The organism is Octadecabacter sp. SW4, from assembly GCF_008065155.1.
In the GTDB taxonomy this organism is placed as follows: domain Bacteria; phylum Pseudomonadota; class Alphaproteobacteria; order Rhodobacterales; family Rhodobacteraceae; genus SW4.
Genome location: NZ_CP042819.1, coordinates 2320749 through 2377395, shown reverse-complemented (window position 1 = coordinate 2377395; position 56647 = coordinate 2320749). Strand labels below are relative to the sequence as shown.

Sequence of the window (56647 nt, the reverse complement as noted above, 5' to 3'; positions counted from 1 at the left end):
AGAACCGGCCATCCTGGCACAAACCGATGCGCACGGTGCCGTTGGTCGGGGAGTATTTCGCCGCATTGGACAGAAGGTTCGCGATAACCTGCATGATGCGCTCAGGTGCTGCGCGGGTGGGTGCGGCTTCCAGATCGGTGTGAAAGTCAAAGTTCACATTCAGTTCGTCGCCATAGCCCCTGTTCATCTCGACCGCCTCTGCGACGAAGGTGACAAGGTCAATCGGGGACTTTGTAAACTCCATCTTGCCGGCACGGATCTTCTCGAGGTCGAGGATGTCATCTATGACCAGCAAGAGCCTGTCGGTATTGCGTGCGGCGATATCCAGAACCGACTGCGCCTTCTGATCGAAAGCTCCCAGCGCACCCGACTCCAGAAGCCGCAACGACCCCTTGATCGAGGTCAAGGGCGTGCGCAGTTCGTGACTGACGATCGAGATCGACTGCATCTTCGCAAGCTCGATCTCCTTGCGTTTGGTCGAGTCGCGCAGAACGGAGACGAACAGATTCCTGCCATCGTCGCCGCGGATAATGCGGGTGCTGACCTCGCCATGGCCTTCGCCGCGCTGCACATCAATCGTCACGACCTCTTCTTCCCCCGTGACCAGAGGCGCGACATGCGCGCGGAAAATCTTTTCATTCACCTTTGGGTCAGCGCTTCTGTCGGGATCGGCGTCGAGTATGGTCTTCTGGGTCAGTTCTCTTGCTTCCCAGCCACTGCTCCTCAGAGCCGCGCAATTGGCATAGACCATTTGCAGGCTCGCGGTGTCGCAGACGTAGACCTCGTCCTGAAGATGGTCGAACAATGCCTTGAGGGAACGAGCGTGCTGGGCGCGATGGAAATCCGTATTGTCGGTTCGGATCCCCACCGAGCGAACCAGCTTACCATGGTCATCCATCACGGGAACGAATGTGCCACGCGAGTAAACCCTGGACCCATCGGCGGCCATCTCCTCGTTCTCGCCTGACCAGATCTCGCCAGCCTCCAGTTTCTCGCGGGTCTGATTGTAAACGGTGTCGTTCTCGCCACCGGGATAGATCATGCTTATCGGCTTTCCGACAAGCTCATCGCTGGAATAGCCGAGACGCTCGGTAAACTTGTCGTTCAACGAGGTAATCCTGCCATCCCGGTCGGTCAGTGAAACCAGCGCATGCTGGTTCAGTGCGGCATAGATCAGCTCAATCTCCTCTTCCTTCCGGGCGACGATCTCCTTTTGCAGCTTGATCAGTTGATCGCGCCGGTAGACGGCTACGGCCAGAATACCCACAAGCAAAAGATAGAGCGTCGCATTCGCGAAATTCAGTCCGGAGAGCAAACGGGACGTAGCGTCAGTGAAAAGCGCTAGGCGGATTAGCGCAATGACGGCGATGCCAATCATTGCGTTGCGCAGGCATACCAACTTGCCACGCTGCAACTTCCCTTTATTTGCCATTTGTCCCATCCAGCTCCTCCAAGAAACTACCAACAACGCGGACCCACGAATTGTTTCTTGACCGTGTTCTATTCTAGGGATTTGGCAAGATTGCGGCAGTGCTTGGGCGATAAACGCATTAAACTGCGGCCGAGCGGATAAATTGGAAAGACGGTGCGGCTGGCCCGTCGTGACCTCACGCGGCGCATCGGGGCGGTTGAACCAACGGCAGGCGGATGAAGAAGATCGCTCCCGTGTCGTCTTCGCCGGTTTCGATCCAGATTTCGCCGCCATGCAGCTTCACCAGTGCATCGCTTATCGCCAGCCCAAGCCCGGTGCCGCCATGTTTGCGTGTGACGGTGCCATCAATCTGCCAGAACTTCTCGAAAACGCGCTGCCGGTGTTCCTCAGCGATTCCCGGGCCGGTATCGGCGATCCTGATCACCGTGTCGTCTTCGCCGGTTTCGTTCGAGATATTCACGTGGCCGCTGTCAGTGAACTTGACCGCGTTGCCGATCAGGTTGAACAGGATCTGACGCAGGCGCAGTGGATCAGCCATGATTTCAACGGCCGAGACATCTACCTGAAGATCAATCCCCTTCCTGCTTGCCTCGTCCGCAAATTGCTCGGCGCATTCCGTGACAAGCAAGCCAAGGTTCACCTGTTCCGGGTTGAGGTTGAAGCCCCCGTCCACGACCTTGGACATATCCAGCGTATCCTGAACCAGCGAGTGCAGGTGCGCAGCTGACTTCTCGATCCGCACGGCGCATTTCTTGATATCCGAGCTATAGGCCGCAACTGTCTCGCGCGTCCTGTCCGGATCGGAATTATCCGCCTCGAATGATTTCTCCATCGTCTTGTATGATGTGAGCATCTCGGGACGGGCAAGAAACTTGACAAACCCGACGATCACGGAAAGCGGCGTGCGTATCTCATGGTTTATGTTGGTGAGAAACTCCGTGATAGCTCGTGTTGCGGCTTCCGCTTCATGCTGGGCTTGTTTGAGATCGGTGATATCTACCCTGAAACCCACTGTCCCACCTTCACTGGTCTTGCGCTCCGCGATCTTGATCCAGCGTCCATTTACCAGCCGCTGTTCCTGTTCGCCCTCAGGGTCGCGGTGTGCGGCCATGCGTTCCTCGATCCACTCCGCTTCATTTCCCACGGCGTCGGCATATTCTCCACTCCAGGCACCATATTCGATGATATCGCGGAATTTCGCTCCCTGTTGGATGACCGGGGCCGACGCGCTGTAGAGCTCGCGATACCTAGCGTTGCAGAGCACGAGCCGGTCGTCCTTGTCAAAAAGGACAAACCCGTCATTGATCGCCTCGATCGCCTCCCAAAGCTGTGTCTTGGCCTTGGATTCACGCGCGCGCAGCACGCCCACGACGACAAAGACGATAACCGTGGTGAGAGTCGCGAGCATCGCCAGGGTAATGATCACAGTGCTGTTCTCGCCCCGAACCGGCCAGCCGGCTTTTGGGGCGATGCAAAATGTCCAGATCGCATCCATGACGGGGAAAGCGCTCAGCAGAGCGTCGGGTCCGCAGTGCGACATGGAGCCGAAAACAAGGTTGTTTTCCGCTACAATCGCGTCACCGGAATATGCCGCAATCGAATACTCTTCTAACGTGGTCAGGATAGCGGTGTCTTCGACCAGCTTGTCGAGCTTCATCACCAAAGAAACGAGGCCTTGGTCTTCGGCACCATTCGCCCCGGCCTGGCGGAACGGCACCCGCAAGATCAGGCCGCCCCCCCCTGCAAGAGGTTGATCGGGCCGATCAATACCGGCGCGTTCGCCTCAAGGGCCTGATCGGCACCTGCCGTGAACTCGGAGGGCTCGCGATAGTCGAGGCCTATGACGCTGGCATTGGCTTCATATGGATAGACATGGCGCACGACGAGATCGGGTGCATAGGCCAGATTGAGGATGTCCTCTCTGCCCTCGGTCATCCGGCTGGCCAGGTCGGTGAAGGCGTCTTCGCTCTCCTCGGGCATCAAGGATGCCGTCACGGCAACAGATTTCGCAATCGTTTCGCGCACCGCGAGTTCCGTGGCCAGCATTGCCGCCGCATGGTCGACCTGGCTACGCGCGTCCCTTTTGGCGGCGTCAATCGTTACCTGGGTGTCGATGCGATACACGAACACGGAAATACCCAAGATCAGCGCGACTGTCGCGATCTTGATAAGGGTGACGATCCAACCGTAGAGAGACCGCTTCACATCGTCTCCAACATGACGCCCCACCATCCGCGCGGCTTTGCCGCGACGGCCCGGCGGAGAGACCCGGCAGAAGATTTCAATACTTTAGCGATCGACTCTTCTCCTGTATTCTAGCCGCGATACGTATCTCGCTTGGTAGCACAGTCCCTGCTCGATTGTGTTTTGGGAGAGTATTCACGAGCGGTCGAGCTTAATCAACCCCTGATTGTTAGGGGCTGTTGCAGGATCTACACATTACAGGGTTTTGACGATTGCATTCTTTGCATTCGAGCGGCGTCTGACTGGCCATGCGCCAGTATGACCCCGGATACTATATATGATGCACCAGTGCGCCGATCGGATCAAGGCACGCTGGCCTTGCTCGGAGGATTGCTGCAAGACCCGGAACGGCTTCTCTGGCATGCAATAATCCATCATTTCCATCCACCGGCGCGGACGATTTCGGGGTTTCTGGCCAGAGGGCACGGACATCTCTTCGATTTCCCGCACATTCGCTATAAAGGCCCGCCAGGCTTGACCGCTACCGTGCTGTGCCTTCGATCATCGACGGCTCTTAGATCAAACATCTGGCAGACACCCGAAGCCGAAAGAAGGCGGCGTGGAACCGCCCCTCAAGTTGCTCTGTATGCTGTCAGGCGGAATATCCGCCTCAGTGTTGGCCCAAATCTGCATTCACACCTGAAGCCAATGACCTCATCTCGCAGCTGTTCCTATTTCTGCTAGCACGACGGTCGGTGAAACCACGTCCGCTTAGTGGCTGGAACCGATCTTTCGTGAAGTGCGGCGCGAATATCAGCTCCGGGCCGTTGGCTCCTATTCTACGGCGCGGTAATGGGAGGTGGCTTTCTTCTCTTGCCCGACAGCGCATTGCCCGCAATCGCCGCGAGCAGCACTGCGCCGCCGATCAGGGTATTTTCGGTCGCGGTTTCCCCCAGAAACAGCCACACCCAGAGTGGGCCGAGCAGGACTTCGGCCAGAGACAGCAGAGCGAGCTCTGCTGCCGGGAGGCTGCGCGAGCCCAGCGTGTAGAGGATCAGACCGGCGCCGACCTGGAATACCCCCATACCCATCGCAATGCCGCCATCACTGGGGCTCAATACGATTGAGAGCCCGAGGCCTAGGCATATGGCCAAAGTAATTACGATCGCGAAGAGACCCGAAAGAAAGACCGCTGGCAGCATCTCACCGGTTCGCCCCCATCGCAGGGCCACGGTGAAGACCGCGAAGCCAAAGGCCGATCCGAGCGCGGCAAGGCTGCCCCTCAGGACCACGCTTCCGGACTTGTCGGCGACCATGATCGCGATCCCGCCGATTGCGACGGCGATCGCTATCCAGGTTGCCGCGCGAACGGGTTCTCGCAACACGATCCATCCGAGTACTGCAGCCATAAACGGTGCTGTCGCGAACAAAAGCATCGCATTCGCGACCGAAGTGTTCTGGATCGCGTAGATGCCGCCGGAATAGGCCGCGACCAGTGAAAGCCCTGCGATGATGGCAGGGGCGCCGATACGGCGGATCTGAACAAACGGGCTTTCGCCAGACCGCACGCGGATAAGCACGTAAAGAAACAGCGACATGCTGATCGACCGATAGAGCAGAATCTGCCACACGACAGCATCTTCGATCAGGCGAATGCCAAGGCCGACGGTCGACCACAAGACCCCCGCCGCAAAGACGAAGAGCACACCGTACTTGTGGGCGTCCGCATGAGAAGAGGAGGGTGAGATAGATTTCATTTCGGGCCAATCGAAGTGGTCACTCCAGGCAAGTTAGCTTCTCAGCCAGAGTTTGTATTACTCATATGCGACATTGGCGCAGAATGCTGGGCGCGGTCTTGCCTAACCAAGAATGCTGCGTTGTGTGCGAATGGCCGTTCTGGTGACGCTGCTGCAAAGCATTCAACACATCAGCCAGCGGCGGCTCAGGGCCGATAGTTTTGAAATGCGCCATTGGATGGATATCGAAGGCGAGCGCGAACAGGAGGTCGAGAAGGATCGCGACATCGACCGGGGACCGTGGAGTAGCCCCCTGAAAGTGGTCCACCAACGGGGATAGGATATCCCTCAAATTTGGAGGATCAGCGATGGCTGGGAAACGAGAGAAACCCGAAGAGATTGTATCGAAGCTTCGTCAGGTTGAAGTTCTGCAAGGACAAGGCGCGACGATTGCGGAGGCTGTGCGGCAGATTGGCGTGACGCAGCAGACATTTTATCGATGGCGCAAGCTCTATGGCGGGATGCAGCGATCTCAGCTCGCCCGGCTGAAAGAGCTGGAGAAGGAGAACCAGCGACTGCGGCGGGCGGTGTCGGACCTGACACTGGACAAGCTCATTCTGTCTGAAGCCGCGAAGGGAAACTTCTGAGCCCTTCGCGTCGCCGAAAGTGCATCGACCATGTTCGGCAAGAGCTTGGTGTGTCCGAGCGCCGCGCCTGCCGCACGCTTGGACAGCACCGATCCACGCAGCGCAAGGTACCGCAAGGCCGTGCAGATGAAGAACGTCTAACCGACGACATTATCAAACTGGCTGATCAGTACGGCCGCTATGGATATCGGATGGTGGCCGGTCTGCTCAACAATGCGGGCTGGTGTGTGAACCACAAGCGGGTTGAGCGCATCTGGCGACGCGAAGGGCTGAAAGTCCCACAGAAACAAAAGAAGAAAGGTCGGCTCTGGCTGAACGATGGCTCCTGCGTACGTCTGCGGCCCGAACGCCCAAACCATGTCTGGTCCTACGACTTTGTCCAGGATCGGACCGCTGACGGGCGCGTCTATCGGACGCTGAACATCATTGATGAATACACAAGGGAGGCGCTCATGATCCGTGTGGATCGCAAACTCAACTCGACAGACGTGCTAGATGCATTGACCGATCTGTTCATCCTACGTGGGCCGCCAGAGTATATCCGTTCCGACAACGGCCCGGAGTTTATTGCTCAGAAGGTGCGGGACTGGATCGCAGCAGTCGGAGCAAAGACGGCTTACATCGAACCAGGCTCACCATGGGAAAACGGATACTGTGAAAGCTTCAACGCTCGGTTCCGCGACGAGCTGCTCAACGGAGAAATTTTCTACAGCTTGCGCGAAGCCCAAATCCTGATCGAGCAATGGCGCATTCACTACAACACGGTCAGGCCGCACAGCTCATTGGGCTATCGTCCGCCTGCGCCCGAAACCATCGTGCCAATGGACCAGAGGCCCACGATGCACTAACAATCAAACCGGACCACCCAATGGGGGCACGCCAAGACTATGCGCGCGTTCTGGAGTTCCTGGATGATATGAGGAAATGATACCCGTCCTCACATAGAGAAAGCTGTCGTTCAACAAAGCTGCGGCGAAGGTCTCCAACGCGGGAAAACCGGACTTATGCAGCCGCAGCTACTGCTGACGCAGCATTTTTCGCATGTGCGGAAGCTTGATCGTTGCTCAGCGGTCGGTGTCGCCCAACCGGCCTTTCTCAAGGATAAATCTGATCTACACGGCGCAGATGTATACTTTATCGCGATCACTGGGAAACACTTTATGAGCTACTCCCCAATCATTGGACAGGTTCCGGCGTAATTTAAGCTACTCTGTGCTCCTGCTGATCGGTTTGGGTTTCATCATTTCTCAGCCAATAGACCACGGCTGGGGGTTTGCCGCCAAGGGCGGAATGCGGGCGCTTGCGATTGTAGAACTCGATCCACTTGCCGACGCCTGCCCTGGCCTGTGATCCGCTCTCCCAGGCGTGCAGGTAGACGCACTCGTATTTCAGGCTCCGCCAGAGCCGTTCCACGAAGATGTTGTCGAGGAACCGGCCTTTGCCATCCATTGAGATGCGCACGCCGGAGCGGCGCAACCGGTCTGTCCAGGCAAACGACGTGAACTGGCTGCCCTGGTCGGTGTTCATGATCCCGGGCGGGCCGAAGCGGTGGATCGCCTCGTTCAGCGCCTCGACGCAGAAGTCAGCCTCCAGCGTGTTCGAGATGCGCCACGCCAGAACCTTGCGCGTGTGCCAGTCCATGACCGCGACTAGATACAGGAACCCGCGCCGCATTGGCAGATAGGTGATATCGGCGCACCAGACCTGGTTCGGGCGGTCCACCCGCAGGCTACGCAGCAGATAGGGGTAGGTCTTGTGACCCTTGGCAGCCTTGCTGGTGTTGGGTTTCTGGTAGATCGGCATCAGGCCCATCAGCCGCATCAGACGACGAATGCGCTTTTCATTGACCAGATGGCCCTCGTTGCGCAGGTGCCACGTCATCTGGCGCACGCCGTAGAACGGTGTCTCAAGGAATTGTTCATCAATCTGGCGCATGAGCGCGAGGTTCAGCGCCGTCTCGCCCCTGGGCGCGTAATAGAACGACGACCGCGAGATCGACAGCAGCCTGCACTGCTTGCCAATCGACAGCCCGGGATTGCCCGGCTCGATCATCTTTCGCCTCACTTGCCGGTCCACGGCTTGAGCTTTCTGGACAAAAAATCATTGGCCACTGCCAACTCCCCGATCTTGGCGTGCAACTCTTTCAGTTGCTCTTCGTCAATCCCGGGTGCCTGTTTGCCGCCGCGCTCGAACACGCCGGATGCGCCTTCCAGCAAGGCTTTCTTCCAGCCGTGGATCATCGTCGGATGAACCCCGAACCGGCTCGCCAGCTCGGCCACCGTCTGCTCACCCTTCAGCGCCTCAAGCGCCACCTTCGCCTTGAACTCAGGCGCATGCTGCTTCCGTTTCGACATCTCTGATCTCCTTCTCGTCGAAGATCAGCAGACAACAAATCGTAGCTTACGTCAGTGTCCGAATTTCGGGGGGGTAGCTCACTTGGCCGCGACCCGACTGAATGGCCGCATTTCCCGGAGCAAATTGGCATCGCTTTCTCGCGGCCGCAGCAATCTTTGTGCCGCGCGCGCACGCAGCGAGAAAATCGAACTTACAGAATGGGCTCGTTCCGGCCGTTAGCTGCGTTTTGCGCCAAGGTCCGGTTCAGGGGAATGATCCGAGCAGAGTGGTGTTTTAGGGCGGCTGCCATTGTATAGCGCTGCTTGTGTCTCGCCGTTATCCCACTGATACAGCAGGCCGATTTCTTCGCCTGTCTTGATACACGTAATGCGGCCGATGGCTTCGGCCGTTGTGCGAACACTCTCAAGTTTGGGCAAAACTAGCCCCTCTCGTTAAACAATTCCTTGGGATCGACGCCGAGAGCATCCGCAATCCGCTCCAGAACATCGATTGATGCTGAATTTTTGGCGAGTTCGATCTCGCTGATATAGCTGCGATCCACATCCGCAGCTAACGCTAGTTGTTCTTGGCTTAATCCTCTGGAACTTCTGAGATTCCGGACATTTAACCCTACTCGTTCCCTTAATTCCATGGCCTCTATTCGGCCAGATCACAAGAACCGCTCTACGGAATATATTCCACAAAACGCGCGCGAGCCTCACAAAGGGCATGCTCGCATATGGTGTAGAGGGGGAGGGAGGAAGTAATGTGTCAATAATGCAGTAATGTAATCAAAAGGAAACTATTGATATGTGGTGCTGGTTCATCAGGAATTGGGTTGTTGGAGCCGTGATGGCTCTTTTCTGCAGCGTGGCTCCGCAGGCGGCGAAAGCCTATCAGGTCGACTGCGCCATTCTGCTTTGCCTGGCTGGTGGGTGGCCTGCATCAGCAGAATGTGCCCATGCCCGTGCCGTGTTTATCCGCCGGATCACGCCCTGGCCGATTGAGCCGCCGCTGCAAATCTGGCGTTGTCCGATGGGTGTTTCTGAGCGTGCGCCTTTGCAAAGCACGGCCCCGAAGATCTGGGAGGTCAGCAACCACAATGGTCAGACACTCGCCCAGGTTATTCAGGCTCAGGTGGCTGAAAGCGGTGCCGATATCGACATTAGCGGTCTGGAATTTGATTTTGTCCGCTCGATCCGCGTCTGGGATGTTCGGTACTACAGCCATCGCGAGCGCGGTCGCGACGATGATTGCTCTGAGAGCTACAACATGCGTCTCGGGACCTACGGCACGCAGGGCGAATTCGGTTGGCAGCGCACGACACCAGCAGCTGCCCCGAAATGGGTTCTGCCGTCACGGCGCTGTTCGTCATCAAATTGGCGGCGCGGGGTCGGTGTCGAATGGGAAGATCACGAAGGCAACCATGGATATGAGTGGGTGGCCTACTAGGGCTAGTCGCCGATGTCCTTCATACGCTCCGCGATATCGCCCGCAATTCGCTCATATAGGGCGGCTTGTTTGTCCCTTGGCGTCCCTGGCTTCGGGTTCCTTCGGCGGATGCGTTTGGCAAGCCAGAAGAGTAACCTCGCTGCGGGGTCATCCAATTTTTCCGGCACAGGAGCCGGATAGTTTTCTTCGAGGAGGGCAACGACCTCAGCATTCATGCTGCGATGGTTGGCCTCAGCTGCGAGGCGTATTCGATCGCGCAGGCCATCTGGCAGCCGCACGATGAATTTATCCTGATTTTGAGAGCTTTGTTCTGGCATGGTGGCACTGTGCCATAAGAATCGATTGACGCAATAGTGGCTAAGTGCCACTAACGGGCTATGGTTTCAACCGGGAGGCGTTTCATGAACAGTCGTAAACCAATGCAGCTTCGGCTTCCGCAAGAGCTTAAAGAGTGGATCAAGGCGGAGTCTGATCGAAATGGAAACTCCCAAAATTCAGAAGTGATCCGTGCCATTCGGGCAGCCAAAGACAGGCGATCCACGCTTGGATCAGTTGGAAAAATCAATATGGATCAGGGTGATAATGCGCGTTGTTAACAGGGTTAGTGGGGTACCGATACGATGACCAAAGCAAGTGCACAGACAAAGGCGAAACAGGCAGCCTCTGCCTTTATCCGCGAGGCGCGGGAGGCAGGCTGGCAGCGCGCGAAATTCGAGATCAAGCCCGATGGCAGCGTGATCGTCGATGCCAACATGGTCGCGCCAGAGGCGGCAGACGACTTTCTCAACAGTGACCTGAGAATGGGCGAATGACTCGCAAGAGCTTGCCCAAATACGTCTACAATGACCGGGGGTATCTCCGGTTCATCCGGCGTTCACGCGGTATCTCGGTCATGATGCACGAGGAAGCGGGCACCCCGGAATTTTGGGATCACTACAATCGCCTGCTGAAGGGAAAACCAGCGCCTGCGCCGGTGAAACGCAATTTTGAGGCGTTGATTCTCAGCTACTACGAAAGCGACGCGTACAAGAAGCTGAAGCCCCGTACCAGATCCGACTATCGGCGGTATATCAGCCATATTCGAGAGATCTGGGCCGACAAAGACCCCGCGAGGATCGAAACCCATCACATCTACGAACTGCACCGCGCCAATGCGGATCATTGGCGGCAAGCCAACTATCTTGTCCAGGTCATGGTCGTCCTGATGAATCACGCCCGGTTGATCGGCTTCATCAAGAAAGAGCACGGCAATCCGGCGAAGGGTATTCCGCTTTTCAAGCAGCAGAGCGACGGCTGGGAGCCTTGGCCAGATGATGTTCGGGCCGAGTTCGAAGCGCTGGCTTCAAAAAGGGCGCGGCTGGTCTATGAGCTTTGCATTGGTACAGGCCAACGAATTGGCGATGTCGTGAAGATGAAGTGGGAGCACTTCTCCGATGAAGGATTCGATTTTACGCAGGGAAAAACCGACAAGCCGTTGTGGATCCCGCTCACCGACCGCTTGAAAGCCCATCTCGACGGGCTCGCACGAACGGACGGCACTGTTGTGACCGACGCGAAAGGTCGACCAGTGAGCTACCGTATCGTTGCCGAGGAAATGCGTGCCATCAAAAAGAAGATGAAGCACGAGAAGGCGAGCTACTACAAAACCCACGGGCTCAGGAAAAATGCGACGATCGAGCTGTATTTGGCTGGATGTGATGACGAGATGGTCAAGGCTGTTACCGGCCACTCAGGCGTTGAGATGCTGAAAAAGTACGGTGGCCCGATCCGGCAAAGAGAGCTCGCGAAGCGCGCTCAAGAGGCAAGAAATCAAATGGAACGAAGCAAGACCGAAACGTGAAAGTTTCAACGGTTGTTTCAAAAATGGCAGTGAAGGAGAGGAAGGATGACGCAAGTCATTGATTTTATTGGAGGCGAGTACCGGAATCGAACCGGTGTACACGGATTTGCAATCCGCTGCGTAACCACTCCGCCAACTCGCCGAAGCATGGGCCGGATATACCAGCATTGCGGGTGGTGCAAGCGGTGATGAGGCGTTGCCCCCGCGCACGGATTGTGGCATCACAAATCAACCGATTATGAACGAAAGAGTTTAGCTTTGGCCGACTATGCATCCCGCCGCACAATGATGGTCGACACCCAGGTCCGTCCGTCCGATGTGACCAAGTTCCCTATCATTGATGCCATGCTGTCCGTCCCGCGCGAAGAATACCTGCCCGCTGACAAGGCCGAGTCTGCTTATGTGGGCGAAAACATCATGTTAGCCGGTGGTCGCACCGTGCTTGAGCCGCGCACATTTGCCAAGATGCTGGACGCGCTGATGGTTGATCCGGCTGATATTGTGCTCGATCTGGGGTGCGGTCTGGGCTATTCCACGGCCGTGCTGGCGCAGATGGCCGATTTCGTCGTGGCCGTTGAAGATGACAGCGACCGTGTTGCCGAGGCCCAGCAGAACCTGTCTGAACATGGTGTCGATAATGCCGCAGTTGTGGAAGGTCCGCTAAATGAAGGGGCCAAGAAAAGCGGCCCCTATGATATCATCATCTTGCAAGGTGCCGCCGAACAGGTGCCACAGACGCTGTTGGATCAGTTGAAGGAAGGTGGCCGGATCGCGGTTGTCTTTGCCGAATCGGCTCTTGGTGTTGTGCGGATCGGTCACAAGCTGGATGGTCGAGTGACGTGGCGGTTTGCGTTCAATGCCGGCGCGCCGGTCGCCGCCGGATTTGCCAAGGACGCCGCCTTCGCGCTATAATGTCCGCGTAGCGATATGCTGCGTTTTGAAGTTATTACAAACGGTTAGGGATACCTGCTATGGGTCTACGCCACGCAATCTCGGCAATTTGTCTTGCCTCGTCGGTTCTTTTGGCACCCCTTGTTGCGACAGCGGAAACGCTCGCTGATGCATTGGCGGATGCCTATGAAAACAGTGGCCTTCTGGACCAGAACCGCGCCCTTTTGCGGGCCGCTGACGAAGATGTCGCGCAATCGCTGGCGGCCTTGCGGCCGGTGATCAGCTGGGCGGCTTCGGCGCAATATACCGGCAGCCCGTCGTCGGGTGCGGATTCTCTGACAAACTCCTATCAGATTTCCGCTGACTTGCTGATTTACGACGGTGGTGCCTCAAATTTCGCGACCGAGGCGCAAAAGGAACTGGTGCTGGCGACCCGCCAGACCCTGATGAGCGTGGAACAGCAGGTGCTGCTGCGCACGGTGCAGGCCTATGTCAACGTGCGTAGTGCCGTCGAATTTCTAAGCCTGCGCCAGAACAACGTGCGGGTGATCACGCAGGAGTTTCGGGCCGCCCAGGATCGCTTTGATGTGGGCGAGGTGACGCGCACCGATGTGGCCCTGGCCGAGGCGCGCCTTGCCGCTGCGCGAAGCCTTTTGTCCGCCGCCGAGGGGAGCCTTGTTCAGGCCTCCGAGGAATTTAATGCCGTTGTGGGGCGCCGCCCCGACAATCTGCAACCTGCCGCGCCCGCGCCGCTATCCTATGACCTGGCCGCCGCGCGTGCCTTTGCCGTGCGCAACCACCCCGATTTGCTGGGCCAGCAGCACCGCGTGTCCGCCGCCGAACTGAATATCCGCCGCGCCGAAGCAGCGACTGGTCCGAGCGTGAACCTGAACGGCCGCGTTGCCGTGTCCGACGGGGAGGCGACCGAAAGCGTCGGTGTCACCGTCAGTGGCCCGATTTACGCCGGTGGTCGGCTTGCCAGCCAGATTCGCCAGCAAATGGCCCGCCGTGACGCGGAACGCGCCGGATTGCACATAACCCGCGCCGCGGTCGAACAGCAGGTTGGCAATGCCTATGCCCTTTTGGCCGTGGCCCGTGCCAGCCGCGATGCCTTTGATCGCCAGATCCGTGCCGCCCGCGTGGCCTTTCAAGGTGTGCGCGAAGAGGCGACCCTAGGTGCACGCACGACCCTGGATGTGCTGAACGCCGAACAGGAATTGCTCGACGCACAGGCCAGCATGATTTCCGCCCAGTCGGACGAGGTTGTCGCGACCTATTCGGTACTCGCCGCGATGGGCCTTTTGAATGCGCAACACCTTGGGCTGGCCGTGCAAACCTATGACCCGTCAGCCTATTACAAGCTGGTGGATGAGGCACCCGCCGCCCTGTCCGAACAGGGTCGCGCCCTTGATCGTGTGCTGCGCGCGCTCGGAGAATAGCTCAAATCCCTGCTATCGGTTGGCAGACCGCGCGCAAGGCGTTACAGTCAGGGTGAGGCTCAAGCAGGATGAACAATGTCCGATCCGGTAACAAATGTTGAAATTGAGGATGTTTTATCCTCTATCCGCAGGCTCGTCAGCGATGGCGACAAGTCGCGCGCGCGCGATTCGAACGCCGAGACCGAGGCGGAAGGCACCGCCGAAGCTGCGCCCGATGCCCCCGACGGCGAGGCGACGACGCCTGATCGTCTGGTGCTGACGCCCGCGTTTCGCGTGGCCGAGGACGATGACGTCGCGCCGTCCCCTGCCGAGGATGCAAGCGTGGACGTTGCGGCAAGTCCCGCCACAGTTGACGAAGATCACCAAGACGACGATCAGGCAGGTGAAATCGCCGAAGTGGCCGCTTCGGCAGAATTGCTTTGGGAAACGCCAAGTGCGTCAGCCGCCCAACAGGCCCCTGAAACTGACAACGCCGCGACGCCTGACAGTGTCGAAACAGCTGATCCCCCGGATCGTTCTACGCTCGAAGCCACGATTGCCGAACTCGAAGCCGCAGTCGGACCCGATGACGATTTCGAGCCCGACAATGGCAGTGAAGAAATCGAAGCGGTCGTTTGGCCGGGGTCAACCTCGCGGGTGCGCGCCGATACAACGGACGCCCAAGATGTGTCGGACATCCCGTTCCAGCACCACCGCGACGAAGACGATTACGCAAGCGAAGATGTCGACCTGAGCAGTGATGACGACGATGCGGTCCTGAACGCCTATCTCGATGACGATGGCATGATGGACGAAGACATGCTGCGCGATCTGGTTACCGATATCGTGCGGCAGGAATTGCAGGGCACGATGGGCGAAAGGATCACCCGTAACGTGCGCAAGCTTGTGCGCCGCGAAATCCACCGCATCCTGTCGTCGCAGGACTTCGACTAGACGCGCACCGGGCCTGCGAGGGCCAGGAGGCCCGCGACATCCAGATGCTGTTCCAGATGATCGGCGAGCGCCTCCAGCGTGGCATCAACCCCTGCACCGTAATCAATCGTTTGAACCTGCGCACCCAAGCCTGCCAGATAGGCCGTGCGAAACGCATCGGACGTGAACAACCCGTGCAGGTAACAGCCGCGCACCTGTCCGTTGGCGCTGGCGGCGCCCTCGCTGCGACCTGCCACATCTAGCCATGCACGCGCGCGATCCGGTCCGGTCGTTTCGCCGATGTGAATTTCATATCCGCTGACAGGGTCGCCCGTTGGCAGATAAGTGGCATCCGTCAGGGCAAGGCGCTTTTGCGGCTTCATCTCGGTCACGATATCCAGATGGCCCAATCCGGCAACGCGTGCGGGCGTGCCTTCGATTCCGTCGGCGTCGATGATCTGTTTGCCCAGCATCTGATAGCCGCCACAAATCCCCAAAACATGCCCGCCACGTCGGATATGGGCGGCCAGATCAATGTCCCAGCCTTGGGCGCGCAAATGCGCAAGGTCGGCGATCGTGGATTTACTCCCGGGGATCAGGATCAGATCGGCATCGGCGGGCAGGGGGCGTCCGGCCTCGATGATCTCGACGCTGACCTCGGCCATGGCGGCAAGCGGATCAAGGTCGTCGAAATTCGCGATCCGGTTCAGGCGTGGCACGGCGATCTTGACGGGGCCGCCCTTGCGGCTGGCCACATCCATCACATCCTCGGCGGGCAGTTTCCACGCATCGGCAAACCACGGGCAAATACCCAGTGGTTGCCAGCCTGTGCGGTCGGCGATGATGTCCATGCCTGCGTCAAACAGGGTCGGATCGCCACGGAACTTGTTGATTGCAAAGCCTTTGATACGGGCGCGGTCCGCTGTGGGCAGGATCACATCGGTGCCGACAAGCTGCGCAATCACGCCGCCACGGTCGATGTCGCCGATCAGAATCACCGGCACATCTGCCGCGTCGGCAAAGCCCATGTTGGCGATATCCCCGGCGCGCAGATTGACTTCGGCGGGGCTGCCGGCGCCCTCAATGATGACCAGATCGTGGGCGGCGGCCAGACGGCGAAAACTGTCCAGCACATGCGGCATGAGGGTCGCTTTCATCTTGCCGTAGTCGCGCGCGCGCAGGGTGGCAAAGCGCTTGCCCTGCACGATTACCTGCGCGCCCACCTCCGTTTCCGGTTTCAGCAGCACAGGGTTCATATCGATCAGCGGGTCCAACCGGCAGGCGCGCGCCTGCAGGGCCTGTGCGCGGCCAATCTCGCCCCCGTCTGCCGTGACGGCGGCGTTGTTGGACATGTTTTGCGGCTTGAACGGGGCGACGGACAACCCGCGTCGCACGGCGGCCCGTGCCAGCCCCGCGACGAGCATGGATTTCCCGACATTCGAGCCGGCCCCTTGGATCATGATTGCCTTGGCCATATGCCCCCTTGTCCAGTGTTCTAGGGGCGCAGGTCGGGCGTGGGAAGACCATGAACGCACCCACGATCATTTTTGACCTTCCGCGTTCCGGTAGCCGTCTGACCTGCGTCCCGGAAACGAAAAACGCGGCCCCGAGCAGAGGACCGCGTTTTCATGACGCTCCCAACAGGCTTGGGGGTCAGGATGCAGGAGGGCGTTAAGCGGCTTGCGCTTCCAGTTCGGCAGCGTGACGCCGCTCGCTCTCTTCCCGCGAAAGGGCGACAGAGGTGCGCACACCCTTGCCAACAAAATCCATCAGGCCGGTGACGACACGTTCGTTCGGGTCGATCCCGGCACAGGACAACACTTCGCGACCATCGCGCGACCGCGCCCAGCGGGCGATCTGTTCGGGGCCGTTGCCATATTTCTTGTCGTCCGCAATTGCATCATCAAGCGCCGCCAAAACGACGGCAGCAAACAGTTTGCGCGCACGGTTGCCTTGCTCGTTGTTAAAGGCTGTTCCGTCAACGAAATCTCTCATTGCGCTTCCTTTTGTTATTAGTCTTGCATCTTTGGCATGAAGGGCAATATGCAACACTCTGCCCGATTCGGGGAAGCAGTATTTGCATACCACCTATGCACCCAGTGCATAGAATTGTTTCCATCCGGCCCGTATATAGTTGTCTTGCAGCCCCCACGTCCCCGAGATATAGGCTCGGACAAGCTTCTATCAACCTTTTGACAAGAATTTGACACAATTGCACCATGCCCAAAATCAACGGTAACGAAATCAAAATCGGCAACGTCCTTGACCACAACGGTGGTCTGTGGGCCGCTGTCAAAGTGGATCACGTGAAACCCGGCAAAGGCGGCGCCTTTGCACAGGTGGAACTGCGCAACCTGCGCAATGGTTCCAAGCTGAATGAACGCTTCCGCAGCGCCGACAAAGTCGAGCGGGTGCGCCTTGAACAGAAAGACCAGCAGTTCCTGTTTGAATCCGACGGGATGCTGACCTTCATGGACACCGAAACCTTTGATCAGATCGAATTGCCCGCCGAATTGCTGGGTGATCGCCGCCCGTTCCTGCAAGACGGCATGACGGCTGTGGTTGAATACCACGAGTCCGAGGCATTGAGCGTGCGTTTGCCGCAAAAAGTCACCTGCACCGTTGTCGAGACCGAGCCTGTGGTGAAGGGCCAGACTGCGGCCAACAGCTTTAAACCTGCCGTGCTCGACAATGGCGTCAAGGTCATGGTGCCGCCCTTTGTCGGGCAGGACGAGGCGATTATCGTCAACACGGAAACGATGGAATACGCCGAACGCGCCTAGGCGGTTCGGACATTCGGGAAAGGGCCGCCTTGGGGCGGCCTTTTGCGTCAGGGCAACGTGATTGTCGCGTCCTGCGCCGCCATAGCACCGACCGCACGATCAAAACGCAAGTAGGCGATGGCCTGATCGCCGCTTTGGGTGAACAGGGTGCCCGCAGGCATGTCGCCTGCCATAATGTCGGTGCCGATTGGGGCCGTGCCGTTGATTGCAACGGTGCGCAGCCCTTTGCGCAATTCGGTCTTGTGCTTCATGCGGGCGGCGATTTCCTGGCCAACGTAGCAGCCTTTGCGAAAATCTATGCCGTGCAGGCGTTCGAATCCGGCCTCGAGGATATAGGTGTCGGAGGTCAGTTCAACGCCGGTTTCGGGGATGCAGTGGGCCACGCGCAGGGCGTCCCAATCGGTATCGTCACTAAGGTCAGCGTCGCCATAGCTACGCCAGCCAAGGGCGGGGTGGCGCGGATCAGCCAAGGCATCACCGGGGCGTTCACCGGTGCCACGCGAGACGATCAACCCCGTTTCCCCAATCTGCACATCGGCGCGCAGGCGATACATGGTCAGGCGTTGGGCAAGGGCAGGGGCATGGCTGGCGGCCACGTCGATCAGGATGCGATCCTGCTGCGCTAGTGTGAAGAAATCGGCGATATATTTGCCCTGCGGTGTCAAAAGCGCGCCGTAGACCAGCCCGGCGCGGCGGATGTCGTTTGTCACCAGCCCTTGCAGGAACTCCGTGCGGTCAGTGCCCGTGAGGGCAAGAATGGTGCGCTCAGTCATCGCGATCCCGAAATTGCATGTTGTAAAGGTCGGCATAAAGTCCGCCGCGCGCCAGCAGGTCATCGTGGGTGCCTTCGTCAACGACACGGCCCTGATCCATGACGACGATCTTGTCGGCGTTGCGGATCGTTGACAGGCGATGCGCGATCACAAGGGTCGTGCGCCCCTTGGACAGCTTTTCGAGGGCGGCCTGCACGATGGCTTCGGATTTGGTATCAAGCGCGCTTGTCGCTTCGTCCAGCAACAGGATCGGCGTGTCACGCAGCAGGGCGCGGGCGATGGCCACGCGCTGGCGCTGACCGCCCGACAGGTTTGATCCGCGCGGGCCTGCGGGGCTGTCCAGACCGGCGGGCAGGTTGGGCAGGAAATCGGCCACATGCGCTGCCTCAAGCACATCGTTGAGCTGTGCAGGGTCAACATCGGTGCGGCCTAGCAAGATGTTGTCGCGCAAGGTTTCGTCGAACAGGGCGGCGTCTTGGGTCACTACAGAAAACAGACCGCGCAGGGCGCCAACCTCCATCTGCGCAATGTCGGTCCCAGCGATATCGGCACCACCCGATTGCGGTTCAACCAATCGGGTCAACACATTGAAAATGGTGCTTTTTCCTGCGCCAGATGCGCCAACGAGGGCGGTGGTTTTGCCGGCATCGGCGGTAAAGCTCGCGCCACGCAACACCGGCAGGTCATCATAGGCGAGCTGAACATCGTGCAGCGTGATTTCTGGCGCGGTTGTCGGAGGTGCGACGGGGGCGGCGGCGATTCTAAGAGTTGATTGCGTTTGAAACAGGGCCAGGACCCGTTCGATCGCTGCCGCCGCCGCCTGCCACAAGCCGCTGATATTGCCCAGACGGCGCAGCGGTTCAAACGCCAGCGCCATTGCCGTGAAAAACGCCATGAATTCGCCCACGGTCTTTTCACCGGCGATGATTTCGGACCCGCCATAAAGCAACACCCCAAAGAAGCCGACACCGGTCATGATGTCGATCAGGCCGGGGATCGTCGCCTGACCAAGCGCGGCTTTGACCTCGGCCTGGACGCGCGCGTCGATCAGGGCATCATAGCGGCGCGCCTGATAGTCTTCGAGGGCGTTCAGCTTGATGGGATTAATGCCGTGAAACACCTCGTCCAGACGGGTGGACATGCGGCCGGCAATTTCGCGCGCGGCAGCGGCCTTGCGGCGCACATAGCCTTGGGCCAAGAGCGATGGCAGCACCAGCAACGGGATGCCGATCAGCGCAACCATCGTCCAGCGCCAGTCAACGAACAGCGCGACACCGAACAGCCAGATCACGGCCACCACATCGCGCCCCAACCCGGTGATCAGCCCGGTCCAGACGGCCCCAAGCGCAGCGACGTCGCCCTGCACCCGCTCGATCAGATAGCCGGGCGGATTTGTTTGATGAAACGCACCGTCCAGCCCCATCAGGTGGCGTAACAAGGTCGCGCGCATTTCGGCCGCGGATTTTTCCGACACCCGTTTCAGGATCACCCGCTGGCCCACGGAACTGAGAGCGCGGGTCGTGAAAATCACCAGAATTCCGATGCCAACCCACCACAGGGCGTTGGTGCTGCCTTGAATAAATATCTGGTCAAACATCGGCTGCATGATCGCGGCCAACAGGCCCAGCATCGACCCTTCGAGCGCCATCAAGACGGTCGCAGCCGCAAGCCACCGCCAGTGCTGGCGCAGATAATTGCGCCAAAGCCAGCCGAACAGGTTTGTCTTTTTGTCGCGGGTTTGCGTCATGCCTTGCCCCGTTTGGCCGCGAAATTCGCGCTGGTGGTGGCGGGGTCATACTGCGTGGTGATCCAGTCGCGGATGCTGATCGGGGTGGCGGCATTGCTGACCGCGTAGTCGTCCAGTACCTGATCCAGCACGCCGGTCTGTGATCCGCGCAGGTGCAGGTATTTGAACGACAGTTGGTCACGCGCGTCCGCCAGATCCGCGCCGGTTTGGTCTAGCAGATAAAGCGCGCTGGCCAGCCCGGCACGATCCGCGCCAGATTTGCAGTGCATCAGGAAGGGGCGGTCGATCTTGTCAAAAACACCCAGCAGTTCCAGTAGGTTGTCGCGTGGCGGTGCCTTGCGTGCATCGAAGTGGATATCGACCAATGTCAATCCGAGGGCCGCACAGCTTTCGCGTTCAAACAGATAATGCGCGTGTTTGCTGGGTCCGCGCAGGTTCAGGACTGCCTTGACCCCCAAATCGCGGGCCTTTTCAAGGCGCCTGTGATCGGGCTGGTTCGAGCGATAGACGCCGTCAGCGACCTGATCGAAATTGGTCCAGAAGGCGCGCAGAAACCCGTGATCAAACAGGTGGTAATGCCAGCGCGATTTACGCCGTTCGCGCGGGTCGGTGATATCCGTGCCGAACGAATGGTGCAGGTTGCGTTCCCACCTGTTGATCTTGTGTAGCAGGCTTTGCAGCATTCTTGGCGGGGCTCCTGTGGCGCTTATGCGGGTCTAGTCGCAAATGGGGTGCAAGGGCAAGCAAGGCAAGTGATTGACCTCTGACAACGCGGGGGTAATGTCGCCGCAGTAATCCCCTGAGCGAGGACGTTATGCTATCCAATGGCCGCCCCTATCTGGCTATTCCCGGCCCCTCGGTGATGCCCGAACGCGTGTTGAACGCGATGCACCGCGCCGCGCCCAATATCTATACGGGCGAATTGCTTGACATGACGGCCACGATCCTGCCGGACCTGCGCGCGGTGGCCCGCACCGATCACCATGTCGCGATCTATATCGCCAACGGGCATGGGGCCTGGGAAGCAGCGCTAAGCAACGTCGTGGCCCCCGGCGATACGGTTCTGGTGCTGGCGACGGGGCGGTTTGGCCACGGCTGGGCGGAAATGGCAGAGGGCTTGGGCGTGAGCGTGCAAACGCACGACTTTGGCCAACGGGACGCGTTTGATTTGGCCAAGGTGGAACAGACCCTGGCCGCCGACAAGGGCGGGCGGATCAAGGCGATTCTGGCGGTGTTTGTCGATACGTCGACAGGTATCAAGAATGATATCAAGGGTTTGCGTGATGTGATGGATGCCACGGGCCACGGCGCATTGCTGATGGCCGACTGCATCGCTTCACTGGGCTGCGACCGTTTCGAGATGGACGCCTGGGGCGTGGATGTGACCATCGCCGCCAGCCAAAAGGGGCTGATGACGCCGCCGGGACTGGGATTCGTGTGGTTCAATGATAAGGCCGCCGCCGCGCGCGCGCAGATGCCCCGCGTCAGCCGTTATTGGGATTGGGCGCCGCGCGTCAATCCCGACGGGTATTGGCAGCATTTCGATGGCACGGCGCCGACGCATCATCTTTTCGGGCTGCGCGCCGCCCTTGATATGATCAAGGAAGAGGGCTTGGAAAACGTCTGGCACCGGCACGCGGTGCTGGCCCGCGCCGTTTGGGCGGCCTGCGATGTCTGGGGGCAGGGTGGCCCGCTTGAGCTCAATGTTGCGGATCCTGCGCGCCGGTCCCATGCCGTTACCTCGGTGATGATCGGTGCGCCGGACGGGGACCGGCTGCGTGCCTGGCTGGAACAGGTGGCGGGCGTGACCCTTGGTATCGGACTGGGGCGCGAGCCTGCGGATGCTTATTTCAGGATCGGCCACATGGGGCACGTCAATGCGCACATGGTTCTGGGTGTGCTGGCCAGCATGGATGCAGGGCTAAAGGCGCTGGGCATCGCACACGGTCAAGGTGCGGTTGCGGCAGCTACGCAGGTGATTGCGGAGGCATCAGGAGCGACGACCGCGCCAGGTGATCACTCGGTTGATCACCACAGCGGTTAGAAACATCCACAGCCCGCCGGCCAGTGACGCGACTGTCAACAGGGTCATAAACAACAAGACCCCAAAAGAAACCAAAAAGGCGTTTGTATAATCTTCGACGGCTTGCGGGTGCTGACGCATCTGTTTTCCCTTTCTCTCAGGGTCAGATTAGCGCGGCTGCGTAAAAATTCACCTAACTTTTACGTGCGTCTGCCAGCGCCTGCGGCAGGGCAACGGCCAGCGCATCAAGGTCATCGTTCGTGCCGCAACTAATGCGAATGCAGCGATCCTGCGGGGCAACAAAGGGCATGCGGACAAAAATACCACGTTCAATAAGGCCAGAAAGAACGCCGCGCGCAAAATTACCATCCCCACCGCAGTCTACGGCAACGAAATTCGTGGCGGACGGCAGCGCCATCAGACCGTTGTCGGCAGCGATTTCAGCGATCCGGTCACGCGCCGCGATCACTTTGGCGCGCACCTGTTCCAGCCAGTCCTGATCGGCCAGGGCCGCCAGCGCGCCCGCCTGCGATATCCGGTTCATCCCGAAATGGTTACGCACCTTGTTGAAGGCGGCAATCAGCGGCGCGGGGCCAATCGCATAGCCAATCCGCGCGCCCGCCATGCCGTATCCCTTGGAAAAGGTGCGCATGCGGATGACGCGCGTGTCGGTCGGGTCAATCTTGGCGGCGGTGTCGTCGGGGGCCAATTCGATATAGGCTTCATCCAGCACCAGAAGCGCGTGATCGGGCACGGATTTCAACATCCGGCGGATCGTTTTGGCGTCATGGACGCTGCCCATCGGATTGTCGGGGTTGGCCAGATAAATCAGTTTGGCGCGCACTTCGCGGGCCTTGGTTGTCAGGTGATCGGGGTCTTCGAAATCACCGGTATAGGCGATCTGGTGGAGAATGCCGCCAAAGCCCGCAACGTGATAATTGAACGTCGGATAGGCCCCGGCACTTGTGACCACGGTATCGCCCGGGCCGACCAGCAAGCGCACTAACAGACCCAACAGCGTGTCGATGCCTTCGGCGATCATGATGTGTTCGGGCGCAATGCCGTGATGGGTGGCAAGGGCGACACGCAGATCATGGCTTTCGGGATCTGCGTATTTCCAGACATCGCTGGCTGCGGCCTTCATCGCTGTGATGGCCTTGGGCGAGGGGCCGAAAACGGATTCATTCGCACCCAGACGGGCGATAAAGGGGGCACCACGCGCGCGCTCCTGCGCTTCGGGTCCAACAAAGGGGACGCTGGCGGGCAGGGCAGCGGCGAGCGGGGTCAGGCGCGGATCATCTGTCATAGGGGGAGATAACCGCGCCTTGTCCCCTTTGCAAAGAGGTTAATGCAGTCTTAAATGCGAATGAATCGCAACAAGGGGGATTTTCCCAATGGCGAAACTGACACGACGCGGCTTTTTGACGGCAACCGGCGCGGCGGTGGCGCTGCGCGCGGTGCCGACACTGGCCACGCGCAGGGGCGGGCGGCGTATTCTGACGCTGGTTTACGACAAGCAGCTGGGGATGATGCGCGCCGTAGAGCGATTGATGCCCTAGGCGCGCAGCAGTCCTAGATTTCGTTCAAACGGTCCAAGGCGGCGGATAGCTGTGCGATTTCCTCTTCGCGCAGGGCCAGATTTGCCTGTGCCTCGGCGACGATTTCATCAGGCGCGGATTCCACGAATTTGGGGTTGTTCAACCGGCCCCGCAATCCGCCCGCTTCCTTTTCAACCTTGCCCAAGCTTTTGGCGATGCGTTCTTTTTCCGCGTCCACGTCGATGATATCGGCCAGCGGCAGCGCGAATGTCGCGCCCGGTGTGGCGACGGTGAGCGAGCCTTTGGGAGCTTCATCGACAGCCGTCATGCTATCAATCCGCGCAAGGCGTTTGATCATCACTTGGTTGTTGTCCCACGCCACCTGTGCGGCCGCGTCCGTGTTCAGGCGCAACACCGGAATTTTCAAGCCTGCAGGCACGTTCATCTGCGCGCGGGCTGATCGCACACCTTCGATCATGGCGATGGTCCAGCGCAGTTCGGCGTCGGCCTCGGCGTCGACCAGATCGGCTGCCGTGTAGGTCGGCCAATCGGCGTGGACCAGCATTTTGGCGCGACTGCCAAGGATGCCCCACAATTCTTCGGTGATGAAGGGCATGATCGGGTGCAGCAGGATCAGGCACTGGTCGAGCACCCATGCCATTGTCGCCTGAGTTTCGGCCTTGGCGGTGGCGTCCCCGTCCATCAGCAGCGGCTTGGACAGTTCCACATACCTGTCGCAGACCTTGCCCCAGACAAAGGCATAAAGCGCGTTGGCCGCATCGTTGAAACGATACGCGGTGAGGGCGGCATCGACCTCTTCGCGCACGCGACCCGTCTCGCCGATGATCCATTTGTTCACGGGGGCGCTGGGCTGGGGGATCGTGCCATCGCTGCCCACGGCCTCATTCATTTCCGCAAAACGGCAGGCGTTCCAAAGTTTCGTGCCAAAGTTGCGATAGCCCTTGATCCGGTCTTCCGAGATTTTCAGCACACCACCGATCGCCGCCATCGCGGCGTTGGACATGCGCAGGGCATCGGCGCCGTAAAGGTCAATCATATCAAGGGGGTCAATGACGTTGCCACGGGTTTTTGACATCTTCTCGCCCTTGGCGTCGCGCACGAGCTGGTGAAGATAGACCGTGTGGAACGGGTTTTCGTGCAGCACCGCTTGCGACATCATCATCATCCGCGCGACCCAGAAGAACAGGATATCCTGCCCCGTGATCAACACATCGCCGGGGAAGTATTTGTGCAATTCGGGCGTGTCCTCGGGCCAGCCCAGCGTGCCGAACGGCCAGAGGCCAGAGGAGAACCATGTGTCGAGCACGTCTGGGTCGCGGTAAAGCACGACTTCTTCGCCGTCGGTGATGTCGTCATCATCGGAGGCAAGGCGCACGGGCAGGTCGTAATGCGCGGCAGCCATTGTGATCACTTCTGCCTCGGTCGCGGCGCAAAAGATCTTGTTGCCGCCGGCGGTGTAGGTCGCGTCGATGTCGATCAAGCCGTCGTCGCCAATGGTGCCCGCTGCCTGGGCTGGTCCATACCACACCGGAATCTGGTGGCCCCACCACAGCTGGCGCGAGATACACCAGGGCTCGATGTTTTCAAGCCAGTGAAAGAACACCTTTTCACCCGATTCAGGGATGATTTTCACATTACCCTGACGCACGGACTCCAATGCGGGGCCGACGATCTTGTCGGTGTCCACGAACCACTGATCGGTCAGCATCGGTTCGATCACCACTTTCGATCTGTCACCAAAGGGCTGCATGATTTTCTTGTTTTCGACGTATGGCACCTTTTCCAGATGTTCGGAGTTGGTTTCAGGGTCGATGGATTTGACAAGCGTCGACACGGCCAGCCCTTCGGCGGTAATGTCGGCGACCACGCGTTTGCGCGCCTCGAACCGGTCAAGGCCGCGGTATTCGTCGGGCACGAGGTTCATCGCGGCGACGGACGCCTCGGTGAAATCAGCCTCGCCATTGGCAATGGCTTGGGCTTTGGCTGCTTCTTCGGCGTAGGGGGCACCGTCGGCGCGCATCGCGCCCTTGGTGTCCATCAGGTTATACATCGGGATGCCGCCGCGCTTGGCGACTTGGTAGTCGTTGAAATCATGCGCGCCGGTGATTTTCACGGCACCCGATCCGAAATCCTTGTCGGGGTATTCGTCGGTGATGATCGGGATCAACCGGCGGTGTTCAGCAGGGCCAACGGGTATTTCGCACAGCTTGCCGATGATGGGGGCATAGCGTTCATCACTGGGATGCACGGCAACCGCGCCATCCCCCAGCATGGTTTCGGGGCGGGTCGTGGCGATGGAAATATAATCACGGACCTCGCGCAGGGTGATGTTCCCGTCCGCGTCTTTTTCAACGTATTCATAGGTTTCACCACCCGCGAGCGGATATTTGAAGTGCCACATATGGCCGTCGACTTCGATGTTTTCGACCTCGAGATCGGAAATCGCCGTTTCAAAATGCGGATCCCAGTTGACCAGCCGCTTGCCGCGATAGATCAGCCCCTTGTCATACATATCGACGAAAACGCGGATCACGGCATCGTGGAAATTGCCGTCCTTTTCGGTGTCGGGCGCGGTTTCGGCCCCCGACATGGTAAAAGCCGAGCGCGACCAATCCATGCTGTCGCCCAAACGGCGGGCCTGTTGTTCGATGGTGCCACCCTTGGCGGCTTTCCAGTCCCAGACCTTTTTCAAAAATGCTTCGCGGCCCAGGTCAACCCGCTTGGGTTGCTGGGTGTCGGCAAGTTCCTTTTCCACCATCAGCTGCGTGGCGATCCCCGCGTGGTCCAGCCCCGGCTGCCAGAGGGTGTCAAAGCCCTGCATCCGTTTCCAGCGGGTCAGAATGTCCATCAGCGTGTGGTTGAAGGCGTGACCGACGTGTAGCGAACCGGTCACATTGGGTGGGGGCAACATGATGCAGAACGTTTCGTCGCGGCTGGCATTGGCCCCTGCGGCAAAGGCGTTTGCGGCCTCCCACGCGGCGTAAATACGCCCTTCGGCAATCGCTGAATCGAATGTCTTTTCCATTGGCATCGGTTCTGTCCCATCTGGTTTGAATGGGGGAATACCCAATGCAGCGGGCAAGGGAAAGGGTCAGACGGCGCGATCAATCCGCGTGGACAAATGGATCAGCGATTCCGAGCTTTCGACCCCTGCTATCGCGCCGATCCTGTCCAGCGTTTCATCCAGTTCCAACGTCGATGCGGTGCGCAATTGGCAGGTCAGATCAAACCGGCCAGATGTGGTATGTACTTTTTCCACGGCGGGCAGATGGCGCAGGTGGGTCAGCACCGCCGTTTGCGCCGATGGCTTGATCTTGATCAGCACGGTCGCCCGGATCATGCCCGCCTGCGCATCGTCCGACAGCCGCAGGGTATAACCGGCAATCGTGCCGCTGCGTTCCAGCCGGTCAAGGCGGGCCTGCACGGTGGTGCGGGCAAGTTTCAGCTGCGCGGCCAGTTTCGCCACGGGCATCCGGGCGTTGCTGCCCAAAAGGGACAGGATTTGCCGGTCGGTTGTATCAAGGTCGGTCATATTGCACGTCATATCGGCATTCCGGCGAAAACCAGAGTCATTTTGCGCGATCTGCCACGATAATCTGACGACAACAGCACCTAACATTTTGAAAACCGAACAAAGTCAGGGGTTTCGATGCAGCAACGAACCGTCCCGCAAACCACACCACAGCGGTTTCTGGCCGCGAATAATCCAATGATGCCCGTGCATTTCTTCGCGCCAGCGGCACTGGACGCGCGGCTGGCGGAATTTCACGCCGGGTTCGACGGTATGGTGACCTACGCGGTCAAGGCCAATCCCGACGAGGCGGTGATCAGGCGCCTATGCGCGGGCGGCATCGCAGGGTTCGATGTGGCCTCGCCCGGTGAAATCACGCTGATCCGGCGGCTCTGCCCGCGTGCGGCGCTGCATTACAACAACCCTGTGCGGTCGCGCGACGAAATCGCGTTTGGGATTGCGGCTGGCGTTGCGTCCTGGTCGGTGGATGACGCGGGCGAGTTGGCGAAACTGATCGCGGCTGGCGTGGCCAATAACGAAATCGCGGTGCGCTTCAAGCTGCCGGTCGGTGGTGCGGCCTATAATTTCGGCGCCAAATTCGGGGCCGAGGAACCTGACGCGGTGGACCTGTTGCAACAGGTTGCCGCTGCCGGACTGACACCGGCGTTGACATTCCATGTGGGCACGCAGTGCCGCGATGCGCAGGCCTATGCCACCTATGTGCGGGCCGCGGCGCGGATCGCGCAGCAGGCGGAGGTGGCGATTGCACGGCTCAACGTTGGGGGCGGATTTCCGTCGGCGCGGGATGGCGCGCCGGTGGATATGCAGCCGTTTTTTGATGCGATTGATGGCGCGATGGATGCCTTTGGCCAGCGCCCCGCGCTGGTGTGCGAACCCGGGCGCGGGCTGGTTGCGGATAGCCACGCTTACGGTGTGCAGGTCAAATCCCTGCGCGCGGGCCGGGTGTATCTGAATGACGGGATTTATGGCGGGCTGTCGGAATTTCCGTCGATGGTTGTGCCGACATTCCGTGTAATCGCGCCGGATGGCACCCTGCGCCGTGGCCGCGCGGACGCGCGCGTGGTGTTTGGCCCGACATGCGACAGCATCGACCAACTGCCTGACCTGCTGCCTTTGCCCGCCGATCTGGCCGAGGGCGACTGGATCGTCTTTGCGGCGATGGGGGCCTATCTGTCGGGCGTGACCACGCGCTTTAACGGCTACGGTGACCGGATGTGCGTGCAGGTTGACCACCTCTAGACAGCGCGGACAATCGCGTTAGGCTCTTCCTGGTCTGCCCAAGGGAGAAGCTTTGGAAAAGTTTGGCAAATCGCAACCGGTGGCGCGGGTCGAAGACCACCGTTTTCTGACAGGTGCAGGGCGCTATGTAGATGATATTGCGCCCGAGGGCGCGCTGGTGGGCTATGTGCTGCGATCGATTGTTGCGCATGGGCGGTTGACCGATCTCGCCATCGCGGATGCGCGCGAAAGTGACGGTGTGCATCTGGTGCTGACCTTGGCAGACCTTGAACAGGCGGGCCTGAGGGTCGGCATGAAAAGCACCACCGTGCGCAATATCGACGGGACCAAAGGCGCGCGCCCCGAGCGCCCGCTTTTGGCGCGCGATGTGGTGCGGTTTGTCGGCGAGCCGATTGCCTTTATCGTAGCGGACACGCTGGCGCAGGCCCGCGACGCCGCCGAACTGGTCGAGACTGAGATTGACGACCTGCCTGTACAGGTGACGCCGATGGTTGGTGGCGCTCAAATCCATCCGCAAGCCCCCGACAATATCGCCTTTGATTTCGGGCTGGGGGACGCGCAAGCGGTTGCACAGGCTGAGGCAGGTGCGGCCCATCTGATCGCCCTGCAAGTGCCCGATAACCGCATCATCTGCAACGCTATGGAGCCGCGCGGCTGTTATGCCGAACCGGATGGGGAGCGTTTGCATGTGGCGGTGAACGGGCAGGGTGTTTGGGCAACGAAATCCGATCTGGCCTATCATCTGAACATGGATGCTGCCGACATCCGTGTCACCAACCCCGATGTGGGCGGTGGTTTCGGGATGAAGGCGATGGCCTATCCCGAGACCTTTCTGGTGGCCCACGCTGCCCGCGTGTTGGGCCGCCCCGTCAAATGGATGTCGGACCGCAGCGAAGGAATGCAAAGCGACAATGCCGGCCGCGATCTGGTATCGACGGCCACGCTGGCGCTGGACACCGATCATCGCATTCTGTCCTACCGCGTTGAAACGATTGCCAATATGGGCGCCTACAACAGCCAATATGCCCAGCCGATCCAGTCCGAACTGTTTTCCAAGGTCATGCCCGGCGTCTACGACATACAGACAGTCTGGATGAATACCAAAGGTGTTTATACCAACACCACACAGGTCGACGCCTATCGCGGCGCGGGTCGTCCCGAGGCGATATACGTGCTGGAGCGGGTGATGGACCACGCCGCGCGCAGCCTGGGGGTTGACCCATGGGAGCTGCGGCGACGCAATTTCATCCGCCCCGACCAGTTTCCCTATCTTTCGGCCACGGGGCAGCCCTATGACGTGGGCGATTTTGCTGCGGTCCTGACGCGGGTCGGTGAAAACGCGGATCGCACGGGGTTCGCGGCGCGGCGCGCGGCCGCGGCAAAGGTGGGCAGGCTGCGCGGGCAGGGCCTGTGTTACTACATCGAAAGCATCCTTGGCGCGCCCGAGGAAACAGCGAATGTCGTGTTCAACGCTGATGGCACCGCGTCGATTCTTGTCGGCACGCAGTCGAATGGGCAGGGGCATGAAACGGTCTTTGCCCAGTTCCTGAGCGACCAAACCGGTATCCCCGCTGACCGGATCGCCGTTGTGCAAGGCGACAGTGATCTGATCGCCAAGGGGGGCGGCACCGGCGGGTCGCGTTCGGTGACCGTGCAGAATACGGCGACCCTGGCTGTTGTCGACAAGATTACGACCGGCTTCGCGGCGTTTTTGGCCAAGGTCGAAGGGGTCGAACACGGCGATATCACATTCGACGACGAACGGTTCCGTATTGCCGGATCAAACCTGACGCCGACCATGCTTGAGGTCGCGCAGATGGCACGGGACGCCGGGCGTGATGATTTGCTGAACCAAAGCGCGACGATCACGCTTGACCAGCGCTCGTTTCCCAATGGGGCACATGTCGCAGAGGTCGAAATTGACCCTGAAACCGGTGTTGTGACTGTCGAGCGCTACACGGTCGTTGACGATTTCGGCAATCTTATCAACCCGATGCTGGTCGCGGGCCAGGTGCATGGCGGTGTCGCCCAAGGGATCGGGCAGGCCATCACTGAACAGGTGGTTTATGATGAAACGGGGCAACTTTTGTCAGCGAGTTTCATGGATTACGCCATGCCCCGCGCTGATGATTTGCCTGTGATCGGTTTTGAAAACCTACCCACCCCCAGCCTTTATAATCCTATGGGCATGAAAGGCTGCGGCGAGGCGGGAACCGTTGGTGCGCTTGCCGCCGTGGCCAACGCCGTGCAGGATGCGATGTGGGACAGCGGTGTCAGGGGCGTTGAGATGCCCTTTACCCCACATCGTGTATGGTTAAGCCTGCAACAGGCAAGCGAGGGTAAAGGTGCCGCTGCGTGATTGGTTATTTGGTCTTTTAGGCCGTCGCCCACGATCCGAGGATGGCGTTCACCCCCGCCGTGGGAAAGCCACGCATGTGATTATCCTTGATGGCACCATGTCCTCGCTGCGCAACGGCTTTGAAACCAACGCCGGTCAGCTTTTGAAGCTGCTGCGCGAGGTCGGCTATAGCGCGAACCTGTCGATCTATTACGAGGCCGGTATCCAGTGGCGCGACTGGCGCGGCACTGTGGATGTCGTGACGGGGCGTGGGATCAATCGCCAGATCGAAAGGGCATATGGCGTTCTTGCTTCGCGTTATCACCCCGGCGACAAGATCGTGCTGGTGGGATATTCGCGCGGGGCCTATGCCGTGCGCAGCCTCGCGGGAGTCATTGATATGGTCGGGCTGGTCAAACGCGAGGAAGCAACATCGCGCACGATCCGCACCGCCTATCGCCACTATCGCACCGGCGCGCGCAGCCCGACATCACAAGTGTTTCGCGACCGGTTTTGCCACCCATCTGCGCCGATCGAGGCCGTGGCGGTCTGGGATACCGTCAAGGCGCTGGGCCTGCGTTTGCCGATCATCTGGCGGTGGTCTGTCGTGCATCACGCATTTCACAACCACACCCTGGGCAAATCTGTCGCGCACGGGTTTCACGCGGTCGCTTTGGATGAAACACGCGCCGCCTATAGCCCGGTGATGTGGGTTTGCCCGCCAAACTGGGATGGTCATATGGAACAGGTCTGGTTTCGTGGCAATCACGGGGATGTCGGCGGGCAGGTGGACGGGCTGAAGCGCTCGCGTCCTTTGGCCAATATCCCGCTGGTCTGGATGCTCGAAAGGCTTGAAGGTTGCGGGCTTGCCTTGCCCGACCGTTGGCACGACCGTTTTCCCTGCGATGTGAATGCCCCGTCAATCGGGAAATGGCGCGGCTGGAGCAAGCTGTTCCTGATCCGGCGCAAACGGGTGGTGGGCGCGGACCCCTCCGAGCGAATCCACCAATCCGTCGATGAAATGGCGCCGCGCCGCACGTGGCGCAGGAAGTCGGCCTAGGCCACGTTTTGTAGCTGCACCTTGGGCGTGATGCCCAGGGCGTGGCAGACATCGCGGGTTAGTTCGGGGCGGTTGAGCGTGTAAAAGTGCAAGTGATCCACGCCGCCAATGATCAAGTCATCGCACAATTCGGTCGCAAGGGCGGTGGCCAGCAGATCGGTCGTGCCATCGCGGGTGGCGTTTTCAAAGGCATCGGCGATCAGGGGTGGAATTGACGTGCCGCAGGTTTGCGCGAACTTGCGCGCGCCGTTCCAGTTTTCCACCGGCAAAACCCCGGGGATGATCGGTGCGGTGATCCCAGCCGCGACGCAAGCATCGCGAAACCGGAAGAATGTGTCGGCTTCAAAGAAAAACTGGGTGATGGCGCTGGTCGCACCCGCGTCAAACTTGCGTTTCAGGTGGTCAATATCGGCCTGCTGGCTGGCGGACTCGGGGTGTTTTTCGGGGTAGGCGCCCACGTGAATCGCGAATTTGCTGGTCTGGGCAAGGGCTTGAATCAAATCAATGCTGCCATGAAAGCCGTCCGCGTGAGGGTGATAACCATCGCTGCCCTTGGGGGCATCGCCGCGCAGGGCGATGATTTGCGTCACGCCGATATCGGCATAACCCTGCGCAATGTCGAGGGTTTCGGCGCGCGAGGCGTCAACGCAGGTCAGGTGTGCGGCAACATTCAGGCCGGATGTCTTGTGGATCGTGGCAACCGCATCATGGGTGAGCTTGCGCGTGGCGCCGCCCGCGCCGTATGTGACCGACACAAACGCAGGGTCCAGCGGGGCCAGCGTGTTGACGCAATCCCAAAGGCGGAACGACCCTTCTAGGTTCTTGGGCGGGAAGAATTCGAATGAAACTGCGGGCGTGGACATATGCGGCCTCCTTGGCGGTTAACTGCTTGTGTCACGCGCTGCGGTGTGAGACAAATTCATAACTTTCACCAAGGTTATGAAGGCGGCTCATATGCACATCGAATTCCGCCATCTGCGCACGATCAAGGCAATCCACGATACCGGCGGGCTGTCCCATGCGGCGGATCAGCTGAACATCACGCAATCGGCCCTGTCCCATCAGATCAAGGGGATCGAGGATCAGGCGGGGGTGGAGCTGTTTGTGCGCCGCTCCAAGCCGCTGAAACTGTCGGCTGCGGGGATGCGGCTTTTGGCGGCGGCGGAACGAATCCTGCCCGAAGTCGCGGCCCTTGAGGCGGAATTTGACGGGCTGGTCAGTGGCAAATCGGGCCGGATGCATATCGCGATCGAATGCCATGCCTGTTTTGAATGGCTGTTTCCGGTGCTGGAACAGTTTCGCAAGGCCTGGCCTGATGTCGATGTCGATATTCGCCCCGGGCTTGCGTTTGATGCGCTGCCGGCACTGCGCAAGGAGGAGGTCGATCTGGTGGTGTCATCTGACCCCGAGGATCTGGCAAATGTGGATTTCACGCCCTTGTTTGACTATGAACCCGTGTTTGTTGCCGCGGCCAGCCATCCGCTTGCGGCGAAACCCTGGATCGCGGCCGAGGATTTTCGTGGTGAAACCCTGATCACCTATCCGGTGGATCGCGCGCGCCTTGATATTTTTTCGCAACTCTTGACCCCCGCCAAGGTTGAACCGGCAGCGATCCGGCAGGTGGAACTGACAGCCGTGATCTTGTTGCTGGTTGCGTCAAACCGTGGGGTTGCGGTGTTACCCGACTGGGTGCTGCGCCAGATCAAATACAGTTCGGATTATATCACGCGCCCGCTGACCAAGGGCGGGACAACACGGCGGCTTTTCGCGGCGACGCGGGATGATGACACAAGCCGCCCCTATGTGGCACATCTGATCCGGCTGGCGCGGCAAGAGGCCGTGAAAATGCAGCGCGCCTAGCTTTGCAGCACCTTGCCCGTACGGGTAGGCGCATCCAAAAGCGGCGCGACCTTGTCAAATGGAAGTGCGCGGCTGAACAGGAAGCCCTGGGCGACAATGCAGCCCATGCCCAGCAAATCCTGCCGTTGCGCCTGATTTTCGACCCCTTCGGCGATGACGGCGACGCCTAGGCCGGACGCGATCGACAAGAAGCCCTGCACCATGACATCCACGGCCGGATCGCGGCCCAGATCGGCGACGAAGCTGCTGTCGATCTTGAGTTCATCAAATTCAAGCTGGCGCAGGTGCTGGAACGACGCAAAGCCGGTGCCAAAATCATCAAGCGAGACCCGCATGCCGCCGCGCCGCAACTGTTTGACCGAATTCTGGATGGCTTCGGCGGCACGGGCGATAAACACGTCTTCGGTGATTTCGATGGTGATGTGCCGGGCGGCGTCGGGGTGGTTGGCGATGACCCGCTCGAAATCAGCCAAACCGCTTTGTGTGGCCAATGTCACTTCGGGGACGTTGATCGATACCTGACCGGGGTCAAGGCCGGTCTTGGTAAGCGTCGATATGTCGGCCATCACCTGTTTCGCCATTTCGATCAGGAAATCACCCTGAAGGCCCAATTCATTGATCTGGCTTAGGAATTGGGCAGGCAGACGCAGCGCGCCGTCGGGATGCACCCAGCGCGCCAGGGCCTCGAACCCGACGACCTGACCGGTGCCCAGATGGATTTTGGGTTGATAGTAGGGCCGGATTTCGTGGTTTTGAATCGCGATAATCAATGCGCCACGATCCGACAGGGACAAGCGTGGCGTAAACTGATCGGGTTTGAACAGCACAGGAGCCGCATTCGGGCTGTGTTTGGCGCGATACATCGCCTGATCCGCGCCGGTGCAAAGCGCGCCCACAGTGTCACGCCCGCCCTTGGGCAAGGCACCGGTGACATTCACACCGATGCTGCCCGCGATCCGCAGGGTTTTCTGGTTCCAGATCATGGGCGTTGAAATCGCACGCCCGACGTATGTCGCAAGACGCATCGCTGCGTCCGCCGAAGGCAGGCCATCAAAGGCGACGGCAAATTCATCGCCCCCCAGACGTGCGACAATGCCACTTTCACCGGCGACCTTGTGCAGGCGATTTGCGATCTGGATCAGCACCGCGTCCCCGGCGTCGTGGCTGTAGGTGTCGTTGATCGGTTTGAACCCGTCCAGATCGATCAGAAGCACGGCGATTTCGTTGCCCCCGCGTCGGTGTTTCAGCATCTTGGCCAGATCCGCATCAAAGGCCTGCCGGTTCAAAGCACCGGTCAGGTTGTCGTGCCGCGTCAGGTGTTCCAATCGGCGCAATCGTCCCGTCGCCTCGCGCCGCGCAAGGGCAAGTGCCTTTTGGGTGTCCTTCTGTTTGTTGAGCGTTTCAATCGTGTTGAAAACATAGACTGTAAACGCGCCCATCGCGACGATCCAATGCGCGGGTGGGGAGTGTTCGAAATCGGTCTGTGCGACAAGGTAAAGCAGGATAAAGGCGGCGACGAAAGACGGGCCCATCAGGCTCCAGTTATAAAACGGGAAGGCCGCGAAGGTGTTGGAAACATGCACATAAACGCCAAACAGCCAGATAAACCCAACCAGCATCAGCGCCGTCGAGGGCTGCATCGCAAGCACGAAAGACGGTGCCAGATAGGCCAGCGCCGAGGTTAAATTTACCAGCCATAGCGAAAAGACGTAGCCCAGTGGCAGTTCTTCACCCTCGGGCGGCATGAAGTATGCGAAGGCGAACGAGACCAGCTCGTAGCAGGTTAGCACGATCAAAAGCGTCAGGGCCGCACGTTCTGCGCCCGCATACCAACAGATCGCAACGATCAGCGCGGCCGCCGCGACCCGCTTGGGTGTGTCGCGCCGTTCCACTTGCGCGATGATGCGCGTTTGGTAGCGAATATCGTCGAGTCTTGATGCGGACATGAACCTGAAACACTTTCCCTGCTTCTTTATGCCCCTTTCGAACAAAATAAGTCGTTAACGCACGGTGTTATTTCTGTGACCTCTTTGCGGCTGGCCACTGCCCCTTGCCGCGCGCCCGTCAACGGCCTATACGCCCGCACTGACACAGGGAGGCCCACATGGCAGGCTCAGCAAATCTTAACGTGATGATGAAGGTGGCCCGCAAAGCGGGGCGCACTTTGGTCAAGGATTTTGGCGAAGTCGAAAACCTGCAAGTGTCGTCCAAGGGTCCGTCCGATTTTGTCACCCGCGCCGTGCGTGAGGCCGAAACCGTGATCCGCGCGGCCCTGATCGAGGCCCGTCCGACCTATGGCTATCTTGGCGAAAACGGGGCCGAAGCCGAGGGCGAAGACCCGACCCGCCGCTGGATCGTCAGCGCCCTTGATGGCGCGACGAATTTCCTGCATGGCACACCCCATTGGGCCGTGTCCATCGCCCTTGAACACAAGGGCCAAATCGTTGCCGGCGTGGTTTATGACCCCTCCAAGGACGAGATGTTTTACGCCGAAAAAGGCGAGGGCGCGTGGATGAATGAAAGCCGGTTGCGCACCTCAAGCCGCCACCGGATGATCGACTGCGTCTTTGCAACCGCTATCCCGGATGCGGCGCGCTCGGGTCTTGCCGCCAGCCTGCGCGATCTTGCGCAAATCATGCCGGTCTGTGCGGGCGTGCGCAATTGGGGCGCCACCAGCCTTGATCTGTCTTACATGGCGGCGGGGCGCTTTGACGGTTTCTGGGAGCGTGACGTGAACGTTGCAGGCATGGCCGCCGGTCTGGTGATAGTGCGCGAGGCGGGCGGTTTGGTTGAACCGCTGCGCAAGGGCGGCGACATCATGGATGATCGCGCGGTGATCTGTGCAAACGAGCCGATCTTTGATCAGTTCGCCAAGGCTATCCGCAGCGCCAGCGCCTAGGTCTGATCGGATGGATGGTTGATGCCGTCCGCCCAGGGGATCGGTTCGTATTCACGTGGGTTCACGCCATTGATCGTGCCGATATTCACACCATATTGGCGCGGATCAGAGCGGCGTTGATGATGGGTATAGATCCCGCAGGTCTTGCAGAAAAAGTGCTGCGCCGTGCCGGTGCCAAAGGTGTAAAGCGTCAGATTATCAATGCCTTGCAAGACCTCTAGGTCGCCGACCATGACCGTGACGTTGGCTGCCTGACGGCGGCGGCAGAACGAACAGTCGCAGCGGATGGCCTTTGACAGGGGCTGTGCCAGTTTCACCCGCAGGCGCACCGCGCCACAGTGGCAGGACGTGTCATGCAGGTCTGTCATCGGCGCACCCTGGGGATACGGCTGGAAATGACCGGATAATGCGCTGGTGGATGGGGCGGATGGCCGTGGGTGCGATCCCAGAAACGGGTGCCACCACGGCGCAACCACAGCGGCACCGTTGCCACCAAACCAGCGACAAAGCCGCCAATATGCGCCCAGTAGGCAACGCCGCCGCCCAGCGGACTGGTGCCGACACCATTTAACAGCTGCAGTCCAAACCACAGTCCCAACATGATGAATGCGGGGATCGGAATGATGCGGATAAATACAAGAAGGAACACCAGCACATCGATCTTGGCCTTGGGGAACAGCAACAGATAGCCCCCCATCACGCCGGCAATCGCGCCCGACGCGCCGACCATTGGTATTGGGCTTGTCGGGGCCATGAGGTATTGCGCATAACCCGCAACGAGACCGCACCCCAGATAAAACAGCAGGAATCCGACATGGCCCATCTCTTCCTCGAGGTTGTCGCCATAGACGTATAAAAACAGCATGTTACCGGCGATATGCATCCAGCCGCCATGTATGAACATATGGGTCAGTAGCCCCAGTTGACCGTCACCTTGACTGATCAGGCGCGGGATCATCGCATAGTCGAACAGGAACATCCGTTCAGCCAGCGGTGATTGCAATGCGGCCAGCCCGTATAGAAAAACCGCCACATTGGCGGTGATGAGGGCGTAGGTCACGTAGGGCGTGCGCAGGGACGGGTTGTGATCGCGAATTGGAAACATGGCGCGACAGTCGGGCACGGCGCGCGCGTGGTCAAGTGGGAAGGCGTTGCTGCCTTCTCACCCGGAACCCGCTTACATCCCCGCGACCTCGGCCAGCAGGGCCGCGTTGCCGCCTGCCGCTGTCGTGTCGATGCAGGTATGGCGTTCGTGCAGGACCGTGGCTGCATCCGGCAAGCCGGTAATCAGCGGCAGAATCGGCCCAACGCGCCCGGCAAGCACCGTTTCGATGGCGCGTCCTGTGTCGCTGTCACCCCACCAGACGACTGCGGCAAGGGGCGCCAGGGTCGCGAGTGTTTCGGGTTTGATCCGGCCCTTGGCCTTGACGGCGGTGCCGCCAGCGGCTTGCACGGCGTCAGCCTGCGCCTTGGCGGCGTCGGCTCCCGGTCCAAGACACAAGACCGGACCGCGCGGATGGGCGGACAGGCGGTTGGATTCACCGGTGGGCCCGGGCAGATCGCGGGTTGGCGCGCCACTCCCGGCAGGCGTTTGGGCAAGGCGTGTGCCAAGCGCCGCGATATCGTCGGGACCGTCCCAGTCACCGCCCGCGGGCGTATCCACCGCGCGGAACCGTGTCAGATAGAGCGGCCCGCCCGCCTTTGGTCCGGTGCCCGAAAGCCCTTCTCCGCCAAAGGGTTGGCTACCCACAACCGCGCCAATCTGGTTACGATTCACATAGATGTTGCCCGCAGTTACCTGTTCGACAACCTGCTGCACGCGGTCGTCGATCCGGGTATGCAATCCAAAGGTCAACCCGTATCCGGTGGCGTTGATCGTGGCGATCACGCGGTCCAGATCGCGCGCCTTGTAGGTGGCGACATGCAGCACGGGGCCGAAAATTTCGCGGGTCAAATCGGCAATACCATCCACGCGGATCACGGTCGGCGCAATGAAATGGCCCGTGTCTGGCGCTGTCAGCTCATGCAGGATGCGCCCGTCCTGACGCGCCTGTGCGATATGGTCGGCGATGCTCTGGTGCGCGGCGGCGTCGATCACGGGGCCGATGTCGGTGGCCAACTGCCAGGGATCGCCCGCGGCCAATTCATCCATCGCGCCCTTCAACATCTTGATCAGCCCGTCGGCGATGTCTTCCTGCACATAAAGGCAGCGCAGCGCTGAACAGCGCTGGCCTGCCGACTGGAACGCGCTTTGCAAGATGTCGCGCACGGCGTGTTCGGGCAGGGCGGTGGAATCGACGATCATCGCATTCAGCCCACCGGTTTCCGCGATCAGCGGCGTGCCGGGCGCGCAGTGCTGCGCCATGCTGGTCCGGATTTTCAGCGCGGTGCCGGTTGATCCGGTAAAGGCGACGCCATTGATGCGCGCATCCCCCGTCAGGGCTGCGCCGACGGACCCGCCACCGGGCAATAGTTGCAGCGCGGATTTCGGAACGCCCGCTTTGTGCATCAGTTTCACGGCCAAGGTGGCGATCAAGCCGGTCTGTTCTGCAGGTTTCGCCAGCACGGCGTTGCCTGTTGCAAGAGCCGCCGCGATCTGCCCCGTAAAAATGGCCAGAGGGAAGTTCCACGGGCTGATGCAGGTCCAGATGCCGCGCGGCGCGGTGTCGCCTGCGGCCTCGGCTTGGGCGGCGTAATAGCGCAGGAAATCAACGGCTTCGCGGACTTCGCCAACGCCGTCGAGCAGAATTTTCCCCGCCTCGCGCGCCAGCAGCGCAAAGATTTCATCGGCGTTGGCTTCATAGGCGTCAGCCACGGTGCGCAGGGCGGCAGCGCGGGTCGCCACAGGGGCATCCCAGGGTTTGGCCGCCTTGAACGCAGCAGCGATATCGCCTGTGCTTGCCTCGGCCACGGTGCCAACGGTGTCGCGCGGGCGGGCCGGGTTGATCACCTTGCGGCTGTTGCCCTTGCCGTCGGCTTTGCCCTTGGCAAGCTGCGGCGCGCCCTCCCACAAGTGTTTCTGGAACGGGGCGCGGCCTTTGTTCATGTCTGCCAGAGTCGGTTCATGGGTGATGTCCCACCCACGCGAATTCTCGCGTTCCGGGGCAAACAGTTCCGGCCCGCGTGGCAGGTTCAAATCGGGCATATCAGCCGCAAACGGATCGGCGGCGACCACGGCGGGGGGCACGTTTTCATCAACGATCTGGTTCACGAAGCTTGAATTGGCGCCGTTTTCCAGCAAACGCCGCACCAGATAGGCCAGCAGGTCTTCGTGCGCACCTACGGGGGCGTAAATTCGGCAGCGGGTGCCGCGGTCTTTCAGGACGATTTTGTGCAGGGTCTCACCCATGCCGTGAAGCCGCTGGAATTCAAAGGCATCGCGCGACTGGCCCATCTGATCGGCCATATCCAGCACGGCGGCGACCGTATGCGCATTATGGGTCGCAAATTGCGGATAGATCCGGTCCGTCATCCCCAGCAGTTTGCGCGCGTTTGCGATATAGCTGATATCGGTCGCGGGTTTGTGGGTGAAGACCGGAAAGCCCGGCATGCCTTGCACCTGCGCGCGCTTGATTTCCGCGTCCCAATAGGCGCCTTTGACCAGCCGCACCATGATCTTGCGGTCCAGCCGTCTGGCCAGATCGTGCAGCCAGTCGATTACGTGACCGGCGCGTTGGCCAAAGGCCTGCACGACAACGCCGAACCCGTCCCAGCCCTTTAGGGCCTTGTCCGATAGCACCGCCTCGATCACGTCCAACGACAGCGATAGGCGGTCGGCTTCCTCGGCGTCGATATTGAACCCCTGTCCGGCAGACTTCGCCAGCATCGCCAATGATCGCACGCGCGGCACGAGTTCATCCATGACGCGGGCTTTTTGCGCGGTTTCATAGCGCGGATGGAGCGCTGAAAGCTTGACGGAAATGCCGGGGTTTTCCGCCACGCTGCCCTTGGTGCAGGCGCTGGCAATGGCGCTGATCGCGCGGGAATAGGACAGGTGATAGGCGCGGGCATCCGCATCGGTGCGTGCCGCTTCGCCCAGCATGTCATAAGAATAGGTAAAGCCCAGTGCCTCCATGCCGGCGGCGCGTTTCATTGCTTTCTCGATATCCTCACCCAGCACGAACTGGCGGCCCATTTCACGCATGGCGCGGGCCACCGCAGTGCGGATCACCGGTTCGCCCAGCCGTTTGATCGCGCGACGCAGGGGTTGGGCCATGCCGCGATCATCGTCCAGAACGCGACCCGTCAGCATCAAGGCCCAGGTCGAGGCATTCACCAGCGAGGACGCAGATTTGCCAAGGTGCGTGCCCCAGTCGCTGGGCGCGATCTTGTCATCAATCAGCGCGTCAATCGTGTCGGCATCGGGCACACGCAACAGGGCCTCGGCCAGGCACATCAGCGCGATCCCTTCGTCGGTGGACAGCCCGTATTCGGCCAGAAACACTTCCATCAAGCCGGGTTCGGAACTGTCGCGGATATCTTGCACCAGTTTGGCACCCTGGGCGCTGATGCGGACGCGGTCGGCATCGCTGAGGTTTGCCTCTTGACGCAGGCGTGCAATGACGGGCGCCTCATCGGCATAGATCGCGGTATCAATGGTCTGGCGAAGGGCCTTTGGGGAATCACTGGGCATGGTAAACCTCGATTACTGTTGGCCTATGATAACCAATTGCCGCTGCATGTTTTGCCTGCTATTTACATCACAGCAGGTCAGATAGACCAAAAAGAGGATGTGAACATGACCGAACGCTTTTCCGAGATGGACCGCTTTGATCGCAAGATTCTGGACGTCATGGCGATTGAGGGGCGCATCAGTGTGACGGAACTCGCCCGCCGGATCGGGTTGTCGAAATCCCCGACCCAAGCGCGGCTGAAGCGGCTGGAAGACAGCGGCGTGATCCGTGGCTATCGCGCCCTGTTTGATCCGATCCGGCTGGGGCGCGATCACGTCGCCTTTGTCGAAGTAAAGCTGAGCGATACCCGCGAAACTGCGCTGGCGGCGTTCAACACCGCCGTGACCCGCGTGCCGGAAATTGAACAATGCCACCTGATTGCCGGATCGTTTGATTATCTGCTTAAGGTGCGCACCGCCAGTATGTCGGCCTACCGCCTTGTTCTGGCTGAAAAAATATCGACATTGCCGCATGTGGCCAATACCTCGACCTATGTGGCGATGCAGGCTGTGAAGGAAGAGGGTGTCGTGCCTGTGACACCCCTCGCGATTGGATAGTCGCCAAAGCGTGACTTGACGCAGGCGCGCGGTGCGCCATCTTTGGGGTCATGAAAGCGCTGATCCCCTTGTTGTTCGTTGCCGCTCCGGCCTGGGCGCAGGCATGCCCGCCCGCGCCCGATCATGGCGATGACCTGGCCGCGATCATTGCGCAGATTCAAGTGGCGGAAACGGAAATGGCTGCGCGGCAGTTGGCGGATGGCTTGTGGCGGCTTTGGACCGACGCCCCTGACGCCAAGGCGCAGGCGTTGTTGGACGAAGGCATGGCGCGGCGCGAATCTTATGACTTTCTGGGTGCGCGCGCGTTGTTTGACGATCTGGTCGCCTATTGCCCCGACTACGCCGAAGGCTACAACCAGCGCGCCTTTGCCAGTTTTCTGAGACAGGAATTCGATCTGGCGTTGACCGACCTCGAGCGCGCCCTCGAGATCAATCCGACGCATGTCGCCGCCCTGTCGGGCAAGGCGCTGACCTTGATGGGATTGGGCCGTGACGACGAGGCGCAAGAGGTGTTGCGCGCCGCCCTTGCCCTGAACCCGTGGCTATCTGAACGCAGCCTGCTGCAAGAACCGCCCGGCGAAGATATCTGACTTTACGCGCCCGGTCGTTTGGCTATGGTCGCGCCACCGCGTGCCCGCGTGGTGGAATGGTAGACACTGGAGACTTAAAATCTCTTGGCCGTATGGCCGTGCCGGTTCGAGTCCGGCCGCGGGCACCAATGGATTTGCCTGCAATCGACGAGAGCAATGACGGCTTTCGCCTACCTGTCGATCCGCACCGCAGAAAGCGCAATCGCCTGTTGATAGACGGTCGCCGCGTTCCATTCGTCCAAAACGCGGAAATTGGCGCTGCCTTCCTGATAGGGTTGGCCCGGCTGCCAGCCCTTCTGGCGCAGGAAATTCGCCGTTGAGGCAAGGGCATCACCCATGTCGTAAAGATTGACACGCCCGTCGCCATTGGCATCCACGCCATAGCGTAGCGCATTGCCGGGCAGGAACTGCGTGTGACCCATTTCACCATGTGCCGCGCCACGCTGGTTCGGCGCCAACCCGCCACGATCCACAAGGATCAGCGCAGCGATGGCGTGGGGCGTAAAGAAATCCGCGCGGCGGCAGTCATAGGCGACGGTCGTGATGCTGTCGATCACGGGCGTGTTGCCCATGTTGCGGCCAAAACCCGTTTCCATCCCGTGAATGGCAAGCAAAATGCCGGACGGCACCCCATAAGTGCTTTCGAGCGAGGCAAGAAAAGCTGCGTTTTGCGATTTCATGCGCCGCGCCTGACCGGCAAAATTGTCAAGACTGCCAAGCCGGATGCGGATAAATTCGTTCAGTTCATAGCGCACGCCGCGCTGGTTGCGATCCGCGTTGATGGTGGATTGCGAGTATTGCGCATTGGCCAGCGCTTGAAGGCCCGCCGCACCAACGCCAGCGGCGGCGGCCTCTTGCGCGAAGGCTCGTTTCCAAGCTGCGAAACCGGATGCATCGTTACCGCAGGGTGCGGCAAGGGTGGGGCTGGCAAGGATGGCAAAAGCCGCCGCGAACATGGATTTAGGGGCAAAACGCATTGAAACACTCCAGATAAAACAAGCCTTCCGAACGGTAACAGAATTTCGCGCGAGGTTAAGCCGGGATTTCGGCGCCCATCGGAATGGGCGTTCTCTCGCGTTCGGCGTTTGTATGATCGTATCAATCTTGCGGGCGCGGGTTTGGGCGATCAATCCTCGCGTTTTCCGGCAAATCTCCGGGCCCATTCCTCGCGTTCGTCATCGGTGATCTTGCGGAACGTCACATCGGGCACGCTAAAGGCATGGCCGACCGGCAGGGCCGTCAGCGCACTGCGCACATCATCAGGCCATTGCGCGCGCGTTGCATTCATCGCCGCCAGCAATTCGGCGCTGGCATCGGGGATGAAGGGCGCCGAAAGCACCGCATAGAACGGGATCAGGTTCAGGGCGAGCCGGATTTGCGCCGCTGCTTGATCGGGGTCGGTCTTGAACGTGGTCCAGGGCGCGACCGTTTGCAGGTATTCGTTGCCCAAGGTCCAGATCGCGCGCAATTCGGCGGCAGATTTGCGCACCTCCATCGCGTCCATATGGGCCTGATAGGCGGTCAGGCGGGTGGTCAGGTCAGCGATCAACTGATCCTCTGGCGCGCCCCATGTGCCACCATCGGGCACGGCCTCGGAAAATTTCGAACGGCAGAATTTGGTGACGCGCGACACAAAATTGCCCAGCACATCGGCCAGGTCCTTGTTCACATCGGTCTGGAAGGTGTCCCAGGTAAATTCCGCGTCCGAGGATTCGGGCGCGTGTGACAGCAACCACCAGCGCCAGTAGTCGGCCGGCAGGATGTCCAGCGCCTGATCCATGAAAACACCGCGCCCGCGCGAGGTTGAGAACTGCCCGCCGTCATAGTTCAGGTAGTTGAAAGACTTGATGTAATCGACCAGCTTCCACGGTTCGCCCGACCCCATGATCGTGGCGGGGAACGAAAGCGTGTGAAACGGCACGTTATCCTTGCCCATGAACTGGGTATAACGGACGTCATCGGCACCCTTGTCAGTGCGCCACCAGCGCTCCCAATCGGTGCCTTTGCCCGCGTCTTGCCATTCCTGGGCGCAGGCGATGTATTCGATCGGCGCATCGAACCAGACATAGAACACCTTGCCCTCCATCCCCGGCCAGTCCTGATCGCCACGTTTGACCGGGACGCCCCAGTCCAGATCGCGGGTAATGCCACGGTCCTGCAAGCCGTCCCCGTCATGCAGCCACTTTTTGGCGATGGATGTGGTCAGGATCGGCCAGTCTGTTTTCGAGCTGATCCAGCTATCCAGTTCGTCCCTGAGCTTGGACTGACGCAGATAGAGGTGCTTGGTCTCGCGCATTTCCAGATCGGTTGATCCGGAAATTGTGGAATGGGGGTTGATCAGATCACCCGGATCAAGCTGTTTGGTGCAATTGTCACACTGGTCACCGCGCGCGGATTCAAAACCGCAGTTGGGGCAGGTGCCTTCGATATAGCGATCGGGCAAAAAGCGGCCGTCGGCCACGGAGTAGACCTGCTGTTCAGTGACTTCCTCGATCAGTCCCGCATCGGCCAAAGCACCCGCGAAATGTTGGGTCAGGTGACGGTTTTGCGGGCTTGAAGAGCGGCCGAAGTGATCAAACGACAGGCGGAAGCCATCAGCGATCTTGGCCTGCACCGCCCACATATCGGCGCAGTATTCGGCAACGGGCTTGCCCGCCTTGGCAGCGGCCAGCTCGGCGGGCGTGCCGTGTTCATCCGTTGCGCAAAGGAACAGAACTTCGTTGCCGCGCGCGCGCAGATAACGGGCATACAGATCCGCCGGGAGCTGGCTGCCAACCAGATTTCCCAGATGCTTGATCCCGTTGATATAGGGAATCGCCGAAGTAATCAGATGTCGTGCCATACCGTTCGTCCCAAATTGTTGCCGCCCGTTTAGCCCGAACAATCGGAATACTCCATATGGGTGATGCAGGCTGCTGCCGGATTTCGCAGGGTCTGGCCAAGTTTATTGATAAAAGGAATTGGTATGACGGCGATTACAACGAATGTGCAAGGGTATGGAACACAGTGGTTTTCCGCGCCCGGCGACAATCTTCATGTGCTGTCTACGGGCCTTTTGGGGTCATGGGACACGCTAACGGCCCTTGCAAGCCACGATAACTTGCGTGTCGACAACTCGGGCCAGATGTGGAGCATGGCCAGCGTCCTTGAAGTGCGCGGATCAGATGTGCGCACCGCCAATTACGAAGGTGGGTTGATGCAAAGCGAAAGCGACAGCCATCTTGACGCGGTCATCCGCTACAAGGGGGAGGCCGTTGGCGGCCAAATCTTTAATTTCGGCACGATCAACGCCTATTGGGCCGTCGGCGTCGAGATTGGCACCACTGGCACGACCTTTGACAACCGCGGGCTGATTGATGCGGGCTCGGCGCTGCGCATGGGGCTAGACGGCGCGGACGGACAAGTCGTGCGCAACTTTGGCACGATGATTTCGGCGGGCAATGCATCTGCTGCGGGTGACGCGACCTATGGCAACGGCGTTTATGTCGAAGGCAGCAACAACCTGTTTTACAACTGGACCGGGTCGACCCTGACAGTGACCAGCGGGGGAGCCGGTGTCGCCTTTGGCGGGGCAGGCACGGGCAACAGCGTCAAGAACGCCGGCACGATTACGTCGGACACGGGTTGGGGCGTTGATCTGTCGGGGCTGGCCGTGGGTGTGTCGGCGGATGTGATCAACACGCGCGGCGGTGTGATCGCGGGTGGCGCGGGGGCTGTCAGGGGCAACAGCGCTGAAAATGTCATTTATAACTCGGGCATCATGAATGGCGATGTTTGGCTTTATGGCGGGGATGACTATGTTTCTTCGGGCACATATGCCCAGTTCAACGGCGACCTTTATGCCGGCAATGGCAATGACACGCTGTATGGTTCGGGGGGCGATGACAGTTTCTATGGTCAGGGGCAGAACGACGAAATCTGGGGTTTCGACGGGGATGATTTTCTGTTCGGCGGCGCGGGTGACGATGTGATCGAGGGCGGCGACGGTGCCGACTATCTGCGCGGTCAGGGCGGCAGCGATACCCTGAATGGCGGCGAAGGCGATGACGATATCTATGGCGGTGTTGGCGCGGATATATTTGTGTTCGAACAGAACGGTAACTTCGACATCATCTGGGACTTCCAGAACAATGTCGACCAGATCGACCTGAGCGATCTTGGCATCACCAGCTACAGCGCCCTGGCCGCCGTGATGACGACCGTTGGCGCGGATGTGCAGATTGATCTGTCCTCATTGTCGGGCGTGTATGGCGATATAATCGAACTGCGCGGCAGCGTCACGATTGGCGATCTGGACGCGGGCGACTTTATCCTGTGACAGGGACAGCGCATGTCATTGCGCGGTGTAGCCGCCATCGACCAGATGGTAACTGCCTGTGATGAAGCTGGCCCCGTCAGATAGCAGGAAACAGGTCAGCGCCGCGACCTCGTCAGCCGTGCCAAGCCGCCCGCTGGCATGTTTGCCAGCGATCATTTCCAGCATGTCCGCGTCCAGCGCGCCTTCCACCAGCGGGGTGCGGATGAACCCCGGCCCGACTGCGTTCACGCGGATGTTCTGGGGCGCGTATTCCAGTGCCGCGACCTTTGTCATGCCAACCACGGCGTGTTTGGCGGCCACATAGGCGCTGGCGGTGGCAAAGCCCACAGATCCAAGGATCGACGCCATGTTGACGATCGCGCCGCCCCCCGCGGCAGCGATTGCAGGAAGACCATAACGCATTCCGTAAAAGACACCGTTCAGGTTCACGTCGATCACCTGTTTCCAACCGTCGATGGGATACTCTCCGACCGGTTCTGCAGGGCCGCCGATCCCGGCGTTGTTCACGATGTAATGCAGCGCGCCGCCCTGTTCCTTGGCAAAGTCGATCATGGCTTCGACCTGTTCGGGCTTGGCCGTGTCGACCTTATAAGCCTGTCCGCCGATTTCCTTCGCAACAGCCTCGGCGTGGTCCATATTCAGATCGGCGACAACCACAAAGGCACCGTCACGGGCCAGATGTTCACAGATCGCCTTGCCGATCCCAGATCCGCCACCGGTCACGATCGCGGTCTTTCCAGCGAAATCATAAGTCATGTCGTGGGCCTCCTTGTTCGGGTTCCAGTCAAGGCAGAACCATAAACCAAAAGGATCGCTCCAGCTTTGATGTAGATTAATCCACCTGATCCACGTCCCGTGCGCGACGCAGCAACCGCCCGATGGTAAACGAGGTGCGCGGGGCATAGACGTAGGGCGTGCGGGCACCGGGGGCTTGGCGCACCCGCATCCGTACAAGTCCAAAGATCACCAGCGCGATATGGCCAAGCGCGATAAACACAAAAAGCGCGGCAGGCCCGAATGCGGTGATCAGGGCCGAAGTGAACCACGGTGCCGCAATCGCGCCCGTGGCATAAAAAAACATCAGGGCCGCCGACAGTTCTACCCGTTCTTCGGATGTGGCGAAATCATGTGCGTGGGCGGCTGAAATCGAATAGATCGGAAAGCTGGTAAGGCCAAAGAACCCGGCGGCAAGCATCACGCCAAGCGTCCCCAACGATGCGGTCAGCACCGTAAAGGCGCATGACACCACCGCCGCCACGGACATGCCGATCAGCACCCAACGGCGGTCATATTTATCGGCAAGCCAGCCGGTTGGATATTGCGCCAGCGCGCCGCCGGCGACAAAGGCGGCCAGAAAATAGCCGATCTGGCTGGCTTGCAGGCCGACCTCTTGACCGTAGATCGGGCCGACCATGCGGAACGACGCGCTTGACATGGCGGCGACGATCACACCGATCACCGCCAGTGGCGACATGCGCCAGGCCAGCATCGGGCGCAGGCGCGGCGCGCTGGGGGTTTCAGGCTGTGGTATCTTGGTCAGGGCCAGCGGGAACAGGGCCGCGCAGCACAGGATCGTCAGGATGTTATAGGCCAGATATATCTCGAGGTTGGCCAGCGCGCCGATCATGAACTGCGCCACAAAGGATGCGCCCATGTCGACGATCCGGTAGGTGCCCATCGCCCGTCCGCGGGTTCCATTCGTAACTTTGGCCTGCAGCCAGGCCTCGATCACCGTGTAGCTGCCTGCAATGCAGATACCCGATGCGATACGCATGAGCGCCCAGGCGGTCGGGTCGATGATGATCACATGGCCTGCCATGCCGATCGCACCCATCGCCGTAAAGGTCGCGAATGCACGGCTGTGTCCAACGCTTCCCATCAGGCGGGGCGCCCACCAACAACCGATGAAAAACCCGAAAAAATGCGCCGACCCAAGGAAACCGACCTCGGCGCGGGTGAAGCCATAGGCCAATCCCGTCAGGGCATCGAGCGGGCCAACCGCACCCGAGGATAGCTGCAACAGGGCCACCGACAAGAACAGCGAGGCAAAGGAAATCATCATCCGCATTCGGGCACCTTGGACCGCACCAGGCGGGGCCGCTAGGGGGTTTTCGACATCGGGTGTCGCTTTGGGTTGTTCTTTGGGCGCGCGGGGCTAGTGTCTGGCGCAACATCTGAAAAGGACGCGCGATGAAACAGATTCCCCTTGGCCGCAGCGATATCATGGTCAGCGATTGGTGCCTGGGCACCATGACCTTTGGCACCCACACATCCGTCGCCGACAGCGGTCGCCAGATCGATATGTGTCTGGACGCGGGTATCAACTGTCTGGACACGGCCGAAATGTATCCGGTCAATCCCGTTGCCGCCGAAACTGTTGGTCAATCCGAAGAGGCCGTGGGGGCCTGGGTCGCCGCCAGCGGGCGACGCGACGAGGTGATGATCGCCACCAAGATTTCCGGCCCCAATGGCGGGTTCATGCGCGGTGGTGAGGGGTATCATGCGGGCAATATCGCGCAGGCCGTAGAGGACAGTCTGCGGCGGTTGAACACCGATGTGATTGATCTTTACCAACTGCACTGGCCTGATCGCGGGTCATATATGTTCCGCCAGAACTGGTCATATGATCCATCCGGGCAGGATCGCGCGGCGACACTGGATCATATGGACGCTGTGCTGGGCGCGATGCAGGCGCAGGTTGATGCGGGCAAGGTGCGCGCCTTTGGTCTGTCAAACGAAAGCGCCTGGGGCACGACCCGCTGGGCGGATCGCGCCGCCGCCGTGGGTGGGCCGCGCGTGGTGTCCGTGCAGAACGAATATTCCTTGCTTTGCCGCTTGTATGATACGGATATGGCCGAAATGGCGGTGAACGAGGACGTGACGCTGCTGGCGTTCTCGCCGCTTGCAGCCGGATTGCTGACAGGCAAGTACCAGAACGGCGCGATCCCCAAAGGCAGCCGCATGGACCTTGCCCCGCAGATGGGCGGGCGCAAGACACCGCGCCTGTTCGCGGCAGTGCAGGCCTATCTTGACCTGGCGGCGGCGCATGGGTTGGACCCGGTGCATATGGCGATGGCATGGCAGGCCACGCGCCCTTTTCCAGTCAGTGCGATTTTCGGCGCGACCACCGTGGCGCAGTTGGAACATCTACTGAAGGGTCGCGATCTGGTGCTTGACGATGCTGTCGTGGCCGAGATTGACGAAATCCACCGCGCCCATCCGATGCCATACTGAATAATGCCCATGAGCGGGTGCCCCGCGCCCCCTTGACCCCCAACCTGGCCTTCCCCGGCGGGGAAGGGACAGTGTGGCGGGCCGACCCTGTCCCAGCCGCGTGGCACTTGGTGCCAATCTGCGCCTCCGGCGGGAGTAGTTTTGAACAGAAGAAGTTGGGGTTGCGCGCGCGGGGGAAATCGCGGACGGTTTTGAAAGCTGGAAAATGGAGTGTCACCATGCCGTTGGAAATGAATCGCGAGGTGTTTGTCACCTGTGCCGTCACCGGATCGGGCAGCACGCAGGATCGCAGTCCGCATGTGCCCCGATCCCCCAAACAAATTGCCGACAGTGCCATTGATGCGGCCAAGGCGGGGGCGGCTGTGGTGCATTGCCATGTGCGTGATCCCGACAGCGGTGTGCCGTCGCGCCGGTTGGATCTTTATCGCGAAGTGACCGAGCGTATTCGCGCTGCTGATGTCGACGTGGTGTTGAACCTGACTGCTGGCATGGGCGGCGACATGATCTTTGGCGGCGTTGAAAACCCGCTGCCAGTGGTCGAGGGCACCGACATGGTGGGCGCAAGTGAAAGGGTCGCCCATGTGGCCCAGTGCCTGCCTGAAATTTGCACTTTGGATTGCGGCACGATGAATTTCGCCGAGTCTGACTATGTCATGACCAACACGCCGGGCATGTTGGTGGCGATGGGCGGACTAATGACCAAGCTGGGCGTGAAGCCCGAGATCGAGGCCTTTGATACCGGCCATCTTTGGTATGCCAAGCAGCTGGTCAAGGAGGGCGTGCTGGAAAAGAGTGCCCTTGTGCAGCTGTGTATGGGCGTGCCCTGGGGGGCGCCCGATGACCTAAATACCTTTATGGCGATGGTGAACAATGTGCCCGATGACTGGGTGTTTTCCGCCTTTGGATTGGGGCGGTCGCAGATGCCTTATGTGGCTGCCTCTGTGCTGGCCGGGGGCAATGTGCGGGTCGGCCTTGAGGATAACCTGATGCTCGACAAGGGCGTGCTGGCCAGCAATGCGCAATTGGTAGAACGCGCGGTTGGGATTGTCGAAAACCTTGGGGCGCGGGTGATCGGACCCGATGAGGTGCGCAAGAAGCTGGGTCTGGTCAAACGCGCGCCGGTTGCATGATACGGGCGTTGGGCCAAAGCGTGTCGCGCGGCCCGTTTTTGGGCTGGCACGACGTCGCGGATGGGGGGGCGGCTCCGTGTTGCGACTGAATTGGCTGTTGGCAGCCACTTTTTTGGCCGGCTGCGAGGGTGCGCGCGCACCCGACGATGCGCTTTCGTTTCGTGATACCGCGGCGCCGATTGCCAGTCAGGTGGACGTTGGCGCGCAGGATCTGGAAGGCCGGTGGTTCCTGCGCCAGCACATTGCGGGCGCATGGCCGCGCGGCGATCGCACGGTGCAGATATCGGCCGATGGCACTGGCTTGGTGCTGCGCGAGGTCGTGTTGCAATGCAATGGAGCGATCCAATGCGAAACTGGTGCGGTTGAAACCCGCTATGCCCCAAGCCGCGAAGGGCGGTTTGTGCGGGTAGACCAAGGGCAAACGCGCGCGGCCTACGGTGGGCCCGCTGCCCTTTGGGTGTTGTGGATGGATTATGACCGCCGCACTTTTGTCGTGGGTGATCCGGGCGGCACCTATGCTGCGATCTTTGATCATCGTGCGCAGGGTGGCGCCGATCGCATCATTGCCGCGCGCGACATACTGGACTGGTTTGGTTATGACCTTGCCCGAGTCGGAGAGACGAGTTAATGAACATTCCGGTTTTGCGCACCCTGACTGGTCTGGTCACGCGTGAGGATATGCCAACCCGTGCCTACAGATGAATTCAATCACTCGGGATCGCCCGCGCGACAGGTCGCGGAAACGACCGAAATCTGACCAACAATCCGGGCATTGCCCCGGCGCTTCGAGGAGGAACGCACATGGGTAACACGGCAGCCATAATTGGCGGTGGGGTCATTGGTGGCGGTTGGGCGGCGCGGTTCCTACTGGCGGGATGGGATGTGCGCGTCTTTGATCCCGATACGCAGGCGCAACGCAAGATCGGCGAAGTGCTTGACAATGCGCGCCGGTCCCTGCCCGGGCTATCGGATGTGGCCCTGCCCGAGGAGGGACGGCTGAGCTTTCACGACACGATGTCGGATGCTGTGGATGGTGCCGTCTGGATTCAGGAAAGCGTGCCCGAGCGCTTGGAGCTCAAACGCAAAGTCTACCAGACCCTGCAGGAACACTGTGCACCCGATGCGGTGATCGGGTCGTCAACATCTGGGTTCAAACCGTCGCAATTGCAGGGCTGCGCTGCGCGACCCGACCAGATCGTGGTGTGCCACCCGTTCAACCCTGTTTATCTATTGCCACTGGTTGAACTGGTCACGACCGATGCGAATGGCGCAGACTTGCCGACCCGCGCAGAAGCGATCCTGCGTGAGATTGGCATGTTCCCTCTTCGCCTGACCAAGGAAATCGATGCACATATCGCTGATCGCTTCCTTGAGGCTGTCTGGCGCGAGGCGTTGTGGATGATCAAGGACGGGATCGCCACCACGACCGAAATCGACGAGGCGATCCGCATGGGCTTTGGCTTGCGCTGGGCGCAGATGGGTCTGTTTGAAACCTATCGGATTGCCGGTGGCGAGGCGGGGATGCGCCACTTCATTGAACAATTCGGCCCTTGCCTAAGCTGGCCCTGGACGAAACTGATGGATGTCCCGGAGCTGACCGATGATCTGATCGATGCCATCGCCGACCAGTCGGATGCGCAATCGGGCATGCATACGATCCGTGAATTGGAGCGTATCCGCGACAATAATCTGGTGACGATCCTGCGTGGTCTCAAGGCGCAGGATTGGGGTGCGGGGCAGGTGCTGAACGCGCGTGACAGGGCCAGCACTACGGTGGCGGCAACTTTGGATGAGGTCGCCGATATTTCCCGCCCCGTCCTGACGGTGAGCCGCGCTGTGCCTCTCGACTGGACCGATTACAACGGCCATATGAACGAGGCGCGTTATTTGCAGGCCTTTGGTGATGCCACGGATCGGCTGATGATGATTGTTGGCTGTGACAGCGACTATATCGCGACGGGCGGCAGCTATTTTACTGCTGAAACCCATATTCGCCATCTCGATGAGGTGCATGCGGGCGCGCGCATTCGGGTGGAAACGCAGGTGCTGATGGGCGCGGGTAAAAAGCTGCACCTGTTCCATCGCATGCTTGAGGGCGATCGATTGCTGGCCACGGGCGAACACATGCTGATCCATGTCAGTCTGTCCACGCGCAAGGCCAGCGATCCCGCGGCCCGTGTGGCCGAACCGCTTGCGAAACTGGCGCGGGCCCATGCCAAGCTACCCCATCCCGAAGGTGCCGGTGCGGCTGTGGGGGTGCGTTGATGCGTGTCTTGATCACGGCCGGGGCCAGCGGGATCGGGCAGGCGATGGCGCAGGCCTATGGCGACGCCGGCTTTGATGTCTGGGTGACGGACGTGGATGCGGATGCGCTTGCAGCTTGCCCCGCCGGCTGGGAGTGCCACCATGCCGATGCCTCTGATGAAACGGCGATGGCGGCGGTGTTTGCGGCGCTTGGGGCGGCGGGCGGCTTGGATGTGCTGTGCGCCAATGCGGGGATCGCAGGGCCAACGGCGCTGGTCGAGGATGTGGCGCTCGCCGAGTGGCAGCGCTGCGTCTCGGTGAACCTGGAAGGGGCGTTTCTGGCGGCGAAATATGCGGCCCCCCTGATGAAGGACCGCGGCGCGGGCGCGATGGTGTTCACCTCGTCCACGGCGGGTATCTATGGCTACCCGAACCGTGCGCCCTATGCGGCGGCGAAATGGGCGGTGATCGGCCTGATGAAAACATTGGCGATGGAATTGGGGCCGTTCGGAATCCGTGCCAATGCAATCTGTCCGGGTGCCGTGATCGGGCCGCGTATGGAGGGTGTCATGCAACGCGAGGCAGCAGCCAAGGGCATGACCCGCGATCAGGTTTATCAGGGCTACGCCGCGGGCACGTCTATGCGCAGTTTTGTGCGCGCGCAGGACGTGGCAGACATGGCACTTTTTCTGGGCTCAGACCAGGCGCGGTTGGTCAGCGGGCAGGTGATTTCCGTGGATGGGCACACTGAAAACCCCGACCCGAAACTTTAGCCGATCAGGGCGCGCAGTTCGTCGAGATGGGGAATAAGGTCGCGCGAGCCGATCCGCGCCTCGCGCACCAGCAGATCAAAGTGCCGCGACATGAATTGCACCCGTTCAGTGTCACGAAAAGCCATGTAGTTTTGCCCCAGATACAGCACCGCCAAAAGCGGGCCAAAGACCGTGACCGGGGCCGAATACAATCGCCGTGCGTCAAACAAATGCACCCGCAGCGTCGGGTATAGCTGATCAGTCAGCGCCGCGATGTGATCCAGTTGGGCGTGGCGTGTCGGCACATCCAGCCCCGCATAATATCCCGCGCCCTGGGCAAAGCTATGCAGTTCGAACAGCGGCATGGCAATTTCATAGTCCGACCGCGCTGATCTGATCCAGTCCAGCCTGTCACGCGAAGCCCCGACCGCCTGATCGGTCGATCGCCCGAGTGACGGCCCGTATTCCCAGCGCAGAACGTCATCGGTTTTGAACATATCGGGCAGGCCGGTCGGCACATGGCGGATTTTGTAGCCCTCGGCCTCCTGGTGCCAGGCAAAGATCTGTTCGTCGACATCGGCGCGCGGCGCTTGGGTGATTTTCATGGCGGCGGCGACCAGATCGGCTGCCTGTTCGGGGCGGTCGGACAGACCCAGCAGCCAATCGGCGCTGACCCCAAGGGCAGCGGCACATTCGGCGACCAGTTGGGCGTTGGGCAGGCGCGCGCCGTCCGATTTCAGCAATTGCGACAGGGTGGAACGGTCCACGCCTGCGCGCCGTGCCAAGGCACTTTGGCTGGTGGCGGATTCGGTCATTGCGGCAGTCAGGCGGGCGCGAAAGACCTTTGCGCGGTCGCGTTTGTCGATTTTTTCCATCATTAGTGAATTAATACACATTTTGTGTCTTTTGTGAACTATTCTCGAAATGGGCAGGTGGCACGTCGCTTGATATCTCTTGAGCAAGATGACGACACGCACCCTTTTTCCCGAAATCGAATGGCCGACATTTGCCCTGCTTCTTGGTTGCTACGGCGTCTGGGCTGTGGCGGTGTTCTGGCTGGCCAGTATCTGGCTGCCGCTTGCAGTGATTGTTGCAGGCGTTGCGACCGCACAGCACGCATCCCTGCAACACGAAGCGATCCACGGTCACCCGACACGCATCGCGTGGCTGAATGCGGCGCTGGTTGCGCCCGCTTTGACGTTGTGTATTCCCTATCTGCGGTTCCGCGATACCCACCTGGCGCATCATCACGACGAAAGCCTGACCGATCCTTACGACGACCCCGAAAGCAACTATCTTGATCCTGCCGTCTGGCGCGGGCTGGGTGCCCCCTTGCGCGCGGTCTTGCGGTTCAACAACAGGTTGGCGGGACGGTTGCTGATCGGGCCACTGGTCGGGCAGGTCATGTGGATGGCGTCGGACTGGCGTGCGATGCGACGCGGGGACCGTGCTGTGCTGCGCGGCTGGATGCTGCATCTGCCCTGCGCCGCACTGGTGATCTGGGGCGTTGCAGTTTCGCCCATGCCGTTTTGGGCCTATCTGATCGCAGTCTATATCGGCCATGCGCTGATCAAGATCCGCACCTTTCTGGAACATCGCGCCCATGACGATGCACAGGGCCGCACGGTGATCGTCGAAGACCGTGGCCCCCTGGCATTCCTGTTCTTGAACAATAACTTGCACGTTGTGCATCATGCCCATCCCGGGGTGCCGTGGTATCGCCTGCCACAGCTATATCGTGCAGCGAGAGACGGATATCTGGCCCGTAACGGCGGGTATCGCTATGGCTCATACCGCGAGGTCATGCGGCGGCATTTCTGGCGTGCCAAGGATCCGGTGCCACACCCGCTCTGGCGCGATCAGTAAATTCAGCGCATAGGAGGGCCATGGAGGCATGGATCCCGATCACGCTACTGGCCGCTTTGGCGCAGACCGCGCGATTTGGGCTGCAAAAGCAGCTCAAGGCGACACGGCTGTCGACCGCTGGTGCGACCTTTGCGCGGTTTGTCTATTCAGCGCCATTGGTGGCACTGTTGATGCTGGGTTATGGGCAGATCGGCGGGCAGGCGCTTCCCGCGATCCCCTTGCGTTTCTGGGCCTACGCGCTGGCGGGCGGGGCCGCGCAGATCCTCGCGACGATGTGCGTTGTCGCCCTTTTTGCCCATCGCAACTTTGCCGTCGGGATCACCTTCAAGAAGACCGAAGTGATCATGTCGGTGATCGTCGGCATGATCGTGCTGCGCGAAGGGGTCAGTTGGGCAGGTTTTGGCGCGATCCTGCTGGGGCTGGTCGGTGTCCTGCTTTTGTCGGACCCGCCCGCCGCCACGGGCGCGTGGCACCGCCGTATTTTCAACCGCGCGGCGGGGTTGGGCATTTTGTCAGGCCTGTTGTTTGCCGTCTCGGCAGTTGGGTATCGCGGCGCGGCGCTGTCGCTGTCACACGGCGATGCCTTGTTGCGCGCCTTGACGA

53 protein-coding genes and 2 tRNA genes (2 of these 55 only partly in view) are annotated in these 56647 nt (G+C 60.2%); 28 read left to right on the top strand and 27 right to left on the bottom strand.

The window, feature by feature from the left end; all coding sequences use genetic code 11:
- From FTO60_RS11715 to FTO60_RS11700, 4 genes are all read right to left on the bottom strand, one after another.
- Positions 1-1441, bottom strand: the 5' portion of a protein-coding gene (locus FTO60_RS11715) for an ATP-binding protein (protein WP_172623875.1). It extends 293 nt beyond the left edge of the window; 1441 of the gene's 1734 nt are visible here — the first part of the coding sequence; the start codon lies at positions 1439-1441; its stop codon lies off the left edge, out of view.
- Positions 1442-1607: 166 nt separating this feature from the next.
- Positions 1608-3149: a cell wall metabolism sensor histidine kinase WalK gene (locus FTO60_RS11710; RefSeq protein ID WP_254696948.1), complete on the bottom strand. Its 1542-nt coding sequence runs from the start codon at positions 3147-3149 to the stop codon at positions 1608-1610.
- Between the two features lie 8 nt (positions 3150-3157).
- Complete coding sequence (locus FTO60_RS11705; RefSeq protein WP_172623874.1) at positions 3158-3637, bottom strand: CHASE domain-containing protein; 480 nt, start codon at positions 3635-3637, stop codon at positions 3158-3160.
- Positions 3638-4455: 818 nt separating this feature from the next.
- Entirely contained in the window at positions 4456-5373 is a 918-nt protein-coding gene (locus FTO60_RS11700) for a DMT family transporter (RefSeq protein ID WP_148056127.1), read from the bottom strand.
- 130 nt (positions 5374-5503) lie between these two features.
- Between FTO60_RS11700 and FTO60_RS11695 the strand changes: the two genes are divergently transcribed.
- Together FTO60_RS11695 and FTO60_RS11690 are read left to right on the top strand one after the other, a co-directional pair.
- The gene (locus FTO60_RS11695) at positions 5504-5692 is read left to right on the top strand and encodes a hypothetical protein (RefSeq protein ID WP_148056126.1); all 189 of its coding nucleotides are present in this window, start codon (positions 5504-5506) and stop codon (positions 5690-5692) included.
- 28 nt (positions 5693-5720) lie between these two features.
- A protein-coding gene (locus FTO60_RS11690; protein WP_148056125.1) for an IS3 family transposase occupies positions 5721-6847 on the top strand; the annotation gives its coding sequence in 2 pieces (ribosomal slippage) (positions 5721-5985 and positions 5985-6847; 1128 coding nt in all).
- Positions 6848-7199: 352 nt separating this feature from the next.
- Here FTO60_RS11690 and FTO60_RS11685 read toward each other — a convergent pair.
- The 3 genes from FTO60_RS11685 to FTO60_RS11675 form a co-directional block, all read right to left on the bottom strand.
- Positions 7200-8353, bottom strand: a protein-coding gene (locus FTO60_RS11685) for an IS3 family transposase (RefSeq protein WP_254696793.1) whose coding sequence is annotated in 2 segments (ribosomal slippage) — positions 7200-8072 and positions 8075-8353 — 1152 coding nt in all. Because the reading frame shifts where the segments join, the coding sequence is not laid out codon by codon here.
- Between the two features lie 216 nt (positions 8354-8569).
- Positions 8570-8770, bottom strand: coding sequence for a hypothetical protein (locus tag FTO60_RS11680; RefSeq protein WP_148056124.1), 201 nt, complete (start codon positions 8768-8770; stop codon positions 8570-8572).
- A gap of 2 nt (positions 8771-8772) precedes the next feature.
- A complete protein-coding gene (locus tag FTO60_RS11675; protein ID WP_148056123.1) occupies positions 8773-8985 on the bottom strand; it encodes a helix-turn-helix domain-containing protein in 213 nt (70 codons plus the stop codon).
- A gap of 158 nt (positions 8986-9143) precedes the next feature.
- Between FTO60_RS11675 and FTO60_RS11670 the strand changes: the two genes are divergently transcribed.
- Complete coding sequence (locus tag FTO60_RS11670; protein ID WP_148056122.1) at positions 9144-9785, top strand: hypothetical protein; 642 nt, start codon at positions 9144-9146, stop codon at positions 9783-9785.
- Between the two features lie 2 nt (positions 9786-9787).
- Here the strand turns inward: FTO60_RS11670 and FTO60_RS11665 are convergent, their stop codons facing one another.
- A complete protein-coding gene (locus FTO60_RS11665) occupies positions 9788-10153 on the bottom strand; it encodes an Arc family DNA-binding protein (RefSeq protein ID WP_172623873.1) in 366 nt (121 codons plus the stop codon).
- A gap of 33 nt (positions 10154-10186) precedes the next feature.
- On the opposite strand from FTO60_RS11665, the gene FTO60_RS11660 reads away from it, so the two are divergent.
- The 3 genes from FTO60_RS11660 to FTO60_RS11650 are packed head-to-tail and all read left to right on the top strand — an operon-like array spanning position 10187 to position 11625.
- The gene (locus FTO60_RS11660) at positions 10187-10381 is read left to right on the top strand and encodes an Arc family DNA-binding protein (protein ID WP_172623872.1); all 195 of its coding nucleotides are present in this window, start codon (positions 10187-10189) and stop codon (positions 10379-10381) included.
- A 24-nt stretch (positions 10382-10405) separates the two neighbouring features.
- The gene (locus FTO60_RS11655; protein ID WP_024096637.1) at positions 10406-10597 is read left to right on the top strand and encodes a hypothetical protein; all 192 of its coding nucleotides are present in this window, start codon (positions 10406-10408) and stop codon (positions 10595-10597) included.
- Positions 10594-11625, top strand: a complete 1032-nt coding sequence (locus FTO60_RS11650; protein ID WP_148056120.1) for a tyrosine recombinase XerC — start codon at positions 10594-10596, stop codon at positions 11623-11625. Before FTO60_RS11655 ends, FTO60_RS11650 begins: the two co-directional genes overlap by 4 nt.
- A gap of 68 nt (positions 11626-11693) precedes the next feature.
- Here the strand turns inward: FTO60_RS11650 and FTO60_RS11645 are convergent.
- A tRNA-Cys gene (locus tag FTO60_RS11645) sits at positions 11694-11767 on the bottom strand.
- A 143-nt stretch (positions 11768-11910) separates the two neighbouring features.
- On the opposite strand from FTO60_RS11645, the gene FTO60_RS11640 reads away from it, so the two are divergent.
- The 3 genes from FTO60_RS11640 (at position 11911) to FTO60_RS11630 (ending at position 14888) form a co-directional block, all read left to right on the top strand.
- Positions 11911-12537, top strand: coding sequence for a protein-L-isoaspartate O-methyltransferase (locus FTO60_RS11640; protein WP_254696792.1), 627 nt, complete (start codon positions 11911-11913; stop codon positions 12535-12537).
- A 59-nt stretch (positions 12538-12596) separates the two neighbouring features.
- A complete protein-coding gene (locus FTO60_RS11635; RefSeq protein WP_148056118.1) occupies positions 12597-13955 on the top strand; it encodes a TolC family outer membrane protein in 1359 nt (452 codons plus the stop codon).
- Positions 13956-14030: 75 nt separating this feature from the next.
- Complete coding sequence (locus FTO60_RS11630; protein WP_148056117.1) at positions 14031-14888, top strand: hypothetical protein; 858 nt, start codon at positions 14031-14033, stop codon at positions 14886-14888.
- Here the strand turns inward: FTO60_RS11630 and FTO60_RS11625 are convergent.
- Together FTO60_RS11625 and FTO60_RS11620 are read right to left on the bottom strand one after the other, a co-directional pair.
- Positions 14885-16342 carry a cobyric acid synthase gene (locus FTO60_RS11625; protein ID WP_148056116.1) on the bottom strand — a complete coding sequence of 486 codons (1458 nt, stop codon included), beginning with the start codon at positions 16340-16342 and terminating at the stop codon, positions 14885-14887. The genes FTO60_RS11630 and FTO60_RS11625 overlap by 4 nt on opposite strands.
- Positions 16343-16538: 196 nt before the next feature.
- On the bottom strand, positions 16539-16862 hold the full coding sequence (locus FTO60_RS11620) for a DUF6280 family protein (RefSeq protein ID WP_148056115.1): 324 nt from the start codon (positions 16860-16862) through the stop codon (positions 16539-16541).
- Between the two features lie 224 nt (positions 16863-17086).
- Here FTO60_RS11620 and efp point away from each other — a divergent pair, with 224 nt between their 5' ends.
- On the top strand, positions 17087-17650 hold the full coding sequence (gene efp / locus FTO60_RS11615; RefSeq protein ID WP_148056114.1) for an elongation factor P: 564 nt from the start codon (positions 17087-17089) through the stop codon (positions 17648-17650).
- Positions 17651-17697: 47 nt separating this feature from the next.
- On the opposite strand, the gene FTO60_RS11610 is transcribed toward efp, so the two are convergent.
- From FTO60_RS11610 to FTO60_RS11600, 3 genes are read right to left on the bottom strand one after another with little or no spacing between them, the layout of a single operon-like run.
- Positions 17698-18423 carry a folate-binding protein YgfZ gene (locus tag FTO60_RS11610; RefSeq protein ID WP_148056113.1) on the bottom strand — a complete coding sequence of 242 codons (726 nt, stop codon included), beginning with the start codon at positions 18421-18423 and terminating at the stop codon, positions 17698-17700.
- Positions 18416-20170 (bottom strand): ABC transporter ATP-binding protein, encoded by a 1755-nt coding sequence (locus tag FTO60_RS11605; protein WP_148056112.1) that lies wholly within the window; start codon positions 20168-20170, stop codon positions 18416-18418. The genes FTO60_RS11610 and FTO60_RS11605 overlap by 8 nt, the downstream gene beginning before the upstream one ends.
- Positions 20167-20853, bottom strand: a complete 687-nt coding sequence (locus FTO60_RS11600) for a tyrosine-protein phosphatase (protein ID WP_148056111.1) — start codon at positions 20851-20853, stop codon at positions 20167-20169. Before FTO60_RS11600 ends, FTO60_RS11605 begins: the two co-directional genes overlap by 4 nt.
- Positions 20854-20984: 131 nt before the next feature.
- Here FTO60_RS11600 and FTO60_RS11595 point away from each other — a divergent pair, with 131 nt between their 5' ends.
- Entirely contained in the window at positions 20985-22214 is a 1230-nt protein-coding gene (locus tag FTO60_RS11595) for an alanine--glyoxylate aminotransferase family protein (protein ID WP_148056110.1), read from the top strand.
- A gap of 172 nt (positions 22215-22386) precedes the next feature.
- Here the strand turns inward: FTO60_RS11595 and FTO60_RS11590 are convergent, their stop codons facing one another.
- Positions 22387-23499: a pyridoxal phosphate-dependent aminotransferase gene (locus FTO60_RS11590; protein WP_148056109.1), complete on the bottom strand. Its 1113-nt coding sequence runs from the start codon at positions 23497-23499 to the stop codon at positions 22387-22389.
- Between the two features lie 88 nt (positions 23500-23587).
- Here FTO60_RS11590 and FTO60_RS11585 point away from each other — a divergent pair, with 88 nt between their 5' ends.
- Entirely contained in the window at positions 23588-23752 is a 165-nt protein-coding gene (locus FTO60_RS11585) for a Tat pathway signal protein (protein WP_148056108.1), read from the top strand.
- A gap of 13 nt (positions 23753-23765) precedes the next feature.
- Here the strand turns inward: FTO60_RS11585 and FTO60_RS11580 are convergent, their stop codons facing one another.
- Together FTO60_RS11580 and FTO60_RS11575 are read right to left on the bottom strand one after the other, a co-directional pair.
- Positions 23766-26783 (bottom strand): valine--tRNA ligase, encoded by a 3018-nt coding sequence (locus tag FTO60_RS11580; protein WP_148056107.1) that lies wholly within the window; start codon positions 26781-26783, stop codon positions 23766-23768.
- Between the two features lie 60 nt (positions 26784-26843).
- Positions 26844-27284: an Lrp/AsnC family transcriptional regulator gene (locus FTO60_RS11575; protein WP_148056106.1), complete on the bottom strand. Its 441-nt coding sequence runs from the start codon at positions 27282-27284 to the stop codon at positions 26844-26846.
- A gap of 117 nt (positions 27285-27401) precedes the next feature.
- Here FTO60_RS11575 and FTO60_RS11570 point away from each other — a divergent pair, with 117 nt between their 5' ends.
- From FTO60_RS11570 to FTO60_RS11560, 3 genes are read left to right on the top strand one after another with little or no spacing between them, the layout of a single operon-like run.
- Positions 27402-28523, top strand: a complete 1122-nt coding sequence (locus FTO60_RS11570) for a type III PLP-dependent enzyme (RefSeq protein ID WP_148056105.1) — start codon at positions 27402-27404, stop codon at positions 28521-28523.
- A 52-nt stretch (positions 28524-28575) separates the two neighbouring features.
- A complete protein-coding gene (locus FTO60_RS11565; RefSeq protein ID WP_148056104.1) occupies positions 28576-30882 on the top strand; it encodes a xanthine dehydrogenase family protein molybdopterin-binding subunit in 2307 nt (768 codons plus the stop codon).
- Positions 30869-31921 (top strand): DUF2235 domain-containing protein, encoded by a 1053-nt coding sequence (locus tag FTO60_RS11560; RefSeq protein ID WP_148056103.1) that lies wholly within the window; start codon positions 30869-30871, stop codon positions 31919-31921. Before FTO60_RS11565 ends, FTO60_RS11560 begins: the two co-directional genes overlap by 14 nt.
- On the opposite strand, the gene metF is transcribed toward FTO60_RS11560, so the two are convergent.
- Positions 31918-32784, bottom strand: coding sequence for a methylenetetrahydrofolate reductase [NAD(P)H] (gene metF, locus FTO60_RS11555; protein WP_148056102.1), 867 nt, complete (start codon positions 32782-32784; stop codon positions 31918-31920). The two genes, FTO60_RS11560 and metF, sit on opposite strands and share 4 nt — an antisense overlap.
- Positions 32785-32875: 91 nt before the next feature.
- Between metF and FTO60_RS11550 the strand changes: the two genes are divergently transcribed.
- The gene (locus FTO60_RS11550; RefSeq protein ID WP_148056101.1) at positions 32876-33781 is read left to right on the top strand and encodes a LysR substrate-binding domain-containing protein; all 906 of its coding nucleotides are present in this window, start codon (positions 32876-32878) and stop codon (positions 33779-33781) included.
- On the opposite strand, the gene FTO60_RS11545 is transcribed toward FTO60_RS11550, so the two are convergent.
- Complete coding sequence (locus FTO60_RS11545) at positions 33778-35727, bottom strand: bifunctional diguanylate cyclase/phosphodiesterase (protein WP_148056100.1); 1950 nt, start codon at positions 35725-35727, stop codon at positions 33778-33780. The two genes, FTO60_RS11550 and FTO60_RS11545, sit on opposite strands and share 4 nt — an antisense overlap.
- Positions 35728-35885: 158 nt before the next feature.
- Between FTO60_RS11545 and FTO60_RS11540 the strand changes: the two genes are divergently transcribed.
- Entirely contained in the window at positions 35886-36680 is a 795-nt protein-coding gene (locus FTO60_RS11540; protein WP_148056099.1) for an inositol monophosphatase family protein, read from the top strand.
- Here FTO60_RS11540 and FTO60_RS11535 read toward each other — a convergent pair.
- The 3 genes from FTO60_RS11535 to putA form a co-directional block, all read right to left on the bottom strand.
- On the bottom strand, positions 36677-37048 hold the full coding sequence (locus FTO60_RS11535; protein WP_148056098.1) for a GFA family protein: 372 nt from the start codon (positions 37046-37048) through the stop codon (positions 36677-36679). The genes FTO60_RS11540 and FTO60_RS11535 overlap by 4 nt on opposite strands.
- Positions 37045-37785 carry a rhomboid family intramembrane serine protease gene (locus FTO60_RS11530; RefSeq protein WP_148056097.1) on the bottom strand — a complete coding sequence of 247 codons (741 nt, stop codon included), beginning with the start codon at positions 37783-37785 and terminating at the stop codon, positions 37045-37047. Before FTO60_RS11530 ends, FTO60_RS11535 begins: the two co-directional genes overlap by 4 nt.
- 72 nt (positions 37786-37857) lie before the next feature.
- Positions 37858-41313, bottom strand: a complete 3456-nt coding sequence (putA, locus tag FTO60_RS11525) for a bifunctional proline dehydrogenase/L-glutamate gamma-semialdehyde dehydrogenase PutA (RefSeq protein WP_148056096.1) — start codon at positions 41311-41313, stop codon at positions 37858-37860.
- 105 nt (positions 41314-41418) lie between these two features.
- On the opposite strand from putA, the gene FTO60_RS11520 reads away from it, so the two are divergent.
- From FTO60_RS11520 to FTO60_RS11510, 3 genes are all read left to right on the top strand, one after another.
- A complete protein-coding gene (locus FTO60_RS11520) occupies positions 41419-41910 on the top strand; it encodes an Lrp/AsnC family transcriptional regulator (RefSeq protein WP_148056095.1) in 492 nt (163 codons plus the stop codon).
- 50 nt (positions 41911-41960) lie between these two features.
- On the top strand, positions 41961-42500 hold the full coding sequence (locus FTO60_RS11515; RefSeq protein WP_148056094.1) for a tetratricopeptide repeat protein: 540 nt from the start codon (positions 41961-41963) through the stop codon (positions 42498-42500).
- 42 nt (positions 42501-42542) lie between these two features.
- A tRNA-Leu gene (locus FTO60_RS11510) sits at positions 42543-42628 on the top strand.
- Between the two features lie 42 nt (positions 42629-42670).
- Here the strand turns inward: FTO60_RS11510 and FTO60_RS11505 are convergent.
- Both FTO60_RS11505 and metG read right to left on the bottom strand, forming a co-directional pair.
- Positions 42671-43456: a lytic transglycosylase domain-containing protein gene (locus FTO60_RS11505; protein ID WP_148057137.1), complete on the bottom strand. Its 786-nt coding sequence runs from the start codon at positions 43454-43456 to the stop codon at positions 42671-42673.
- Positions 43457-43626: 170 nt separating this feature from the next.
- Positions 43627-45342: a methionine--tRNA ligase gene (gene metG, locus FTO60_RS11500; RefSeq protein ID WP_148056093.1), complete on the bottom strand. Its 1716-nt coding sequence runs from the start codon at positions 45340-45342 to the stop codon at positions 43627-43629.
- A 123-nt stretch (positions 45343-45465) separates the two neighbouring features.
- On the opposite strand from metG, the gene FTO60_RS11495 reads away from it, so the two are divergent.
- Positions 45466-46818, top strand: coding sequence for a calcium-binding protein (locus tag FTO60_RS11495; protein WP_172623871.1), 1353 nt, complete (start codon positions 45466-45468; stop codon positions 46816-46818).
- Positions 46819-46833: 15 nt separating this feature from the next.
- Here the strand turns inward: FTO60_RS11495 and FTO60_RS11490 are convergent, their stop codons facing one another.
- Both FTO60_RS11490 and FTO60_RS11485 read right to left on the bottom strand, forming a co-directional pair.
- Positions 46834-47574 carry an SDR family NAD(P)-dependent oxidoreductase gene (locus FTO60_RS11490; protein ID WP_148056091.1) on the bottom strand — a complete coding sequence of 247 codons (741 nt, stop codon included), beginning with the start codon at positions 47572-47574 and terminating at the stop codon, positions 46834-46836.
- A gap of 76 nt (positions 47575-47650) precedes the next feature.
- The gene (locus FTO60_RS11485; protein ID WP_148056090.1) at positions 47651-48886 is read right to left on the bottom strand and encodes an MFS transporter; all 1236 of its coding nucleotides are present in this window, start codon (positions 48884-48886) and stop codon (positions 47651-47653) included.
- Positions 48887-49008: 122 nt separating this feature from the next.
- Here FTO60_RS11485 and FTO60_RS11480 point away from each other — a divergent pair, with 122 nt between their 5' ends.
- From FTO60_RS11480 to FTO60_RS11460, 5 genes are all read left to right on the top strand, one after another.
- The gene (locus tag FTO60_RS11480; RefSeq protein ID WP_148056089.1) at positions 49009-50052 is read left to right on the top strand and encodes an aldo/keto reductase; all 1044 of its coding nucleotides are present in this window, start codon (positions 49009-49011) and stop codon (positions 50050-50052) included.
- A gap of 218 nt (positions 50053-50270) precedes the next feature.
- Positions 50271-51182, top strand: a complete 912-nt coding sequence (locus FTO60_RS11475; RefSeq protein ID WP_148056088.1) for a 3-keto-5-aminohexanoate cleavage protein — start codon at positions 50271-50273, stop codon at positions 51180-51182.
- 76 nt (positions 51183-51258) lie between these two features.
- Positions 51259-51810 carry a hypothetical protein gene (locus FTO60_RS11470; protein ID WP_148056087.1) on the top strand — a complete coding sequence of 184 codons (552 nt, stop codon included), beginning with the start codon at positions 51259-51261 and terminating at the stop codon, positions 51808-51810.
- Between the two features lie 173 nt (positions 51811-51983).
- On the top strand, positions 51984-53447 hold the full coding sequence (locus tag FTO60_RS11465; protein ID WP_148056086.1) for a carnitine 3-dehydrogenase: 1464 nt from the start codon (positions 51984-51986) through the stop codon (positions 53445-53447).
- A complete protein-coding gene (locus FTO60_RS11460) occupies positions 53447-54199 on the top strand; it encodes an SDR family oxidoreductase (protein WP_148056085.1) in 753 nt (250 codons plus the stop codon). Before FTO60_RS11465 ends, FTO60_RS11460 begins: the two co-directional genes overlap by 1 nt.
- Here FTO60_RS11460 and FTO60_RS11455 read toward each other — a convergent pair.
- Positions 54196-55056: a helix-turn-helix domain-containing protein gene (locus FTO60_RS11455; protein WP_148056084.1), complete on the bottom strand. Its 861-nt coding sequence runs from the start codon at positions 55054-55056 to the stop codon at positions 54196-54198. The two genes, FTO60_RS11460 and FTO60_RS11455, sit on opposite strands and share 4 nt — an antisense overlap.
- A gap of 85 nt (positions 55057-55141) precedes the next feature.
- Here FTO60_RS11455 and FTO60_RS11450 point away from each other — a divergent pair, with 85 nt between their 5' ends.
- Both FTO60_RS11450 and FTO60_RS11445 read left to right on the top strand, forming a co-directional pair.
- A complete protein-coding gene (locus FTO60_RS11450; protein WP_148056083.1) occupies positions 55142-56044 on the top strand; it encodes a fatty acid desaturase in 903 nt (300 codons plus the stop codon).
- A 20-nt stretch (positions 56045-56064) separates the two neighbouring features.
- Positions 56065-56647 carry the 5' portion of a DMT family transporter gene (locus FTO60_RS11445; RefSeq protein ID WP_148056082.1) on the top strand. It continues 320 nt past the right edge of the window, so the window shows 583 of its 903 coding nt (coding positions 1-583); it begins with the start codon at positions 56065-56067; its stop codon lies off the right edge, out of view.

Coding starts and splice junctions, on each gene's coding strand:
- FTO60_RS11655 (WP_024096637.1), top strand. CDS start 10,406: ATGACCAAAGCAAGTGCACAGACAAAGGCGAAACAGGCAGCCTCTGCC.
- FTO60_RS11465 (WP_148056086.1), top strand. CDS start 51,984: ATGGGTAACACGGCAGCCATAATTGGCGGTGGGGTCATTGGTGGCGGT.
- FTO60_RS11570 (WP_148056105.1), top strand. CDS start 27,402: ATGCAGCAACGAACCGTCCCGCAAACCACACCACAGCGGTTTCTGGCC.
- FTO60_RS11640 (WP_254696792.1), top strand. CDS start 11,911: ATGATGGTCGACACCCAGGTCCGTCCGTCCGATGTGACCAAGTTCCCT.
- FTO60_RS11550 (WP_148056101.1), top strand. CDS start 32,876: ATGCACATCGAATTCCGCCATCTGCGCACGATCAAGGCAATCCACGAT.
- FTO60_RS11520 (WP_148056095.1), top strand. CDS start 41,419: ATGACCGAACGCTTTTCCGAGATGGACCGCTTTGATCGCAAGATTCTG.
- FTO60_RS11700 (WP_148056127.1), bottom strand. CDS start 5,373: ATGAAATCTATCTCACCCTCCTCTTCTCATGCGGACGCCCACAAGTAC.
- FTO60_RS11495 (WP_172623871.1), top strand. CDS start 45,466: ATGACGGCGATTACAACGAATGTGCAAGGGTATGGAACACAGTGGTTT.
- FTO60_RS11505 (WP_148057137.1), bottom strand. CDS start 43,456: ATGTTCGCGGCGGCTTTTGCCATCCTTGCCAGCCCCACCCTTGCCGCA.
- FTO60_RS11580 (WP_148056107.1), bottom strand. CDS start 26,783: ATGCCAATGGAAAAGACATTCGATTCAGCGATTGCCGAAGGGCGTATT.
- FTO60_RS11595 (WP_148056110.1), top strand. CDS start 20,985: ATGCTATCCAATGGCCGCCCCTATCTGGCTATTCCCGGCCCCTCGGTG.
- FTO60_RS11515 (WP_148056094.1), top strand. CDS start 41,961: ATGAAAGCGCTGATCCCCTTGTTGTTCGTTGCCGCTCCGGCCTGGGCG.
- FTO60_RS11610 (WP_148056113.1), bottom strand. CDS start 18,423: ATGACTGAGCGCACCATTCTTGCCCTCACGGGCACTGACCGCACGGAG.
- FTO60_RS11635 (WP_148056118.1), top strand. CDS start 12,597: ATGGGTCTACGCCACGCAATCTCGGCAATTTGTCTTGCCTCGTCGGTT.
- FTO60_RS11535 (WP_148056098.1), bottom strand. CDS start 37,048: ATGACAGACCTGCATGACACGTCCTGCCACTGTGGCGCGGTGCGCCTG.
- FTO60_RS11450 (WP_148056083.1), top strand. CDS start 55,142: ATGACGACACGCACCCTTTTTCCCGAAATCGAATGGCCGACATTTGCC.
- FTO60_RS11490 (WP_148056091.1), bottom strand. CDS start 47,574: ATGACTTATGATTTCGCTGGAAAGACCGCGATCGTGACCGGTGGCGGA.
- FTO60_RS11585 (WP_148056108.1), top strand. CDS start 23,588: ATGGCGAAACTGACACGACGCGGCTTTTTGACGGCAACCGGCGCGGCG.
- FTO60_RS11475 (WP_148056088.1), top strand. CDS start 50,271: ATGCCGTTGGAAATGAATCGCGAGGTGTTTGTCACCTGTGCCGTCACC.
- FTO60_RS11675 (WP_148056123.1), bottom strand. CDS start 8,985: ATGGAATTAAGGGAACGAGTAGGGTTAAATGTCCGGAATCTCAGAAGT.
- FTO60_RS11590 (WP_148056109.1), bottom strand. CDS start 23,499: ATGACAGATGATCCGCGCCTGACCCCGCTCGCCGCTGCCCTGCCCGCC.
- FTO60_RS11695 (WP_148056126.1), top strand. CDS start 5,504: ATGGCCGTTCTGGTGACGCTGCTGCAAAGCATTCAACACATCAGCCAG.
- FTO60_RS11460 (WP_148056085.1), top strand. CDS start 53,447: ATGCGTGTCTTGATCACGGCCGGGGCCAGCGGGATCGGGCAGGCGATG.
- FTO60_RS11660 (WP_172623872.1), top strand. CDS start 10,187: ATGAACAGTCGTAAACCAATGCAGCTTCGGCTTCCGCAAGAGCTTAAA.
- FTO60_RS11605 (WP_148056112.1), bottom strand. CDS start 20,170: ATGACGCAAACCCGCGACAAAAAGACAAACCTGTTCGGCTGGCTTTGG.
- efp (WP_148056114.1), top strand. CDS start 17,087: ATGCCCAAAATCAACGGTAACGAAATCAAAATCGGCAACGTCCTTGAC.
- FTO60_RS11620 (WP_148056115.1), bottom strand. CDS start 16,862: ATGAGAGATTTCGTTGACGGAACAGCCTTTAACAACGAGCAAGGCAAC.
- FTO60_RS11630 (WP_148056117.1), top strand. CDS start 14,031: ATGTCCGATCCGGTAACAAATGTTGAAATTGAGGATGTTTTATCCTCT.
- FTO60_RS11600 (WP_148056111.1), bottom strand. CDS start 20,853: ATGCTGCAAAGCCTGCTACACAAGATCAACAGGTGGGAACGCAACCTG.
- FTO60_RS11480 (WP_148056089.1), top strand. CDS start 49,009: ATGAAACAGATTCCCCTTGGCCGCAGCGATATCATGGTCAGCGATTGG.
- FTO60_RS11545 (WP_148056100.1), bottom strand. CDS start 35,727: ATGTCCGCATCAAGACTCGACGATATTCGCTACCAAACGCGCATCATC.
- FTO60_RS11650 (WP_148056120.1), top strand. CDS start 10,594: ATGACTCGCAAGAGCTTGCCCAAATACGTCTACAATGACCGGGGGTAT.
- putA (WP_148056096.1), bottom strand. CDS start 41,313: ATGCCCAGTGATTCCCCAAAGGCCCTTCGCCAGACCATTGATACCGCG.
- FTO60_RS11625 (WP_148056116.1), bottom strand. CDS start 16,342: ATGGCCAAGGCAATCATGATCCAAGGGGCCGGCTCGAATGTCGGGAAA.
- FTO60_RS11670 (WP_148056122.1), top strand. CDS start 9,144: ATGTGGTGCTGGTTCATCAGGAATTGGGTTGTTGGAGCCGTGATGGCT.
- metF (WP_148056102.1), bottom strand. CDS start 32,784: ATGTCCACGCCCGCAGTTTCATTCGAATTCTTCCCGCCCAAGAACCTA.
- FTO60_RS11530 (WP_148056097.1), bottom strand. CDS start 37,785: ATGTTTCCAATTCGCGATCACAACCCGTCCCTGCGCACGCCCTACGTG.
- FTO60_RS11485 (WP_148056090.1), bottom strand. CDS start 48,886: ATGCGGATGATGATTTCCTTTGCCTCGCTGTTCTTGTCGGTGGCCCTG.
- FTO60_RS11540 (WP_148056099.1), top strand. CDS start 35,886: ATGGCAGGCTCAGCAAATCTTAACGTGATGATGAAGGTGGCCCGCAAA.
- metG (WP_148056093.1), bottom strand. CDS start 45,342: ATGGCACGACATCTGATTACTTCGGCGATTCCCTATATCAACGGGATC.
- FTO60_RS11575 (WP_148056106.1), bottom strand. CDS start 27,284: ATGACCGACCTTGATACAACCGACCGGCAAATCCTGTCCCTTTTGGGC.
- FTO60_RS11455 (WP_148056084.1), bottom strand. CDS start 55,056: ATGATGGAAAAAATCGACAAACGCGACCGCGCAAAGGTCTTTCGCGCC.